67 protein-coding genes and 1 tRNA gene (1 of these 68 only partly in view) are annotated in these 52296 nt (G+C 61.0%); 25 read left to right on the top strand and 43 right to left on the bottom strand.

The window, feature by feature from the left end; translation table 11 throughout:
* On the bottom strand, positions 1-420 hold the 5' portion of the coding sequence (locus CO676_RS24840; protein ID WP_014764156.1) for an iron-sulfur cluster assembly scaffold protein. It extends 27 nt beyond the left edge of the window; only the first 420 of its 447 coding nucleotides appear in the window; it begins with the start codon at positions 418-420; its stop codon lies off the left edge, out of view.
* A gap of 339 nt (positions 421-759) precedes the next feature.
* Here CO676_RS24840 and folE point away from each other — a divergent pair, with 339 nt between their 5' ends.
* The 3 genes from folE (at position 760) to CO676_RS24825 (ending at position 3208) form a co-directional block, all read left to right on the top strand.
* Entirely contained in the window at positions 760-1377 is a 618-nt protein-coding gene (gene folE, locus CO676_RS24835; protein ID WP_014764155.1) for a GTP cyclohydrolase I FolE, read from the top strand.
* A gap of 106 nt (positions 1378-1483) precedes the next feature.
* Positions 1484-1936: a phosphoribosyl-AMP cyclohydrolase gene (hisI, locus tag CO676_RS24830; protein WP_014764154.1), complete on the top strand. Its 453-nt coding sequence runs from the start codon at positions 1484-1486 to the stop codon at positions 1934-1936.
* 309 nt (positions 1937-2245) lie between these two features.
* Positions 2246-3208, top strand: a complete 963-nt coding sequence (locus tag CO676_RS24825; protein WP_097523024.1) for a patatin-like phospholipase family protein — start codon at positions 2246-2248, stop codon at positions 3206-3208.
* A gap of 98 nt (positions 3209-3306) precedes the next feature.
* On the opposite strand, the gene CO676_RS24820 is transcribed toward CO676_RS24825, so the two are convergent.
* Positions 3307-3735 (bottom strand): CBS domain-containing protein, encoded by a 429-nt coding sequence (locus CO676_RS24820; RefSeq protein ID WP_014764151.1) that lies wholly within the window; start codon positions 3733-3735, stop codon positions 3307-3309.
* Between the two features lie 345 nt (positions 3736-4080).
* Positions 4081-4806: a rhomboid family intramembrane serine protease gene (locus tag CO676_RS24815; protein ID WP_097523023.1), complete on the bottom strand. Its 726-nt coding sequence runs from the start codon at positions 4804-4806 to the stop codon at positions 4081-4083.
* Between the two features lie 349 nt (positions 4807-5155).
* Between CO676_RS24815 and CO676_RS24805 the strand changes: the two genes are divergently transcribed.
* The 6 genes from CO676_RS24805 to CO676_RS24780 all read left to right on the top strand — a co-directional run bounded on the left by CO676_RS24805 (position 5156) and on the right by CO676_RS24780 (position 10624).
* Positions 5156-5770 carry a PAS domain-containing protein gene (locus CO676_RS24805; protein ID WP_097523022.1) on the top strand — a complete coding sequence of 205 codons (615 nt, stop codon included), beginning with the start codon at positions 5156-5158 and terminating at the stop codon, positions 5768-5770.
* A gap of 92 nt (positions 5771-5862) precedes the next feature.
* Complete coding sequence (locus tag CO676_RS24800; RefSeq protein ID WP_041414312.1) at positions 5863-6474, top strand: PilZ domain-containing protein; 612 nt, start codon at positions 5863-5865, stop codon at positions 6472-6474.
* A gap of 528 nt (positions 6475-7002) precedes the next feature.
* The gene (locus CO676_RS24795; RefSeq protein ID WP_097523021.1) at positions 7003-7608 is read left to right on the top strand and encodes a transglutaminase-like cysteine peptidase; all 606 of its coding nucleotides are present in this window, start codon (positions 7003-7005) and stop codon (positions 7606-7608) included.
* Between the two features lie 257 nt (positions 7609-7865).
* The gene (locus CO676_RS24790; RefSeq protein WP_014764147.1) at positions 7866-8594 is read left to right on the top strand and encodes a hypothetical protein; all 729 of its coding nucleotides are present in this window, start codon (positions 7866-7868) and stop codon (positions 8592-8594) included.
* 179 nt (positions 8595-8773) lie between these two features.
* Positions 8774-10282, top strand: coding sequence for a D-alanyl-D-alanine carboxypeptidase (locus CO676_RS24785; protein ID WP_179875636.1), 1509 nt, complete (start codon positions 8774-8776; stop codon positions 10280-10282).
* 72 nt (positions 10283-10354) lie between these two features.
* Complete coding sequence (locus CO676_RS24780) at positions 10355-10624, top strand: hypothetical protein (RefSeq protein WP_097523020.1); 270 nt, start codon at positions 10355-10357, stop codon at positions 10622-10624.
* A gap of 38 nt (positions 10625-10662) precedes the next feature.
* On the opposite strand, the gene CO676_RS24775 is transcribed toward CO676_RS24780, so the two are convergent.
* Both CO676_RS24775 and CO676_RS24770 read right to left on the bottom strand, forming a co-directional pair.
* Positions 10663-11100 (bottom strand): DUF1489 family protein, encoded by a 438-nt coding sequence (locus CO676_RS24775; protein ID WP_014764144.1) that lies wholly within the window; start codon positions 11098-11100, stop codon positions 10663-10665.
* A 76-nt stretch (positions 11101-11176) separates the two neighbouring features.
* Complete coding sequence (locus tag CO676_RS24770) at positions 11177-12577, bottom strand: L-serine ammonia-lyase (protein ID WP_097523019.1); 1401 nt, start codon at positions 12575-12577, stop codon at positions 11177-11179.
* 276 nt (positions 12578-12853) lie between these two features.
* On the opposite strand from CO676_RS24770, the gene CO676_RS24765 reads away from it, so the two are divergent.
* From CO676_RS24765 to CO676_RS24750, 3 genes are all read left to right on the top strand, one after another.
* Positions 12854-13540, top strand: a complete 687-nt coding sequence (locus tag CO676_RS24765; protein ID WP_097523018.1) for a DUF599 domain-containing protein — start codon at positions 12854-12856, stop codon at positions 13538-13540.
* 152 nt (positions 13541-13692) lie between these two features.
* Complete coding sequence (locus tag CO676_RS24760) at positions 13693-14709, top strand: DUF1624 domain-containing protein (RefSeq protein ID WP_097523060.1); 1017 nt, start codon at positions 13693-13695, stop codon at positions 14707-14709.
* A gap of 275 nt (positions 14710-14984) precedes the next feature.
* Positions 14985-15458 carry an isoprenylcysteine carboxylmethyltransferase family protein gene (locus CO676_RS24750; protein WP_097523017.1) on the top strand — a complete coding sequence of 158 codons (474 nt, stop codon included), beginning with the start codon at positions 14985-14987 and terminating at the stop codon, positions 15456-15458.
* Positions 15459-15520: 62 nt separating this feature from the next.
* Here CO676_RS24750 and CO676_RS24745 read toward each other — a convergent pair whose 3' ends face one another.
* Together CO676_RS24745 and mgtE are read right to left on the bottom strand one after the other, a co-directional pair.
* Positions 15521-15916 (bottom strand): MerR family DNA-binding transcriptional regulator, encoded by a 396-nt coding sequence (locus CO676_RS24745; RefSeq protein ID WP_014764138.1) that lies wholly within the window; start codon positions 15914-15916, stop codon positions 15521-15523.
* Between the two features lie 55 nt (positions 15917-15971).
* Positions 15972-17393: a magnesium transporter gene (gene mgtE / locus CO676_RS24740; RefSeq protein ID WP_097523016.1), complete on the bottom strand. Its 1422-nt coding sequence runs from the start codon at positions 17391-17393 to the stop codon at positions 15972-15974.
* A 218-nt stretch (positions 17394-17611) separates the two neighbouring features.
* Here mgtE and CO676_RS24735 point away from each other — a divergent pair, with 218 nt between their 5' ends.
* The 3 genes from CO676_RS24735 to CO676_RS24725 all read left to right on the top strand — a co-directional run bounded on the left by CO676_RS24735 (position 17612) and on the right by CO676_RS24725 (position 18932).
* Positions 17612-18103 (top strand): peptide deformylase, encoded by a 492-nt coding sequence (locus CO676_RS24735; RefSeq protein WP_097523015.1) that lies wholly within the window; start codon positions 17612-17614, stop codon positions 18101-18103.
* A gap of 141 nt (positions 18104-18244) precedes the next feature.
* Entirely contained in the window at positions 18245-18502 is a 258-nt protein-coding gene (locus CO676_RS24730) for a hypothetical protein (RefSeq protein ID WP_014764135.1), read from the top strand.
* A 61-nt stretch (positions 18503-18563) separates the two neighbouring features.
* The gene (locus CO676_RS24725) at positions 18564-18932 is read left to right on the top strand and encodes a hypothetical protein (RefSeq protein WP_041414309.1); all 369 of its coding nucleotides are present in this window, start codon (positions 18564-18566) and stop codon (positions 18930-18932) included.
* A gap of 110 nt (positions 18933-19042) precedes the next feature.
* Here the strand turns inward: CO676_RS24725 and CO676_RS24720 are convergent, their stop codons facing one another.
* The 4 genes from CO676_RS24720 to CO676_RS24705 all read right to left on the bottom strand — a co-directional run bounded on the left by CO676_RS24720 (position 19043) and on the right by CO676_RS24705 (position 24519).
* Positions 19043-20596 carry a SpoVR family protein gene (locus CO676_RS24720; protein ID WP_014764134.1) on the bottom strand — a complete coding sequence of 518 codons (1554 nt, stop codon included), beginning with the start codon at positions 20594-20596 and terminating at the stop codon, positions 19043-19045.
* A gap of 12 nt (positions 20597-20608) precedes the next feature.
* Positions 20609-21925, bottom strand: coding sequence for a YeaH/YhbH family protein (locus tag CO676_RS24715; RefSeq protein ID WP_097523014.1), 1317 nt, complete (start codon positions 21923-21925; stop codon positions 20609-20611).
* A 25-nt stretch (positions 21926-21950) separates the two neighbouring features.
* Positions 21951-23900: a PrkA family serine protein kinase gene (locus tag CO676_RS24710; RefSeq protein ID WP_014764132.1), complete on the bottom strand. Its 1950-nt coding sequence runs from the start codon at positions 23898-23900 to the stop codon at positions 21951-21953.
* 534 nt (positions 23901-24434) lie between these two features.
* Positions 24435-24519, bottom strand: a tRNA-Leu gene (locus CO676_RS24705).
* A gap of 195 nt (positions 24520-24714) precedes the next feature.
* Between CO676_RS24705 and lipB the strand changes: the two genes are divergently transcribed.
* Positions 24715-25440, top strand: coding sequence for a lipoyl(octanoyl) transferase LipB (lipB, locus tag CO676_RS24700; protein WP_097523013.1), 726 nt, complete (start codon positions 24715-24717; stop codon positions 25438-25440).
* Between the two features lie 11 nt (positions 25441-25451).
* Here lipB and CO676_RS24695 read toward each other — a convergent pair whose 3' ends face one another.
* Positions 25452-26339, bottom strand: a complete 888-nt coding sequence (locus CO676_RS24695; RefSeq protein ID WP_048657490.1) for a DMT family transporter — start codon at positions 26337-26339, stop codon at positions 25452-25454.
* Positions 26340-26624: 285 nt separating this feature from the next.
* Between CO676_RS24695 and CO676_RS24685 the strand changes: the two genes are divergently transcribed.
* From CO676_RS24685 to fghA, 4 genes are all read left to right on the top strand, one after another.
* A complete protein-coding gene (locus CO676_RS24685; protein WP_097523012.1) occupies positions 26625-27020 on the top strand; it encodes a helix-turn-helix domain-containing protein in 396 nt (131 codons plus the stop codon).
* 229 nt (positions 27021-27249) lie between these two features.
* Complete coding sequence (locus CO676_RS24680) at positions 27250-27690, top strand: YaiI/YqxD family protein (protein ID WP_014764128.1); 441 nt, start codon at positions 27250-27252, stop codon at positions 27688-27690.
* A gap of 35 nt (positions 27691-27725) precedes the next feature.
* A complete protein-coding gene (locus CO676_RS24675; RefSeq protein ID WP_097523011.1) occupies positions 27726-28385 on the top strand; it encodes a DUF1345 domain-containing protein in 660 nt (219 codons plus the stop codon).
* 17 nt (positions 28386-28402) lie between these two features.
* Positions 28403-29236 carry an S-formylglutathione hydrolase gene (fghA, locus tag CO676_RS24670; protein ID WP_097523010.1) on the top strand — a complete coding sequence of 278 codons (834 nt, stop codon included), beginning with the start codon at positions 28403-28405 and terminating at the stop codon, positions 29234-29236.
* A gap of 30 nt (positions 29237-29266) precedes the next feature.
* On the opposite strand, the gene CO676_RS24665 is transcribed toward fghA, so the two are convergent.
* Positions 29267-29578, bottom strand: coding sequence for a DUF1883 domain-containing protein (locus tag CO676_RS24665; protein WP_097523009.1), 312 nt, complete (start codon positions 29576-29578; stop codon positions 29267-29269).
* A 201-nt stretch (positions 29579-29779) separates the two neighbouring features.
* On the opposite strand from CO676_RS24665, the gene CO676_RS24660 reads away from it, so the two are divergent.
* Genes CO676_RS24660 through CO676_RS24650 form a run of 3 tightly spaced genes read left to right on the top strand, consistent with a single transcriptional unit; the run spans position 29780 to position 32215 of the window.
* The gene (locus tag CO676_RS24660; RefSeq protein ID WP_097523008.1) at positions 29780-30772 is read left to right on the top strand and encodes an RluA family pseudouridine synthase; all 993 of its coding nucleotides are present in this window, start codon (positions 29780-29782) and stop codon (positions 30770-30772) included.
* Positions 30772-31437, top strand: coding sequence for an HAD-IA family hydrolase (locus CO676_RS24655; protein ID WP_014764123.1), 666 nt, complete (start codon positions 30772-30774; stop codon positions 31435-31437). The genes CO676_RS24660 and CO676_RS24655 overlap by 1 nt, the downstream gene beginning before the upstream one ends.
* Positions 31430-32215: an ATP12 family chaperone protein gene (locus tag CO676_RS24650; RefSeq protein WP_097523007.1), complete on the top strand. Its 786-nt coding sequence runs from the start codon at positions 31430-31432 to the stop codon at positions 32213-32215. Before CO676_RS24655 ends, CO676_RS24650 begins: the two co-directional genes overlap by 8 nt.
* Positions 32216-32276: 61 nt before the next feature.
* Here the strand turns inward: CO676_RS24650 and sugE are convergent, their stop codons facing one another.
* The 3 genes from sugE to CO676_RS24635 all read right to left on the bottom strand — a co-directional run bounded on the left by sugE (position 32277) and on the right by CO676_RS24635 (position 35455).
* Complete coding sequence (gene sugE, locus CO676_RS24645) at positions 32277-32591, bottom strand: quaternary ammonium compound efflux SMR transporter SugE (protein WP_097523006.1); 315 nt, start codon at positions 32589-32591, stop codon at positions 32277-32279.
* A gap of 159 nt (positions 32592-32750) precedes the next feature.
* Positions 32751-34061: a replication-associated recombination protein A gene (locus CO676_RS24640; protein WP_097523005.1), complete on the bottom strand. Its 1311-nt coding sequence runs from the start codon at positions 34059-34061 to the stop codon at positions 32751-32753.
* Complete coding sequence (locus tag CO676_RS24635) at positions 34058-35455, bottom strand: DegQ family serine endoprotease (RefSeq protein ID WP_097523004.1); 1398 nt, start codon at positions 35453-35455, stop codon at positions 34058-34060. Before CO676_RS24635 ends, CO676_RS24640 begins: the two co-directional genes overlap by 4 nt.
* Before the next feature lie 275 nt (positions 35456-35730).
* On the opposite strand from CO676_RS24635, the gene msrP reads away from it, so the two are divergent.
* Positions 35731-36669 carry a protein-methionine-sulfoxide reductase catalytic subunit MsrP gene (msrP, locus tag CO676_RS24630; RefSeq protein WP_097523003.1) on the top strand — a complete coding sequence of 313 codons (939 nt, stop codon included), beginning with the start codon at positions 35731-35733 and terminating at the stop codon, positions 36667-36669.
* Between the two features lie 2 nt (positions 36670-36671).
* The gene (msrQ, locus tag CO676_RS24625) at positions 36672-37334 is read left to right on the top strand and encodes a protein-methionine-sulfoxide reductase heme-binding subunit MsrQ (protein WP_014764117.1); all 663 of its coding nucleotides are present in this window, start codon (positions 36672-36674) and stop codon (positions 37332-37334) included.
* A gap of 42 nt (positions 37335-37376) precedes the next feature.
* On the opposite strand, the gene rplQ is transcribed toward msrQ, so the two are convergent.
* The 27 genes from rplQ to rpsJ form a co-directional block, all read right to left on the bottom strand.
* Positions 37377-37802: a 50S ribosomal protein L17 gene (rplQ, locus tag CO676_RS24620; RefSeq protein WP_014764116.1), complete on the bottom strand. Its 426-nt coding sequence runs from the start codon at positions 37800-37802 to the stop codon at positions 37377-37379.
* 44 nt (positions 37803-37846) lie between these two features.
* On the bottom strand, positions 37847-38857 hold the full coding sequence (locus CO676_RS24615) for a DNA-directed RNA polymerase subunit alpha (RefSeq protein ID WP_041414305.1): 1011 nt from the start codon (positions 38855-38857) through the stop codon (positions 37847-37849).
* Positions 38858-38960: 103 nt separating this feature from the next.
* Entirely contained in the window at positions 38961-39350 is a 390-nt protein-coding gene (gene rpsK / locus CO676_RS24610; RefSeq protein ID WP_003536496.1) for a 30S ribosomal protein S11, read from the bottom strand.
* Positions 39351-39579: 229 nt separating this feature from the next.
* Entirely contained in the window at positions 39580-39948 is a 369-nt protein-coding gene (rpsM, locus tag CO676_RS24605; protein WP_014764114.1) for a 30S ribosomal protein S13, read from the bottom strand.
* 232 nt (positions 39949-40180) lie between these two features.
* Positions 40181-40759 (bottom strand): adenylate kinase, encoded by a 579-nt coding sequence (locus CO676_RS24600; protein WP_097523002.1) that lies wholly within the window; start codon positions 40757-40759, stop codon positions 40181-40183.
* Complete coding sequence (secY, locus tag CO676_RS24595) at positions 40756-42096, bottom strand: preprotein translocase subunit SecY (protein WP_014764112.1); 1341 nt, start codon at positions 42094-42096, stop codon at positions 40756-40758. Before secY ends, CO676_RS24600 begins: the two co-directional genes overlap by 4 nt.
* A 236-nt stretch (positions 42097-42332) precedes the next feature.
* Positions 42333-42806, bottom strand: a complete 474-nt coding sequence (gene rplO / locus CO676_RS24590) for a 50S ribosomal protein L15 (protein ID WP_097523001.1) — start codon at positions 42804-42806, stop codon at positions 42333-42335.
* 13 nt (positions 42807-42819) lie between these two features.
* Entirely contained in the window at positions 42820-43023 is a 204-nt protein-coding gene (gene rpmD, locus CO676_RS24585; RefSeq protein ID WP_003536508.1) for a 50S ribosomal protein L30, read from the bottom strand.
* 12 nt (positions 43024-43035) lie between these two features.
* Positions 43036-43605, bottom strand: a complete 570-nt coding sequence (gene rpsE / locus CO676_RS24580; protein ID WP_014328072.1) for a 30S ribosomal protein S5 — start codon at positions 43603-43605, stop codon at positions 43036-43038.
* Positions 43606-43731: 126 nt separating this feature from the next.
* Positions 43732-44094, bottom strand: coding sequence for a 50S ribosomal protein L18 (gene rplR, locus CO676_RS24575; protein WP_014764109.1), 363 nt, complete (start codon positions 44092-44094; stop codon positions 43732-43734).
* Positions 44095-44106: 12 nt separating this feature from the next.
* The gene (rplF, locus tag CO676_RS24570; protein ID WP_014764108.1) at positions 44107-44640 is read right to left on the bottom strand and encodes a 50S ribosomal protein L6; all 534 of its coding nucleotides are present in this window, start codon (positions 44638-44640) and stop codon (positions 44107-44109) included.
* Positions 44641-44680: 40 nt separating this feature from the next.
* Positions 44681-45079, bottom strand: coding sequence for a 30S ribosomal protein S8 (gene rpsH, locus CO676_RS24565; RefSeq protein WP_014764107.1), 399 nt, complete (start codon positions 45077-45079; stop codon positions 44681-44683).
* A 12-nt stretch (positions 45080-45091) separates the two neighbouring features.
* The gene (gene rpsN / locus CO676_RS24560) at positions 45092-45397 is read right to left on the bottom strand and encodes a 30S ribosomal protein S14 (RefSeq protein WP_014764106.1); all 306 of its coding nucleotides are present in this window, start codon (positions 45395-45397) and stop codon (positions 45092-45094) included.
* A 34-nt stretch (positions 45398-45431) separates the two neighbouring features.
* Positions 45432-45989, bottom strand: a complete 558-nt coding sequence (gene rplE, locus CO676_RS24555) for a 50S ribosomal protein L5 (RefSeq protein WP_014764105.1) — start codon at positions 45987-45989, stop codon at positions 45432-45434.
* Positions 45982-46293, bottom strand: coding sequence for a 50S ribosomal protein L24 (rplX, locus tag CO676_RS24550; RefSeq protein ID WP_012707762.1), 312 nt, complete (start codon positions 46291-46293; stop codon positions 45982-45984). Before rplX ends, rplE begins: the two co-directional genes overlap by 8 nt.
* Positions 46294-46307: 14 nt before the next feature.
* Complete coding sequence (rplN, locus tag CO676_RS24545) at positions 46308-46676, bottom strand: 50S ribosomal protein L14 (protein WP_012707761.1); 369 nt, start codon at positions 46674-46676, stop codon at positions 46308-46310.
* Between the two features lie 178 nt (positions 46677-46854).
* Positions 46855-47091, bottom strand: coding sequence for a 30S ribosomal protein S17 (gene rpsQ, locus CO676_RS24540; RefSeq protein WP_014764104.1), 237 nt, complete (start codon positions 47089-47091; stop codon positions 46855-46857).
* A gap of 12 nt (positions 47092-47103) precedes the next feature.
* On the bottom strand, positions 47104-47304 hold the full coding sequence (rpmC, locus tag CO676_RS24535) for a 50S ribosomal protein L29 (RefSeq protein WP_011975176.1): 201 nt from the start codon (positions 47302-47304) through the stop codon (positions 47104-47106).
* A 12-nt stretch (positions 47305-47316) separates the two neighbouring features.
* Entirely contained in the window at positions 47317-47730 is a 414-nt protein-coding gene (rplP, locus tag CO676_RS24530; protein WP_003536531.1) for a 50S ribosomal protein L16, read from the bottom strand.
* Positions 47731-47768: 38 nt separating this feature from the next.
* Complete coding sequence (gene rpsC, locus CO676_RS24525) at positions 47769-48482, bottom strand: 30S ribosomal protein S3 (protein ID WP_012707759.1); 714 nt, start codon at positions 48480-48482, stop codon at positions 47769-47771.
* Positions 48482-48871: a 50S ribosomal protein L22 gene (gene rplV, locus CO676_RS24520; RefSeq protein WP_012707758.1), complete on the bottom strand. Its 390-nt coding sequence runs from the start codon at positions 48869-48871 to the stop codon at positions 48482-48484. Before rplV ends, rpsC begins: the two co-directional genes overlap by 1 nt.
* A gap of 2 nt (positions 48872-48873) precedes the next feature.
* Positions 48874-49152 carry a 30S ribosomal protein S19 gene (gene rpsS / locus CO676_RS24515; protein WP_002964358.1) on the bottom strand — a complete coding sequence of 93 codons (279 nt, stop codon included), beginning with the start codon at positions 49150-49152 and terminating at the stop codon, positions 48874-48876.
* A gap of 15 nt (positions 49153-49167) precedes the next feature.
* Positions 49168-50004, bottom strand: coding sequence for a 50S ribosomal protein L2 (gene rplB, locus CO676_RS24510; protein ID WP_097523000.1), 837 nt, complete (start codon positions 50002-50004; stop codon positions 49168-49170).
* 43 nt (positions 50005-50047) lie between these two features.
* Positions 50048-50341, bottom strand: coding sequence for a 50S ribosomal protein L23 (locus tag CO676_RS24505; protein WP_012707756.1), 294 nt, complete (start codon positions 50339-50341; stop codon positions 50048-50050).
* Complete coding sequence (gene rplD / locus CO676_RS24500) at positions 50338-50958, bottom strand: 50S ribosomal protein L4 (protein WP_097522999.1); 621 nt, start codon at positions 50956-50958, stop codon at positions 50338-50340. The genes CO676_RS24505 and rplD overlap by 4 nt, the downstream gene beginning before the upstream one ends.
* A 12-nt stretch (positions 50959-50970) precedes the next feature.
* Positions 50971-51657, bottom strand: a complete 687-nt coding sequence (gene rplC, locus CO676_RS24495; protein ID WP_041415342.1) for a 50S ribosomal protein L3 — start codon at positions 51655-51657, stop codon at positions 50971-50973.
* Between the two features lie 123 nt (positions 51658-51780).
* On the bottom strand, positions 51781-52089 hold the full coding sequence (gene rpsJ / locus CO676_RS24490) for a 30S ribosomal protein S10 (protein WP_003507767.1): 309 nt from the start codon (positions 52087-52089) through the stop codon (positions 51781-51783).
* Between the last annotated feature and the right edge of the window lie 207 nt (positions 52090-52296).

Below are 52296 nucleotides of genomic sequence, written 5' to 3'. Positions count from 1 at the left end.
CTCGATCTGGCCGATCGCGTCGACAACCGCGTCGAAGGTAAGCATCGTCGAGGCATGGCGCGCCTTGTAGTCCCGAACGGGCATCAGAAAGCGCATGTCCTCGAAGCGGCCGGCAGGCCCCTCTCCGTCCGCCTTCAGCATCGCCAGCATGTCCTCGCGCGCCTTGCGGATTTCCGCCGCTTGCGCGCCGACGACATGGCGGGCCATGATCGAGGAGGATGCCTGACCAAGTGCGCAGGCCTTCACGTCGTGGGCAAAATCGGTGACGACGTCCCCGTCCATCTTCAGCCAGATCCGCACTTTCGACCCGCAGAGCTTCGAATGCGCGGCAGCTTCAGCATCCGCATCGGCGAGCATGCCGATGCGGGGAATGTTGCCGGCGAATTCGAGAATCCTGCTGTTATAAATGTCATCCATCATTTGACGCGATCCGGCTGGTTTTTCGCGGTTTTGGGTGATCGGCGCATGATTTTCTCCGGTAGAGGGGAAAAAAGCACGACGCGCTCCGTTGGGCCTCTTTCATCCATGTGGCACCATACTATATGCTATGTCGTGTTGGGGTGACAGTTCCGCAAGGGGATAAGTGTCGCCTGTTGTTTGGGAAACCGTGCCGGACGGTCCAGTGCACTGCTAAGCCAGGACCGGAAAGCCCCGGAGCCCGCCAACGGAACCCAAGCCTGCAGGGATAGGCGAATGGCCAATGGCGAGTTGTCCGAAAGATAAAACGTCAGCAATCCCGGATTGCTCAAAAGAGGCCATATGGACGCCATAGTAAAGAATTTCCCTGTGCTCGACGACACCAGTGGTCGGCCGACGCAGAAAGAAGCCGAGGAAGCTGTTCGCGTACTGCTGCGCTGGGCAGGCGAAGACCCAACCCGAGAAGGCCTGAAGGACACCCCGACGCGTGTCGTCAAATCCTATCGGGAAATTTTCGGCGGCTACGACCTCGTCGCCGAGGACGTGCTTGGCCGGACCTTCGAAGAAGTCTCCGGCTACGACGACATCGTCCTCGAGAAGGACATCCCGTTCTATTCGCATTGCGAACACCACATGGTGCCGATCATCGGCAAGGCGCATGTCGCCTATCTGCCGAACGGCCGCGTCCTGGGCCTCTCCAAGATCGCCCGTGTCGTCGATATCTATGCGCGGCGCCTGCAGACGCAGGAGTCGATGACGGCGCAAATCGCCAGGGCCATCGACGAGACGCTCGCTCCGCGCGGCGTCGCTGTGATGATCGAGGCCGAGCATCTGTGCATGGCGATGCGCGGCATCAAGAAGCAGGGCGCGACAACACTGACGACCACCTTTACCGGTGCCTTCAAGACAGAGCCGGCCGAGCAGGCCCGTTTCATGACCATGTTGAGGGGCTTCAAGTAAGCTCCGCCGCGGCATGCTTCCTCGAATGGAAAGCATGCCGCAGTTCAAGGTGCAGCGAGCACTGGGTGCCTGAAAAGGCGCACGGCGCTGTAGTGGAGCTTTCGCGATGACGCTTACTTTTGCTGCTCCCTCAAACGACAAGGCCGAACTGGAAACAGGCTCGGCCTTTACGCCCCGCTTCGACGAGAAAGGTTTGGTCACGGCCGTCGTGACGGACTCCCGCGACGGCGAATTGCTGATGGTCGCGCATATGAATGCCGAAGCATTGGCACTGACAATCGAAACCGGCATCGCCCACTACTACAGCCGCTCGCGCAACAGCCTGTGGAAGAAGGGCGAAAGCTCCGGCAACGTGCAGACGGTCCAGGAAATCAGGACCGATTGCGACCAGGACGCCATCTGGCTGAAGGTGACCGTGGCCGGCCACGACGCAACCTGTCATACGGGACGCCGTTCCTGCTTCTACCGCACGGTGGGGCTCGAGGACGGTCAGGCGAGAGTAACGCTTGCGGATGAGCGCAGACTTTTCGATCCGGCACAGATCTACGCCGAAAGATAGGTCCAGCCCGCAGCATCTGGATTTTCTTCGCACATCTCCGTGTTATATTCATTCTTTAGAAACTAAACGGGCGCCTAATCATTAAACGTAAAGTTGGTTCCTGCGGTAACTGCGGCGTGCCGAAATGTGTTGCAACTTGTATCCAATGTTTACTGGGCCGGCCGCATTGGCGACAGGTTCGGTGCTATATCTCAAATCCTGGTGCCAGTCTTTCAGCTATGAATGTGGACAAGGCCGGCACCATCGCCGGCTTGGCAGGGTCTCCTACAAGACGCGCGCATATTGGTTCGGCGGTGTTGGAGGTGCCGGATGTTGAACTGGACGTTTACGCGCAACAACCAGATAGCCGACCTGTCCGGCCCTAATGGCACATCGCTGACGACCACCCCCCCTGAACCAGTCCCACTTCCTGCGAAGCCGAAGATCGCGATAGCACTCGGCGGCGGCGCGGCACGCGGCTGGGCGCATATCGGGGTATTGAGAGCGCTCGATGAAGAGGGTATCGAGGTCGGCATGATCGCCGGCACGTCCATCGGTGCGCTCGTCGGCGGCTGCTATCTCGCCGGCAAGCTCGACGAGTTGGAGGCCTTCGCCCGGTCCCTGACCGTCCGCCGCATCGCCAGCCTGCTCGATTTCGCGATCGGCGGCGGCGGCCTGTTCGGCGGCCTGCGGCTCACCAAACGCATGCAGGAGCATCTCGAACATATCAGCATCGAGGAACTCGACCGCCCCTTCATCGCCGTCGCCACCGAAGTTCACAGCGGCCACGAGGTCTGGCTGGAGAAGGGGTCGCTGATCACCTCTATTCGCGCGTCCTACGCGCTGCCGGGGATTTTCGAGCCGATCCATGCGAATGGCCGCACCCTGATCGACGGCGCGCTCGTCAATCCCGTTCCCGTCTCGGTCTGCCGCGCTTACGAGCAGCAGCTCGTCGTCGCCGTCAACCTTAACTACGATCTTTATGGCCGTTCCGCCGTCGTCAAGCACAGCGCCGGTATGGAAGCCCTCGATGCCCCCGCCAGGACGGGCAGTGCCTATTCGGCGCGCCTCGGCATGACGAGCGTCATGGTGCAGGCCTTCAACATCATCCAGGACCGCATTTCGCGCGCTCGTCTGGCCGGCGATCCGCCGGATCTGGCGCTCCATCCGAAGCTGAACGACATCGGACTGTCGGAGTTTCACCGCGCCGGTGAAGCGATCGAACGCGGCTACCTGGAGGCGAAGGCCAAGCTCGCCGAGATCAAGCGAATGCAGGAAGCACTCATCCGATAGTCGCCGCGCGGCACAGCATTCTGGAAAGATTGGAGAGGTTGTCCATTGCGCGTGTCTACGACCCGCGATGGGGGGTGGGCGGCGCCACCCCCTCGACTCTATCCGGCAATATACGCCTTGATCTCTTCGGTCTCGCGCTCGATGGCGCGAATATGATACTTCACCACGTCGCCAATCGACACGATGCCGGCCAGGCGGCCCTCGCTTTCGACCGGGAGATGGCGCGCGCGGAATTTGCTCATCATCTCCATCAGGCTTTGCACGGTCATTTCCTCGCCGCAGCAATAGACGTTCTGCCACATAACCGAGGAAACCGGCTTGTCGAGACAGCTGGCGCCATATTTGGCGATGGAGGCGACGACGTCGCGTTCGGTGAGAATGCCGACAATACAATCATCCGCATCGACGACAACGACTGCGCCGATATGATTGTCGTGGAGAAATGTTACCGCCTGCTGCACCGTCACCTGAGGCGTCACGGTTACGACATTGCGGCCCTTTTCGTTGAGAATCGCTTTAACTGACATGCACACATCTCCCGTTGCGACAATTCCGGGCTCGCGGGACGTGGTTCTGGCCGTGTCAGTCGCTACGCTCGCATCCAGACGTTCGTGGCGATGCTTTGCGCACAGACGGCCGCAGGAACCTGACCCGATATAGCCTTCGTGCCTCCACACGAAACCGCCCGATACCCGGCCTTTCAGCGGCCGCTTCCCGATCGGATGATCGGCGACCGTGGTGAATGGTGCGTCAGTACTCCAATGAAATCAAGCCTTCGCCTAGCGTCCTTCGGTCTCTTCTGGGCAACAGGCCATCACGATGGTCCTGGTGCTGAAACAATCCATCACTCGCCAAACAGGCCGAATGCGGCCTTAGTCACGCGGATCGAACAGGCGGAACAGCAGGAAACCGAAGAGGAAACCGCCGATATGCGCCTCCCAGGCGACACTTCCCGCCCCTCCCATCGAAAACAGGCCGAGTCCGACGAGGAAGTTGGTCAGGAACCATATTCCGGTGAAGACCAACACGGAACGGTTTGCGAGCGTTTCCGTGAGGGAAAGGCGCCGATTGAGATGGGCGAATTGACGGCTGATGCGTCCGCTCGGCGAGAAGACGAAGCGCGCCGCCGCGCCCATGAAACCGGAGACGACACCGGAAGCGCCGATGACCACCGCCATCTCGCCCCAGTGGAAGACGAGGTGCAGGGCAACGGCCGCCGCTGCCGATAGGCACCAGAAGATGGCCAGCCGCGCAATGCCGATGCGCCGCACGACCGGCGCTCCAAACGCGACCATCCAGAAGATGTTGAAGATCAGGTGCTCCCAACTGCCGTGGAGAAAGGAATAGGTCACGGGTGTCCAGAGCCAGACGAGACCCTGCTCACCAAGCGGAATCGTGTAGCGCGCCGGCAGGAAAGCAAAGTTCAGGATGACTTCCTGATCCAGTGCTTCCGACAAAAGGTAGGTTCTGATCGCGTGGATTGCGATCAGGAACAGCAGAACGAAGCTCAGGCCGCGTGGAAGGTTGAAGGCGGGTTCCCGGCTGCGGGCGGCCGTGCTGTCGCCATCGACCGATGTCGCCGGCTGATCCTGTTCCATCGCTCTCTTCCTGCTCACACACCACCGGCGGTCGTGCCTCGGTCGACCGGACGGATGCCGGCGACGGCGCGCAAAGGGATAAGCAAACAAAAAAAGGCCGTCCAGCAAAAACTGAACGGCCGCCGAGCCCAATTCCAGTGCTCCAGTCGATGTGCCGAAGGCAACCCTTCGTGAAGTGATAGCGACGGAATGCCAGCCGGCAGCCTCGCGGGCAAGCGAAACCGATCATTAACCTTAATTCCGGCGTGGCACGGAAATCGCTCCGTCGTTTCCAGGGACCGAGCGAGAGCGCGCCGCCTGTATCACTCCGGTACAGCCGACCCGCTCAATAAGGAAGTGAACCGCCCATATGCACAGCAGAACAACAATGGAGCTGTTCCAATACTGGAATGCCGCCCGAGGAGATCGCGACCTTCCCCGCCGGGACGAAATCGATCCGTCGCATATCCGTTCGCTGCTGCCGGATCTGTTCATTCTTCAAAGACGGGCAAGCGGCGGCATCAACTTTCGTCTTGCAGGCACCCGGGTCTGCGCGCTGTTCGGTCGTGAGTTGCGCGACCGGCAAATCGCCGACCTCTGGTTGAACTCGGATGCGGACGGGGTCGCCCGTACCGCCGACCAGGTGATGACGCAATTGACGCCCCTGCTGTTATATGCGAGCGGCGCCACGGAAGCCGGTGAAGAGCTCGAGGTCGAACTGCTGCTTGCGCCGCTCGCGTCGTCCGACGGCACGAACGATCGGCTGCTCGGCGCGCTATCCCCCCTGTCCCGCCCGGGATGGCTGCACATGACACCGCTCACTCATCTTGTCGCAACCGGCCTCAGCCTTCCCGATACTTCACGGAATTTTCCGCTCGATCGGCCCCAATCCTCAGGAACAAAAGTCAGCGTTGCAGGATGGCGCGGAGGGGACAATCGGAAGCTGTTGCATCTGCGTATCCTCGAAGGCGGGAAAAGCGGCTGACTTGCGATTGGATCCGGACTTCTGACGAACCTTCTATTAACCGGCGAGACCTATACTTCCGCGTGCAAGCATACGTCGATCGCAGAGTGACCATGTTCTCGTTTCAGCACGCCCAAAACAGCGGCCCGAGGCCACACCAGGAGAACGCCTTTCAGCGCGTTTCCGTAAATCTCACAGGGCGGCTGATGCTTGCCAATCGCGACGAATATGAATGCACCGCGGTCGACATGTCGCCGGGCGACGTCCTTTTTGCGTCTGCCGCCCGCCCGCGCGCCGGTGAGCGCATCATTGCCTATATCGATCATGTCGGCCGACTCGAAGGCACCGTCTCAAGGCTCGCCGAGGATGCGTTCGTCATCCAGTTGAACGCCACCGAGCGCAAACGCGAGAAGCTCGCCGCGCAGCTCACCTGGATCGCCAACAAGCACGAACTCGGACTGCCCGAAGACCGGCGCCACGACCGGCTTGCGCCACGCAAGATCGTGACCGAGCTCACCGTCGACAGCGGCGAGAAGTATACTTGCCGCATCATCGACCTTTCGCTCTCGGGCGCAGCGGTCGATATCGACATTCGCCCCGCCATAGGAACGGCCGTCAGGCTCGGCAATGGCATGAAGGGCAGGATCGTGCGCCATTTCCAGGAGGGCGTCGCGATCGAGTTTTCCGGAATCCAGGCGCGTGAGTCGCTGACCGAGTTCCTCTAAGTCCGGAACGATACGACCCACGCCGACCGCTGAGGCGGCACTGAATTCTGGACGCTCCGTCCTTTTCCCCCTGAACCGTACACCTCGCCTGTCCGAGCGCGCCTCCATCGGCGCTACAGCTCACCCTACGAATTGCACGCCACCTTCCTGTATTGGCGTCAGCCGCGCCGAGCTGGATCGGAAATATTCTTTGGTTAATCGCCGGTTACGACAAGTGCGCCGCCGATTAACTTTATCGCTACCGTTTGGCTCGATTCCCGGTCGGACGACCGAGGCCGTGCGGTGTGATGCGCAGCGCGCGCTCGAACCCTCCCCGTAAAAATCGATATATTTCAAACGGATACGCGACGCCAATATCCATCCGTGACCTTGATTGCTAAATTTTGAATCAAATTTTATTCTTGTTCGACTTAAATTATATTCTAATTTTATTCTTAAGATGCTCTAATTTGTACTTGTTTTTACCTCGTATCTTCGCCGGCGATAAAAATCTCTGTGCCATTGTCGAACCACAACGGGGAGACAAACATGCACAAGACAATCGCCAAGACGATCGCCGCCGTGGCTCTGATAGCAGACTTGCTGGCCGGCCCGGCCCACGCCCTTCCGGCAAACATGACCGTGGGCGGCTCGACGAACCCGCCGGTTGGCCATTACGAGTTCTGCAAGGGCCATTCGTCCGAGTGCTTCGCAACAGCTGATCCTGGCCCGGCGGTACTGACGCGCGAAGGCTGGAAGACAATTCTCGCGGTCAACCACGCGATCAACCAGGCCATCACGCCGATGACCGACATGGAAATCCACGGCGTGGAAGAGAAGTGGTCCTATCCGGACGTCGTTGGCGATTGCGAGGACTATGTCCTCCTGAAGCGCCGCAAGCTGATCGAGAGCGGCTTCTCCCCAGCCGACCTCCTGATCACCGTCGTCCTGCAGCAGAACGGCGACGGCCACGCGGTCCTGACGGTGCGCACCGATCGCGGCGATTTCATCCTCGACAATATGCGCAGCAAGGTCCTGCTGTGGTCGGAGACCGAATACACCTTTCTGAAGCGCCAGTCCTCGGAGAATGCCGGACGCTGGGTGAAGCTGCAGGATGGCCGCGCCGTTGCCGTCGGTACGATCCGCACCGAGTAAGCAGAACCCCCGGCTATCACCATGCGACCCGGGCTTCGGTCAGTCCTTGTCCCCGTCCAGACCAAGCCCTCGGGCCGGTTCCGTTTGTCCCCGGAACCGGTCCTTATTTCTGGGTGCGAGACCCGGCGCCGCGCTTCACCGAAAATTAACCATGCTGAGCGAGCGTCAGGGGGCGCCCCCGCCCTCGACATCAGACTGCAGGGCGGACGAGCGTGCCATCTTAATTCGCCACGCCATCGCAACGGACGGCGCCTCTCGTGAACACGCCCCTGAGTCCCCAGCCGGAACTTGCCCCGCTTCTCTCGCCGCGCTTCGCCTACAAGATCACGGCGATCGTCGGCTTTCTGGCGACGCTCGTATTGGCCATTTCCCTGTCCAGTCAGTGGTTCGGCGAGAATCTGGCGCGCGGCGGACACACTTCCAGTCGCGGTAGCTTCGATATTTTCATCGGAGGGGACCACCTGCGCCTGCCGGCCAACGCCATACGCTTCGAGAGTCAGCGCGCCACTGGGGTCGCCGAGCGTGTCGACCTCTATCTCACCTGGCCGGCGCTTGAGGGCTACAGTGACGAGACCCGTCATGTATTTAACAATGTCGACCAACCGGAAAAGCTGATCTTCATACAGGCCGCCCAAAGCACGATGTCACGCGACATGTCCGGGAGGCTCGAGCCGATCTATCGCCACGTCCTGGAGAGCGACCCGCAACCCGGCCCGGCCGGGCTGACCAGATACGAAGCCAAGCCGAGTTCCAGCTATGGCGGCGAGGTCTTCTTCACTGCCCCTCGACCCGGGCGTCCGCCGTTCGTCCTGCGCTGCCTCCTGCCGGAGAGCCCAGCGGCTTCGACAAGCGCCGATTGCCAGCGAGACTTTCACACGGGCAAAGATCTCACCATTCTCTACCGTTTCTCGGCAAGGTTGCTGCCGGATTGGCAGGCAATCGACGCGTCGATGGAAAGATTCATTCGGGACCGACTCGTGCCGTGAATTTGTCACAGAGTCGTGGTCGACGCACCTGCTCGCCGATGCGGCTAGCGGATGCCATTCCCGAACAAACGACCAGCCCCGGAAACCAATCATTCATCATAAACCGATTGGTAACGCTATCCCGATACTGTCTCGGGAACGGTCGCATCCGGAAACGGTGTCCGGACGACACCCACGACATAAGAATGAAGAGCAGCGCAGTGTCTCGATCCGTTTTTTTTGATCTCGCGAAACGTCCGCTCGGCGGCCTTGCAAAGTGGGCTGGACGAATTGTCCTCGCTGGCGTTATCGCCAGTTTGGCCTTCTCGGCGCCGGCATTTGCCAATTCGAAATATGCCGGCATCGTCGTCGATGCGAAATCCGGCAAAGTGCTTTATGGCGAGGATGCGGACCAGCTGCGCTATCCGGCCTCGCTCACCAAGATGATGACGCTGTATCTCACCTTCGAGGCGCTCGAGGCCGGCCGGATCAGCAAATCCACATCCGTTCCCTTCTCCAAGAAGGCGGCGGCGGAGCCGCCGTCGAAGCTTGGCGTGCGTGCCGGCAAGTCGATCACCGTGGAACAGGCGATCCTTTCGCTCGTCACGCGGTCGGCAAACGACGCGGCGACGGCGCTTGGTGAGCTGCTCGGCGGGTCCGAACAGCGCTTCGCCCGCATGATGACGAACAAGGCGCGTGCCCTCGGCATGACGCGGACGACCTATCGCAATGCCAATGGTCTGCCGAATGGCGAGCAGAAGACGACCGCACGTGATCAGGCGCGGCTCGGTCTCGCCCTGCGGCAGCATTTCCCGCAATATTATGATTACTTCTCGACGCGCAGCTTCCGGTTCGGCAAGCAGACGATCGGCAATCACAACCGCCTTCTCGGCAATGTACGCGGCGTCGACGGCATCAAGACAGGTTATACGCGCGCTTCCGGATTCAACCTGGTGACCTCCGCTCAACTCGATGGCCGCAGCATCGTTGCCGTGGTGATGGGCGGGACGTCCGGCGGTTCCCGCGATGCGCAGATGCGCAAGCTGGTCGCCAAGTATATGCCGGCCGCCTCCCGTCGCGGCAACGGCAACCTGATCGCCGAAGCGCCGGCAACACCGGTCGAGACCGTCGCGGAAACGGCCGCCGCCGAGACCGAGGTCGCTGCAGCCGCACCCATTGCCGCGCCGGCTTCGAACCTGCCGAATACCGGTCCGGTGCCGGATTTCCGTTATAGCGGCGAAAGCGCCGGCAGCGTCGAGATGGCCTATGCAGCCGCCGAACCCGCCTCGGACAACCCGGTTCTCGCCGCCAAGGCAGCGCCGAACACGCTCGAAGCCCAAAGCGCCAAGCTTGCCCGACAGGCCGCCGTCTCCGCCGATGTCGACTCGCAAATCACCAATTCGGTCGCCAAGGCAGAAGCTTCGGCCGGCACGGAGGCCAAGCTGCAGGCGGACGTACAACCGCAGGGCTGGGTCATCCAGATTGGTGCCACGGCCGACAAGGCGCAGGCCATGACCCTCCTCGGCAATGCCAAGGAAAAAGGCGGCAAGGTGCTGCGCGATGCAAAGCCGTTCACGGTGGCTTTCGGCGACGGTTCGGCGCAGGTGTATCGTGCGCGCTTCGGCGGCTTCGACGATCAGAACAAGGCAGTCAACGCCTGCGAGGTCTTGAAGAAGAAGGGATTCGCCTGCTGGGCCAGCCAGCAGTGACAGACACGACTCGGCCGGACGCGTGTTTCCGGCCGTCCTCCTCGGAAATTGTATAGCGTAACGAGGTTTGTCATGGCAGTGAACGAGAATGTCCCCGGCATTGTTGCGATGCCGGGAAAAAAGGGAAAGCCCTCGCGGATCGGCCTGCATCCGCTCCATGAGGCGGCCATGCGCATAGCCGATGCCGGTCTCAACCGCTCCAAAGCCAAGACGCGAGATCTGGTGGCCATGCTGCTGACGCATGGCGCCCGCGCCTGGCGTTCGACCCAGCCGCGGGCGGGAATACATCTGCACGTGACGGCAGCCGGTCGCCGGCATCCCTTGAGAATCCGGATCGATTGAGACTCAGCGCGGCATTTTGATTGCGGGCGAATTCGCTTCTACAGAAGTCCGAGTTCTGCAAGTTCACGCCGCAGTTCGAGCGGCATCTCCCCGCCATCGGAGGAAAGCGAAGCGAGATCGCGCGGCGCCTCCTTTTCCTCCAGATACCGCCAGCCCTGGAAGGCGCGGCGCGGCTGGAGTTCGGTTTCCACCACCTGCGGCCCGAGGATGAGATTGCAGCGGCCGATGCCCTCGCCGTCGGTGAAGGTCTCGATGCCGATCAGCGGCTGGCGCGCCTGGACATAACCCTTGATCACCCAGTAGAGCGATCCGCCGCCCAGAAGGCCCTCGGTGCGTTTCGGAACCATGCGGGTCGTATGAAAGGAATGGGGCTCCTGCCCGGCAGCGACAGCCGCCAAGGCCTTGCGCGAAACCCACTCGCGCAAGTCTTCGACGGATTCTGCGCCGACGCACAGCTTTATGAGATGCAAGGCCATGGCAGTGCTTGAACACCCGTCCGCCGGTCACGGTCAAGCGCAATGAGCGGATTCGTCCACAAAAGGCGCTTCAGCGTCAGCACTCGACGACATTGACCGCAAGACCGCCGGTAGAGGTTTCCTTGTATTTTTCGCTCATGTCGACGCCGGTCTGCCGCATCGTCTCGATGCAGGCATCGAGCGGCACGAAGTGCTTGCCGTCGCCCTTCAGCGCAAGCGACGCGGCCGTAACCGCTTTCACTGCGCCGAGCGCGTTGCGCTCGATACAAGGCACCTGAACGAGGCCGGCGACGGGATCGCAGGTCATGCCGAGATGGTGCTCCAGCGCGATCTCGGCCGCATTCTCGACCTGCTCGGGCGTGCCGCCCATCACTGCTGCGAGACCAGCCGCCGCCATCGCGGAAGCCGAGCCGACCTCGCCTTGACAGCCGACCTCCGCACCGGAGATCGAGGCGTTGTGCTTGATGATGCCGCCGACCGCGGCGGCCGTCAGAAGGTAGTCGCGAATGCCGTCCTGATCGGCATCCTCATGAAAATGCAGATAGTAGCGGATCGTTGCCGGGACGACTCCGGCGGCACCATTGGTCGGCGAGGTAACCACCCGGCCGCCGGCAGCATTCTCTTCATTGACGGCCATGGCATAGACGCTCAGCCAATCGTTGGCGAGCAAGGGATTGGTCTTGTTGGAGCGCCACTCCTCCTGCAATTTGTCATGAATTGCACGGGCCCGGCGGCGAACCTTCAGCCCGCCCGGCATGATCCCGTCCTGGCTGAGGCCGCGATCGATGCAGGCGCTCATCGCCGACCAGATGCGATCGAGACCGGCGTCGAGTTCCTCCCTCGACATCGAACATTCCTCATTGGCCCGTTTCATCTGGGCAATCGTCAGTCCGGAGCGCGCCGCCATGTCGAGCATCTGCTGAGCGGTGGCGAAGGGATAAGGAATCTTGGCGCCGGCAGGCTTGTTCTTTGCCGCCCGCATTGCTTCGAGCTCCGTGTCGGTGACCACGAAACCGCCGCCGATCGAATAATAAATCCGCTTCAACAGCAGCCGGCCATCTCGGTCGAAGGCGGAAAAGGACATGCCGTTGGCGTGACCCGGCAGCGGCACCTTCTTGTCGAAGAGGAGATCTGTCCTCGGCTGGAACGCATAGGAGGGGTGACCGGGAGGCGTGATGCGGCCCGTTCGCTCAACCTCGTCGATGACCGCGTCCATCCGGTCCGGATCGACCAGATCGGGCCGCTCGCCCATCAGCCCCAGGATCACCGCCCTGCCCGTGCCGTGGCCGATGCCCGTATGGGCCAGCGATCCATGCAGGCTGACCTTGATGGCGCCTACTGCGGCGTGCGACGGACGTGGCCATTCGTCCGACAGGATAAGATCGAGAAACCGATTTGCCGCCGACATTGGCCCCATCGTGTGTGAGCTCGAAGGACCGATACCGATCTTGAAAACGTCGAAGACGGAAAGAAACATGAAGTGCCTGCCCAGCGCCTGACAGAGCTCCCGCCTGAGTGGGAACCAAAGCCCTGTCGATGATTAGATCGTAACCGGTCCCGAATCCTTCCGAAGGCGGTCCGATCTTCCTTATATAGGGTGAAAGCCTATGCGATCCTATGCCGATCGGTCAGGTGATCGACCGACATCGGATTCTGTCCGTGCGACATCGCGGGACCCGGCTGCCTCGTCGCAACGAGTCCGGGCAGGCTGCGGCGATCTTGCATTTTCAAACGGCCATGCCAAAAGACGTGCATGACAATCGAAGATTACATTGCACTCTGCATCTTCCTCCTGCTGTGGGGCTGCTTCAATTGGGCGACCGATGGCCGGCGCAATTTCAAGCGAGTCAGCTTGACCCGTTTGATGAACGAAAACAGAGCGCGGTGGATTCGCAACTCGCTCAACCGCGACCTGAAGATGATCGACACCCAGATCATCGCCGGCCTGCAGGCCGGCACCGCCTTCTTTGCCTCGACGACGATTTTCGCGCTCGGCGGTTGCTTTGCGCTGCTCGGCGCGACCGAACAGGTGCAAATGATCTTCAACGACCTGCCGCAGGTTTTTCGCGGTGGACGGGCAGGATTCGAACTAAAGGTCGGCGGACTGACCTGCCTGTTCGGTTATTCCTTCTTCAAGTTCGGCTGGTCCTATCGGCTGTTCAACTACTGCTCCATCCTCATGGGCGGCATTCCGATGACGGCCGACATGTCGCGCGATCGCCAATCCGGCGAACGGGCCGCCGAGCGCGCCATTCGGATGAACATCCTCGCCGCCAAGCATTTCAATGCCGGCCTGAGGGCGATCTTCCTGTCGATCGGCTATCTCGGTTGGTTCATCAGCCCCTATATCTTCATCGTGCTGACGGGCTTCGTGATTTTCGTGCTTACTCGCCGGCAATTCTTCTCCGAAGCACGCGAGGCGCTGATCGCAGAGGCCTGATGGATTGCCCCCTCCTCCGTTGGCTGTTGATCACCAGCATAGAGGCGTTTGCTGCTGGACAAAGCCGCGCATCGGCCTTCATTTCAACATAGTCGCGACGCGACTGCGAAATGCCGAACGCATTCCCCTTCTCCCAACAGGAAGGCGACTACATGCCTGATACGCCTGCGACGACGATCGACGAAACGCCGGCTCCGCAGCCGAGCGTGACGAGGTCCGGTCGAATTGATCTCCTCGACGCGCTGCGCGGCCTCGCGCTGGTCGCCATGGCAATCTATCACTTCACGTGGGATCTCGAGTTCTTCGGCTATGTGGCGGCGGGTACGGCTGGCACGGGCGGTTGGAGGCTGTTTGCGAGGCTGATCGCCAGCAGCTTTCTGTTTCTCGCCGGTTACAGCCTGGTGCTCGGCCACGGTCCGAAATTCCGCGTGCGTCCATTCCTGCGGCGCTTCGCGAAAATCGCCGGAGCGGCAGCGGTCATCAGCATCGCCACCTGGTTCGCCGTTCCCCAGTCTTTCATCTTTTTCGGCATTCTCCACGCGATCGCGGCGGCAAGCCTTGTCGGTCTCCTCTTCCTGCGGCTCCCGACGGCGGTCTCCTTCCTCGCCGCCGCCGCTGCCTTCGCCGCGCCGCTTTACCTGCGCTCGGCCGTCTTCGACACGCCGGCGCTCTGGTGGATCGGGCTCTCCGAGACGATCCCCCGCTCCAATGATTACGTGCCGCTGCTGCCGTGGCTGGCACCGTTTCTCCTCGGCCTCGGCACGGCGAAACTGCTCCACCCGATGCTCTCGACCCGGTGGCGGTCCGCGCAAGGCGACGCGGGGCATCGTAGGCTGTGGATCAAGCCCCTCGCTTTCGGCGGGCGCCACAGTCTGGCCATATACCTCATACACCAGCCGCTGCTTATAGGGATAGTCTATGCTTTCTCTCTCATCGTTCCCGCCCCCGTACCGGACCCGGCGCAGGCCTACCGCCTGAACTGCGAGCAGGCCTGCAACCGCCAAGAACCGAATATCTCGTGCAGCGCCTTTTGCGGCTGCACGCTCGACCGGCTGAAAGAGCAGAACCTGTTCGAGGATCTAAACCTGGGGAAGATCGACATGAGGACTGATGAACGCATTGCGCGCATCGCGACTCAGTGCACAATGGAAGCACAGTCGGGGGACTAGAGCCGTTCATGGCTAAATGGAAACAATTCTGTTGGCTCAAGCGGCACGGAATGTTTGCTCGGCTGGCGCGCGGCGTAGCCCGAGCATACGGCCAAGCCAGCCGAGCAAACAGGCCCCCCGCTTCAGCCAACCCGAAAGGGCCGGGCATCCTTCCGAAAGGATCAGAGGCGTTCGCCTCGGCCGTACATCCGGGTACGACTTTCGTCAATCGCCTCCGCCCTGACGAAACCTGCTCCGGCAGAATGTTTCCAGTTAGCCATGAAAGGCTCTAGGACATGAATGCCTATCGTGCCAAGCCGCTGAATTTCCCGTGGCCTCCGCTCATCTATGGTGCGGCGGCCCTGGCGGCTTTGGGGCTGGGCCGCGTTTTTCCCATCCCCGTCGCCCACGGGCACAGCTGGGTTCCATGGCTAGCGGGATGCGCCTTGATCCTTCTGGCGGTTTCACTTGATCTCTGGGCCGTCAAGACCCTCCTTGATCGCCACACGGCCGTGCTTCCCCACCGTTGCGCAACCTGCCTCGTCACCGGCGGGCCATTCCGCTTCACCCGAAATCCGATTTATCTCGGCTATACCTTCGTGATGGTCGGCCTTGGCCTCATCACCCTCAATCCCTGGTTCTTCGTCATGGGGATCGTTGCCGTCGCCCTGACGACGCTGATCGCCGTCCGCAACGAGGAGCGTCACCTGCTTTCGCGTTTCGGCTTCGAATTCGAACGCTATTGCCGCCACACGACACGGTGGATCTGAACGGCGGACGAAAAAAGGCGGCGCGCGGCCACCTTTCGACGGACAGCGGATTTTTTCGCGTGTTAGGTCCCGACGCCGATCTCGGCGAGGCGCGTCAGGCAGGCCTCCTCGACATTGTCGAGCTCGGCAAGCGTATCCTCGATATCCTTACGCTTCTGCCGCAGGTCCTCGCGCTTCTCCTCGACGCGCTTCATCAGGAGCTGCAATTGGCCCATTTCGCCCGGAGGGTCCTTATAGACCGAGATAATCTCGCGGATTTCCGCAATGGTGAAACCGATGCGCCGGCCGCGCAGGATTTCCTTGATCAGATGTCGATCGGCTGGCCGAAACAGGCGCGTGCGTCCGCGGCGCTCCGGATGGATGAGACCTTCATCCTCGTAGAAGCGAAGCGTTCGGGTGGAGATACCGAATTCCCGCGTCAATTCCGTAATGCTATAATATTTGTTCACGCCCGCCATTCCATCCAATCACAGGTTCACTATCATTGACTTTGACGTAAAAGTCAAACACGGCTCATGTGACGTGGAACCACCAGGTGGCGATGCCGAGAAAGCTGAAAAAGCCGGTGATATCCGTGACCGCCGTCACGAAGACCGCGGAGGAGACGGCCGGATCGGCGCCGGATTTGTCCAGGAGAAGCGGGATCAGGATGCCGGCTAGTGCCGCTGCCATCATGTTGATCAACATGGCCGTTGCGATGATGCCGCCGATATGGACGTTCTGAAACCAAAAGCCTGCCACAAGGCCGATGAAGCTGCCGAAGATCATGCCGTTCAAAAGGCCGACGCCCGCTTCGCGGCGGATGATCCGTGGCGCGTTGTGGATATCGAGACCGCGCGTCGCGAGCGCCCGCACAGTCACGGTCATCGTCTGCGAGCCGGCATTGCCGCCCATGCCGGCGACGATCGGCATGAGAATGGCGAGTGCGACGATCTGCTGGATCGTGGCATCGAAGAGGCCAATGACGGACGCTGAGATGCAGGCGGTCATCGAATTGACGAACAGCCAGGGGACGCGCGAGCGGGAAGCTTCGACGACCGAATCCGACAGTTCCTCGTCGCCGACGCCGCTGAGGCGCAGCAGGTCCTCCTCGGCCTCCTCCTGGATGACGTCGACGACGTCGTCGATCGTCAAAACCCCGACCAGCCGCCCATTGTCGTCCACGACGGCAGCCGACAGGAGGTCGTACTGCTCGAAAAGCTGAGCCGCTTCCTCCTGGTCCATTTCAGCCGGGACCGAGTGACTGGTGTCGCGCATGATCGCATCGATCTTCACCGATCGCTTGGTGCGCAGCACACGGTCCAAATCGACGGTGCCGAGCAGTTTGAAGGTAGGATCGATCACGAAGATCTGCGTGAAGCTGTCGGGGAGATCCTCGTCCTCGCGCATGTAATCGATCGTCTGACCAACCGTCCAAAAGGGCGGCACGGCCACGAACTCGGTCTGCATGCGTCGGCCGGCGGTGCTTTCCGGATAGTCGAGCGAACGGCGCAGGCGAACGCGCTCGGTGAAGGGCAGCTTGGCGAGGATCTCCTCCCGATCCTCCTGATCGAGGTCCTCGAGAATATAGACTGCATCGTCCGAATCCATCTCGCCGATCGCCTCGGCGATCTGCTCATTCGGGAGGTGCTCGACGATATCGAGGCGGATCGCCTCGTCGACCTCGGTCAGCGCCGCAAGGTCGAACTCTTTTCCAAGCAGCGAGACAAGCGCCAGGCGCTGTTCCGCTTGGATTGCCTCGAGCAGATCGCCCAATTCGGACGCGTGCAGCCCGGCGACGTGCTTGCGGAGATAGATCGTGTCGCGGTCGGCAATCGCGGCACCGACATGCATGAGGAAATCCGACCGCACCGAGCCGTCGTCGGCATAGATATCCGAACCTTCGAAGGCAGCGATTTCATCGGAACTGCGGTCGTCGTCGCCTGTATCGCTCATGGACCCGCCCTCCAAAAGAATACGCCGCCCGAACCTGCGCTATAGACAGCCCATTGCCCTGCTAGCGCAAAGCTCTGCCCAGGTCCACACATCCACGCCGGGCCGCGGACCTTTTCTCCAAGCTGTTGCAAATGCACATGAAAAAAGTGAAATGAGTAAGGCCTGCCGGCACCACCCGAGAGCGACAGGACGGTCATTCACACAAGAGAGCATCCTGCATGGCTATTCGACCCATCATCCGGTTTCCAAACGCGGCCCTCGGCAAGAGCGCCGAAACGGTCAGCCGCTTCGATATTGACCTTCGCAGCCTTGTCGACGATCTCACCGCGACGATGCGTGCGGCTCCCGGAATCGGCATCACCGGGCCGCATATCGGCGTCCTGCAACGGGTGACGGTGATCGAACTTGATCGCCAGGCAGGTCCCCGAATCTTCGTCAATCCGCAGATCGTCTGGCACTCTAAAGAGACGACGCGTCACAGCGAGGGCAGCGTCTCGATGCCCGGCGTTACCGAAGAGGTGGAGCGACCGGGCAGCGTTCGCGTCCGTTACCAGACGATTTCGGGCGAGACGGTCGAGGAAGAGGCAAGCGGACTGATGGCGGTCTGCCTTCAGCACGAGATCGACCAGCTCGACGGCATCTTCTGGATCCGTCGGCTGTCGAGGCTGAAGCGCGAACGGGCGGTGAAGCGGTTCGAAAAGCTGACCTGACATCCTGATCGGCGCGCCAAGGTTGCGCTGCGGCTTCCAGTTCAATAGGGTCGCGCCGCTCCGGAAGCCCGCCGCCCTCTGACGAATTGGGAAGATCAGAGCCGAACTCGGCAGTTCCGGAATGAAACCGAAGGACTTGCGATGAAACTTCTGCACCTCCCCCTCCTCTGCGCCATAGCGCTTACAGGATGCACCGCCACGCCCGACCTCGAGCCGCTTCCCGGAAGCCTCACCTATGGGGAAACGGCCTCGTCCCGAAAGACGCTGGCCGCGCCGGGCACGAAGATACAGAACCGGTTCCTTCATGAGGGCCGAACGGTCTACGAGACCTACGAGGTTCAGCCCGATCACACCTACAAGCTCATTCGCCGCAGCATGGTCGATTCCTTGGGCGACTAACCCTCGTCGGAACATTGCGATGCCGAGCCCGTTCTCCAAGGAAATCTAAGGAGACGATGCCATGGCCAAATATCTCGATGAACGCGGCGATCCGGCAACCGCGACGCATGACTCCGAGAGAGAGAGTTTTTCGGCTGCGGAGGCGAAGCAAGGCCGCAGCGGGACCGCGATTCTGGCGGTACTCCTCGGTGGGCTCATGCTAGCCTTCATCGTTTGGGGCGCGGTCGAAATTTGGGGCGAAAGCATAGACAGCGACCGAACGGCGGAAACGGAGCAGATGCAGCCGGGGCCGTCGCCTGAACAAACCGGCAGCGTCAATCAAGATCAGTCCACGCCAGCTATACCCGCGCCGACGGACCGCGACCCGACCGCGCAAACTGGAACCGGCGGAGAGATGCAGCAGGTTGCGCCCGACGGCACGGAGAAGTGACTCCCAACCGTTGACGTCGTAGCGACATGGCCCCTCGGTCGCGATGATTTCACCCCGAAATCGTCGCGATTTCCGAGCGGTGGCCTATGTCGGAAAGCGCAGATCGCCCTTCACTCTTCCTCGATATCCGCCGTCGAGCACTCGTAGAGTGTCTCGCCCGTTTCAGGCTCGACACCGGCAAGGCTGACCTCATAACCCCACAGATGGCGAACATGTCGGAGTGTGGCGTCGCGGCTCGCCTCCTCGAGAAGAATGCCATTCTTGACATTGTGCTGCAGCCGCAAGTGGCGATCACCCAAGAGGTCGACATCCATGACCTGAATGTCGGGCTGATTCGCGCCAATGTCATAGCTGCGTGCAAGGGCGGCGCGAATGGCCTCGTAACCGCGCTCGTTGTGGATCGAGGCGACCTCGCAATACTTTTCGTCCGCCTCATCCGACAACAGGAAAAGCCTGAATTTGCGTATCAGTGTCGGGCTCAAATACTGCAGGATGAAGGACTCGTCGCGGTGGTTCGCCCAGGCGTCCAGCAGCGTCTCGCGCCAGTTGCCGCTGCCGGCGATCTCGGGAAACCAGTCCCGGTCCTCGGCCGTGGGATCGACGCAGATTCGCTCGATGTCCTGCATCATGGCGAAACCGAGCGCATAAGGGTTGATTCCAGGAAAGCGCGGATCGTCGAAAGACGGTTGGAAGACGACATTGGTGTGGCTCTGGAGAATTTCCAGCATCGCGCCTTCGGTTATCCTCCCCTGTTCAAAGAAATTGTTCATGATCGTGTAGTGAACGAAGGTCGCGCATCCCTCGTTCATCACCTTGGTCTGCCGCTGTGGGTAGAAGTACTGGGCGATGACACGGACGATCCGCAGGATTTCCCGCTGCCAGGGCTCGAGGATGAGGCTGGTCTTCTCCAGGAAATAGAGAAGATTCTCGTCGGGCAGGTTGAGCGCCTTCTTGCGCTCCGACACGTCGCGTTCGAGGGCGTCCGGATCGCTGCTCTCGCTCGTCGTCGGAAGGGTCCGCCAAAGATCGCTATAGGTCTGCTCCTCGTATTCCAGTCTTTCCCGCATCCGCTCCCGCTCCTTTTCCGACGACAGCCTCGGAGGCCGCCGATAGCGGAAGACGCCTTGATCCATGAGGGCGTGGGCGGAATCGAGAATGGCCTCGACGGCCGTGGTCCCGTAGCGCTCTTCGCATTTGGTAATGTATTTCTTGGCGAACTCCATGTAGCTCAGAATAGCGCTGGCATCGGTCCATTGCCGGAACAGGTAATTGTTCTTGAAGAAATGATTGTGGCCAAAGGCCGCGTGCGCCGTCACCAGGGCCTGCATGGCCATGGTGTTTTCTTCCATCAGATAGGTGATGCAGGGATTGGAGTTGATGACCAACTCGTAGGCGAGCCCGCGTCTGCCTCTGCGATAAAGATTGTCCTCGAAAACGAAGCGCTTCCCGAAGGACCAGTGCTGGTACATCAGCGGCATGCCGACGGAGGAATAGGCGTCGAGCATCTGCTCGGAAGAGATGATCTCGAGCTGGTTGGGATAGACGTCGAGGCCAAGGTCCTCGAGCGCCACGGTCTCGATCGCATCATAGGTGCGCGCGAGCGTCTCGAAATTCCAGTCGGAACCCTGAAACAGGAGGTTTGAAGCCGCACCCTTTTTTGGCATCCCGGTCGCCTCTCACTTACGCACTTGCACTGCCGGCTGCTTGCCGAAGAGTTTCCGGAAGACGGGATAGATGTCGGCCGGCTTGGCGATGCGGGTCATCTGGAAATTCGGCCACTCGCCATCGACCGTTCGATAGGCACGCCAGAGCGAGGTTCCATTGTCGGTGGTGCCGAAAATTTCCGTCTCGCGCTCGTCGATGATCTCGACATAGGCGTAATACTGGCAGAGCCGCATCAATTCATCGTGCAGGAGCGACGCGCAACGTTCCGAGTCGCCGGAAATGTTCTCGCCATCCGAGGCTTGCGCCGCATAGATATTCCATTCGCGGGCCGGATAACGCTCCCGAATGACGCGGAGCATCTCCTCTAGCGCCGTCGAGACGATCGTGCCGCCGCTCTGCTTGCTGTAGAAGAAGGTGTTCTCGTCCACTTCGCCGGCCTCGTCCGTGTGGCGAATGAAGACGATGTCAATCCTATCGTAACGCCGCTTCAGAAAGAGGTGCAGCAGTACGAAGAAGCGCTTCGCGAGGTCCTTCTCGCGTTCGCCCATGGAAGCGGACACATCCATCAGGCAGAACATCACGGCGCTGGCATTCGGCAGCGGCTGCGGCTCGAACCGATTGAAGCGGATGTCGACCGGATCGACATAGGGAATGCGCCGGCGCCGCCGCTCCAGCTTTTCCAGCTTCTCACGCAGTTCCTCGAGGTGCTGCTGGTGCTTCGCGCCGGACTTCGGCTCTGCCTGCAGCTTGGCGATCTCCTCGGCGATCGCTTCCACTTCCCGTCGCCCCGGTCGGTGTAGGGCGATGCGGCGGCCAAAGCTGTTGCGCATCGTGCGGCCGACGTTGATATTTGTGGGCGAGCCCGTCGCGGCAAAGCCGGCGCGGCGCCGTTTGAAGGCGACGGACTCCTTCAGGTTGAGCTTGACCATATCGGGAAGTTCCAGGTCCTCGAAGAAGAGATCGAGGACCTCCTCGCGCGAAAGGACGAATTGAAATTCGTCCTCGCTCCGTCCGGTGCCGGCACCCGCGCCCGTGGCACCCCCGCCGGAAGCCCGCTTCGGAAGACGATCCCCCGCCGCGAACTCGCGATTGCCGGGCAGGACATATTGCCGTTCGCCGGAGTCACTGGCCGGCTGGAACGTCGGCTCGCCGACGCCGCGGGCGGGCATCGTCACATTGTGTTCAGCGTCGACGTCGGCGATCTTTCCCGACTTGACCTGTTCCTTGATGGCCCGCTTCAGTTCCTCGCGCGCGCGCTTCAGGAAGCGCTGCCTGTTACCGAGACTCTTGTCCTTCGGGTTAAGGCGGCGGTCGATAAAGTTCGGCATGTGCTGCCCCCTGTTAACCGCACGCTTACCCTGCCTTGTTCACGCGCATGTACCAGTCGACCAGTCGACGTACCTGGCGCTCGGTGTAGCCGCGCTCCTTCATGCGCTGGACGAATTCCGCATGTTGCTTCTCGGTCGCGCTGTCCTTCTTGGAACCGAAGCTGATAACCGGCAACAGGTCCTCGACCTGACCGAACATGCGTTTCTCGATGACTTCCCGCAGCTTCTCGTAGCTCGTCCAGGACGGGTTACGGCCGTGGTTCTTGGCACGGGCCCGTAAGGTGAACTTGACGACCTCGTTGCGGAAGTCCTTCGGGTTGGCAATGCCCGCCGGCTTCTCTATCTGCGACAGCTCGCTGTCGAGGATCTTGCGGTTGAGGATCTGCCCCGTGTCGGGGTCCTTGAAGTCCTGGTCCTCAAGCCATGCATCGGCATAGGCGATGTAGCGGTCGAAGAGGTTCTGGCCGTATTCGCTGTAGGATTCCAGATAGGCCTTCTGGATCTCATGGCCGATGAATTCGGCATAGCGGCTGGCGAGTTCCGACTTGATGAAGTCGAGATAGGCCGCTTCCGTTTCTTTCGCGAACTGCTCCCGTTTGATGGCCTGTTCCATGATGTACATCAGGTGAACGGGGTCGGCGGCGACCTCCTTCGTATCGTAGTTGAAGGTTTCCGACAGAACCTTGAAGGCGAAACGCGTGCTGACGCCCGTCATGGCTTCGTCAACGCCGGCGGCATCACGATATTCCTGAACCGAGCGGGCCTTGGGATCTACGTCCTTGAGGTTCTCGCCGTCATAGACGCGCATCTTCGTGTAAAGCGACGAGTTCTCGTGCGGAACGAGGCGGGTGGAGACCGTAAAGCGGCTCAGGATCTCCAGCACCTCCGGTGCGCAGGGATTGCTGAAAAGTTCGCTCTCGCGGAGAAGCTTCTCGTAGATCATCTTCTCCTCGGTGACGCGCAGGCAATAGGGAACCTTGACCACGAGGATGCGGTCGAGGAACGCCTCGTTGTTGCGGTTGTTCTTGAACTGCAGCCATTCGGATTCGTTCGAGTGCGCCAGGATCGTGCCCTGATACGGGAAGGCACCGAAGTTTTCCGTACCGTTGTAGCTGCCCTCCTGGGTCGCCGTCAGAAGCGGGTGCAGGACCTTGATCGGAGCCTTGAACATCTCCACGAATTCGAGCAGCCCCTGCGTGGTGCGGTTCAGGCCGCCGCTATAGGAATAGGCATCCGGGTCCGCCTGGCTGTAATTCTCCAGTTGGCGGATGTCGACCTTGCCGACCAGCGAGGACACGTCCTGATTGTTTTCGTCTCCGGGTTCCGTCTTGGCAATGGCGATCTGACGCAGGCGCGACGGCGTCAGCTTGACGACGCTGAATTTCGATATGTCGCCGCCGACCTCGTCGAGCCGCTTTGCGGCCCAGGGCGAAATCAGGCCGGTAAGCCTTCGCCTTGCAATACCGTACTTGTCCTCCAGGAGGTCGGCCATGCGCTCGGGATGAAATAGGCCCAGCGGAGACTCGAAGACCGGGCTGATCTTGCCGTCGACCATCAGCGTATAGATCGGCCGCTGCTCCATGAGCTTCTTCAGCCGCTCCGCAAGCGACGACTTACCGCCGCCGACCGGACCCAGGAGGTAGAGAATCTGCTTGCGCTCTTCGAGGCCCTGGGCGGCGTAGCGGAAGTAGCCCACGATTCGCTCGATCGTGTCTTCCATGCCGAAGAAATCGGAGAAGGCCGGATAGATCTTGATGGTTCGGTTTGAGAATATTCGGCCGAGGCGCTCGTCAGCGCTGGTATCGATGAGGATCGGTTCCCCGATGGCATCCACCATCCGCTCCTGCGCGGTGGCGTACATAGTCTTGTCGTCGCGACATGCGAGGAGATATTCCTGTAGACTTATCTCTTCTTGCGCTGCACTCGAATAAATCTCCGAAAAGAGGTCGAAGACGTCAGATTCACTCCTTTGCATCGTGCTCTCCCGCGGCAAGCCGCTTGGTTGAACCGGGATCGCTGCCATTCGGCTATTGCTTCAAGTGAACGGTTTCCTGACTTCAAAGTTCCTTTTTAACCGGCACTGAAAACGGATGCCGAAGCAGCAGCTCACGACGACTATCCGCATATCAGTTCGGGACCGATCGATCGGCGCCTCATCAGATGCTTGAGAACGCCATTGCGCAAGACTCGTCGCTCTGTCACCCCATCATGCCGGCGCTTCTCGCGAATCCGTCATGACAATAAGAGCATAACCAAAACCCGGCCATTCGCCGACTTTTTTTTTAGGATTTCACGAATTTAGCGGTAAACAATGTTGTGTAGAGACGGTGACATCGTGAGTAGCCTAGTCGGGCACTCTCTAACAATTCCGGGAAAGAAACGACGCCCGTATGTAGGAGAGCGAGCTGCGGCAACCTGGCGGCCGAGCTCATCAGATGTCCACGCGTCGACGTCTGGCAAATAAAAACCCCGTCCAACCAGAAGGTTACGGGGCCTTTTTAATCTTTGATGGTGCGGTCGAGAAGACTCGAACTTCCACGGGTTGCCCCACAGCGACCTCAACGCTGCGCGTCTACCAATTCCGCCACGACCGCATCGTGGTAGGTGCCGATTGCGTCGGCGGGGCTGCATGTAGCAAAAGGATTCGGGGTGCACAAGGGTATGACGACAGAAATTTGACGCGAAATGGAACTATTTCCACGGCCTCTCCGCGAAGCTCTGGAAACGCTGGACTCTTGCTGCGCGCGGCCCCATGTACAGGCCGGAAAAATCGTCAATGCAGGCTTCCTATGCAGCGTGAGACTCTCAGCCAAACCATGTTTGCGCCGCCGGAATCGCCGCCGGTGCGCTGGCGCATCGCCCCTGCCCCCGTCGATTATCCAGAGGCGGTCGAGACGATGGAGCGGGAGGCGGCCTCCATTGCGGACGGCACCGCCGACGAATTGGTCTGGCTGGTCGAGCATCCACCCCTCTACACGGCCGGGACGAGTGCGAATGAAACCGACCTGGTGATGCCCGGACGCTTTCCCGTGTTTGCGACTGGTCGCGGCGGCGAGTACACCTATCACGGCCCGGGACAGCGAGTCGTTTATGTGATGCTCGACCTGAAGCGCCGCCGCCAGGACGTTCGCGGTTTCGTCGCGACGCTTGAAAGCGTCGTCATTGCAACACTCGGTTCGATGAACATCAAGGGCGAGCGCCGGGAGGACCGCGTTGGCGTCTGGGTGCGCCGTCCGGAAAAGCCGCCGCTCATCGACGGATCAATGGCCGAAGACAAGATCGCCGCTATCGGCATCCGGCTGCGCAGATGGGTCAGCTTCCATGGTTTCTCGCTGAACGTCGATCCGGATCTCGATCATTTCGGCGGCATCGTGCCCTGCGGCATTCGGGACTATGGCGTGACCAGCCTTGTCGACCTGGGCCTGCCGGTGATGATGTCCGACGTGGATATCCGGATCAGGGAAGCGTTCGAGACGGTTTTCGGTCCGACACGCACCGACAACGGGTGGGAATAAGCGGAACCGGCTTAGTCGGCATCTCGCTTTTCTCTCTCGCGCCAGATGATGAACAGCCCGGAGCCGACAATGACCGCGATGCCGAGCCATCTGGAGGGCGTCGGAAAATCGCCGAACACAAGATAGCCGAGGGCCGTGGCGGAAACGATCTCGAAATAGTGGAAGGGCGCCAGTAGCGACAGCGGCGCAAGGCGGAAGGCCTTCACGACGAGGAGATGGCCGTAGCCCGAAATCGCGCCCAGGGCGATCACGAGTATCCAGCCCAGAATCGATTGCGGCAGCGAAGGCTCGAAATCGACCGCGCCGAATCCGTTGCCGATTGCGATGACGACCACCATGAAGAGCGTGCCGCCAATTCCGGCAACAGTCTGCATGGCGAGCGGCGAATCGGCGCTGCCGACGGCGCGATTGAGGAAAAGATAGCAGGCGAACAGGAAGGCGCAGGCCATCGGCAGCAGTGCCGTCAAACCGAAGACCGCGAAGCTCGGCTGGATGACGATCATCGCGCCGCCGAATCCAACGGCAATAGCAGTCCACCGGCGCCAGCCGACTTTCTCTCGCAAGATCAATGCCGACAGGCAGGTCAGGATGAAGGGCTCGACGAAATAGATCGCGAATGCGTCGGCAAGCGGCATGTATTTCACGGAAACGAAGAACAACAGGGCGGCCCCAGCAAGCAGCACGCCCCGCAGCAGGTTCGGCCATAGCCGCTTCGGATAGATCGCCTGCAATCCGCCGGCCGTCAGCAGCAGCGGAACGATCGAGACGAGCTGAAAGAAGAAGCGGTAGAAGGTCACCTGCCCAGGCGACATGCCCTCGTGGACCGCCATGTATTTCGCAATGGCATCCATGCAGGGCAGGATGATCATGGCAAACAGCATGATCGTCACACCCTGCATCACTGCGCTGCGCGGGGCAGTGGCCGCTCGTGCGTATCCGTTCACGGGCAATTCCATTTCCAATGCTGAACTTCGACCCTGAACCTAGCCCGTTTCACCGCGGTTTCAACGCCGAGCTGAGCACAATGGCGAACGAAGGGAGCGAGCCGCATTTGGCTGTGTTTATGACGCTTCGGAGTGCTCCGCCTGAGAAGAAATGCCTATAAGCTCGGTTCACCTTTGCTCCGCAAGGCACTCCGACACCGTGCGGGCCGTCGAAAATGTAGGTGAAGAGGAGAGCGAGCCATGCGCTTATCCACCGAAACCGTGATCGCGCGCCTGCGCCAAACAGGAGATGGCGACACGCTGGGCGGCCGTATCTGGAGAGCGCGCGACGCGGCAAAGCTTTCGATCAAGGAACTGGCAAGCAGTGTCGGCGTGCGCAGCGAGACCATATCCGCCTGGGAACGCGACCGCGCCGAGCCTCGCACAAACCGCCTCTTCATGCTCGCCAGCGTGCTTGGTGTCACGCCAGCCTGGCTGCTTGCCGGAATCGGCCGCGCCCCCGACGACAGGCCGTTCCATTCGCATGCCTCACTTCGCGAGCAACTCGAGCTCGTCAAAAGGCTCCACGAACAAACCGGGGAAGCGATCGCTGCACTTGAGAGCGAGATGGAGCGGATCGAGGAAAATATCCGATAAGTCATGCATTTTCAGCTTACGCGCGTCGCCTGTCGTTGTATTGACGATTGCAGTGCGATTGCCGAACAGTTGCGATTTTCGAGGGAGAAGAAAAATGGACGTACGTGCCGCCTGATGCATTCCGGCGAAAGCATCCGCTCGGTCGTTGTCTACTGAGGTCGCAACGAAAGTATCGAGGCGTCGGAGCGGTTTCCGGCGCTTTTCCGTTTTGTTCAGAAGTTGATTGCCGATGATCTATGTCGATGCCGATGCCTGCCCGGTGAAGGCGGAAATCCTCAAGGTGGCCGAGCGCCGCGGCTTCGAAGTCACCTTCGTTGCCAATTCGGGCCTACGGCCCTCGCGTGACCCGATGGTGCACAATGTCATCGTATCGGCGGGCTTCGACGCTGCGGACAATTGGATCGCCGAGCACGCGGGTGAAGGCGATATCGTCGTCACCGCCGACGTGCCGCTTGCCGGGCGCTGCGTCGCCGCGGGCGCGCTCGTCACCGGCCCCACCGGCCGCGTCTTCGACAAGGCGAATATCGGGCTGGCTTCTGCGATGCGCGACCTCGGGGCGCATTTGCGGGAGACGGGCGAAAGCAAGGGCTACAACGCCTCCTTTACGGCGCGGGACCGCTCCGCTTTTCTCGAAACGCTTGACCGGCTCTGCCGTCAGGTCAAAAGGTAACGCGCGGAACGGCGGCCGATAAGCGTGAGCGGCGAATGAAATCAAAGACGCGCCTGAGACATTGGCCATTCTACCTGGCGCTTGCCGGTGCCCTTCTCAGTGCGCCGGTGGGGCATGCATTGTTTCGCGATCAGGCGATCGAGGTCGCCGCCATCGTCTTCTTCTGCATTTATCTGACGATAACGGCCTTCCGGCTGCCCAAGCTCACCGGAGGATATCTCGAGGCAAATGCGCGCGACACCGGCGAGCCGGAACCGATCATCTTTCTTGTGACGCTTTCGGCTGCAGCAATCTCGCTGGCAGCGCTGTTCGTCGCGCTCAATCGCACCGGCGACGGCGGCGCGGTTGAACTGATCCTTGCCTTCGCCTCGGTCACACTTGGATGGGCAACCGTTCATACTATGGCGGCGCTCCACTATGCGCATCTTTACTGGCTCGCAAACCGTCGCGCCGACGGCAGCGATCCCGCTTCGCGGGGACTTGCCTTTCCGCAGACGGACGCGCCCGGCGGCTACGACTTCCTCTATTTCGCCTTCGTGATCGGCATGACCGCGCAGACCTCCGACGTCGCCATCACCACGACGGCGATGCGACGCATCAACCTGATGCATGCGGTCGTTTCGTTCTTCTTCAACACGGTGCTTGTTGCAGCTGCGGTCAACGCCGCGGTCCAGCTTGCCGGCGGCACTCCGTAATTTCCAGGGAGCATTCGATGAAAATCATCTCGCAGAACACCGCCTTCGGCGGCATGCAGGGCGTCTTCGCCCACGACTCAATTGCCTGCAAGGGCGAAATGACCTTCGCCGTCTATGTGCCGCCGCAGGCGACCCACGAACCGCGCCCGGTGCTCTGGTATCTCTCCGGCCTCACCTGCACCCACGCCAATGTCATGGAAAAGGGCGAGTATCGCCGCATGGCTTCGGAGCTCGGGCTGATCGTCGTCTGCCCGGACACGAGCCCGCGCGGGCCGGACGTGGCGGACGAGCTCACCAACTGGCAAATGGGCAAGGGCGCCGGCTTCTACCTCGATGCCACGGAAGAGCCCTGGGCCGAGCACTATCGGATGTACAGCTACATCACCGAAGAACTGCCGGCCCTTATCCGCGAGCATTTCCGCGTCGACATGGACCGGCAGGGTATCTTCGGCCATTCGATGGGCGGCCATGGCGCGATGACCATCGCGCTCAAGAACCCCGAGCGCTTCAAGAGCTGCTCGGCCTTTGCCCCGATCGTCGCGCCGTCGAGTGCCGACTGGTCCGTCGGCGCCTTCGAGAAATATCTCGGCGCTGATAAAGCCGCCTGGCGGCAGTACGACGCCTGCGCGCTCGTCGAGGACGAGGCGCGCTTCCCGGAATTCCTGATCGATCAGGGCAAGGCGGATGGCTTCCTCGACAACGGTCTCAGACCGTGGCTCTTCGAAGAGGCGGTAAAGGGCACCGGGATCGGCCTCACGCTTCGCATGCACGAGCGCTACGACCATTCCTATTATTTCATCTCGACCTTCATGGATGATCACCTGAGATGGCACGCCGAGAGGCTCGGCTGAGGCGCACGTCGCTGGCCGAAGGTCGGCCCGTCAGGATGCCGGCTGGAATCGCGGTTGGCCGCCAGACTCGATCACGCGGACGCTCGAATCCGCCCGGCCGTGATGGCCTTCGGTGTCGATCACGAGATGCCAGTGCGCGGTCTCCGGGATCGTCATGCGTAGCGGCGACTTCCGCGCCACACCGCCAAGGAATTGATGCTTCAGGGTTTCCCTGTAGCGCGCGAAATTGACATCGGTCATCAGGCGAACATTGGCGACGGCCGACAGGGTGATCTCGATCCGCGTGCCGGCCCTCTGGGCGTTCAGATCGTAATGCGTGTAGTTCAATGCTTGCTTCGCCATCGCCGTCGACCGGACCTTATAAGACACCGCTCACGACAGTAGCGGCGGGCCCTTAACGAATGGTGTTGTGGTTCATACAGGCGGTGCTACGGCCTCCTCTGCGCCGTCGTTCTTTTGATCCCACGGCCTTCGCCGGACTGGCCCTGATGGCCGCAATGGTCTAAAGCCACCTCTTGAAAAACTGGAAGCGGGTCGCGGCAGATGGCAGGCATAGAACACAGGCAGGTGGACGGTGACGAAGCGGGCATGCGCCTCGACCGCTGGTTCAAGGTGCATTATCCCGGCTTGGGCTTCGGCCCGCTGCAGAAGCTGTTGCGCTCCGGCCAGATCCGCGTCGATGGCGCACGGGTGAAATCCGATACGCGTATCCAACCCGGTCAGACGATCCGCGTGCCGCCGCTTGGCGTCGACGCTAAGGAGACCAAGTCGGGCCCGATCGGCGGACGGGACTTGCGCCATTCCTCCGATGGAGACCTTCTGTCGCGCATGGTGCTGCACGAGGATGCCAAGGTCATCGTCCTCAACAAGCCGGCGGGCCTCGCCGTGCAGGGTGGCTCGGGCGTCAACCGGCACATCGACAAGATGCTCGAAGCATGGACGAGCCAGAAGGGCGAAAAGCCACGCCTCGTCCATCGGCTGGACCGTGATACGTCCGGCGTACTCGTTATCGCCCGGACGCGCGGCGCGGCACAGCAATTGACCGCCGCCTTTCGAGAACGCGACACGAGGAAAATCTATTGGTCGCTGGTCAAGGGCGTCCCGCGCAAGCGCGAGGACCGTGTCTCCACCTGGCTCGTCAAGGAGCAGACGCCGGACGGCGACCGGATGCGGATCGCCAAGCACGGCGACGACGGGGCCGACCACGCGATTTCCTATTATCGGATCATCGAGCAGGCAGGCCAGAACCTCGCCTGGCTGGAAATGGAACCTTATACCGGCCGCACCCACCAGCTCCGCGTCCACGCCGCCCATATCGGCCATCCGATTATCGGCGACCCGAAATATTTCGATGCGGATGTCAACTGGACCTTTCCCGGCGGCATGCAGAACCGGCTGCACCTGCACGCCCGCTCCATCGATATTCCGCATCCGAATGGCGGCCGCCTCAAGATTACCGCACCCCTGCCGCCGCATATGGTGCAGAGCTGGAATCTGCTCGGCCTCGACGAGAACGCCGCCGGCGAGGACGATTGATGAAACTGGTGCTCTTCGATTGTGACGGAACGCTGGTCGACAGTGCCGGTCTCATCCATGAGGTGATGAGCCGCACCTTCGAGGCTTTCGATCTCCCCCGGCCGGAGGCGCTGGCGACGAGGGCGATCATCGGGCTGACGCTCGACATCGCCATCGCCCGGTTGCTCGGCCAGCTTCACGTCGACCCGCGCGCCACCGCGATGACGACACATTACAAGGCCATCTTTGGCTCGGTGCGCAGCGAACAGGTCTTTCAGGAGGCGCTGTTTCCGGGCATTGCCGAGATGGTGCAGGCCCTGGCCGCCCGGGACGAACTGTTGATCGGGGCGGTAACCGGGAAGTCGAGGCAGGGCCTCCGCCACATCGCCGCGACGCACGGCTTCGACAAGCTGTTCTTCGTGTCGCGGACCGCAGACGATTGCCCCTCGAAGCCGAATCCGGCGATGGTGATGGAGTGCTGCATCGAGGCGGGCGTCGATCCGAAAGACACGATTGTCATCGGCGACGCGATCTACGATATGCAGATGGCGAAGGCAGCCGGGGCCGGCGCCCTCGGCGTTTCCTGGGGTTATGCCAGCGTTCCGGAACTGATCGAGGCCGGCGCCGACCACATCGCCCGAGTGCCGGCAGACATCATCGAATGGATGGGATTGAACCATGCCTGATATTCGCGACGACTTGAGCGGTGCACTTAGCCACGAAGATCCGGTGCGCCGCGCCCAGATCCAGATGCAGAAGCCGCTGGCAAAGCGCTTCTACAAGGGTGTCGGCGTTGCCCAGGCCGAGGGCGACGGGTACGCGGTGCTACTCGACGGACGGTCGGTTCGCACGCCCGCAAGGCGGCCGTTCACCGTGCCGACGCTCAAGCTCGCCGAGCTGTTGGCCGCCGAGTGGGACGTACAGGCCGATATCATCGACCCTTCGGCCATGCCGCTGACCCGCATCGTCAACACGGCCATCGACGGTGTCGCTCTCGACCAGCGCGCGGTTTTTGACGACATCTTAAAGTTCGCCGGCACCGACCTTCTCTGCTATCGCGCCGACAGCCCGGCCGGGCTGGTGGAACGGCAGAACGCCATCTGGAATCCCATCCTCGATTGGGCCGCCCAATCGCTTGGCGCCCGCTTCATCCTTGCCGAGGGGGTCATTCACCAGGAACAGCCGCGCGAGGCGATTTCCGCCTATGCGGAGGGCTTGCGCGCCTTTGCAACACCGCTCGGCCTCGCCTGCCTGCACACGATCACCACCTTGACCGGATCGGCACTGCTTGCGCTCGCCTTTGCCATGGGCCGACTCTCGACGGAAGAAGCCTGGGCGGCCGCCCATGTCGACGAGGACTGGCAAATCGAACATTGGGGCACCGATGAGGAGGCCTTCCGACGGCGCGAGAACCGCTGGCAGGAAATGCGTGCGGCCAGCGCGGTACTCGACTCGCTGCGGTAGCGTCGAAAAAGGCGCCTGCCGTTGCGGCAGGCGCCTTACTATCGGTTAGGCAGAGCTTGGGTCAGGCCGCAAGCTTGAGGCCGGCGATACCGGCGATGATCAGGCCGATGCAGCCGAGGCGCACAGCCGTCAGCGGCTCGGCGAAGAGGATGATGCCAAGCACGACGGTGCCGATCGTGCCGATGCCGGTCCAGATGGCATAGGCCGTGCCGAGAGGCAGTGAACGAACGGCAATTCCAAGCAAGCCAATGCTCAGGATCATCGAGCCGACCGTGAGCACGGTCGGCGTCAGCCGCGTAAATCCGTCGGTGTATTTGAGGCCGATTGCCCAGCCAATTTCGAGAATTCCGGCCAGAAGCAGAATGAACCAGGCCATTTCAGGCTCCTTCATCTGGAGCGAGGCCGTCCCCGCGGATGTTCGGGTCGATCAGGATCGAGCCCGTGCAGCCATCTGCATTACGGTCTGTGCCATAAGGCGGCGTGGGCAGCAAGTGGCTGGTCGGCAAAGCTGCCCTGCGCCCCCCGGCACGGCTCGTCACGAATTCCGCTCGCGCCGGAGTTTGGCCCACCACTCGAGCCGCTTGCGGATGTCCCGCTCGAAGCCGCGCTCCGGAGGGTCGTAGAAGGTTTTCCGGCCCATCTTCTCCGGAAAGTAGTCCTGGCCGGAAAAGGCATCCGGTTCGTCGTGGTCGTAGCGATATCCCTCACTGTAGCCCTCGCCCTTCATGAGCTTGGTCGGGGCGTTGAGAATATGCTTCGGCGGCAGCAGCGAGCCGTTTTCCTTGGCAGCGCGCATTGCCCCTTTATAGGCGGTATAGAGGGCGTTCGATTTTGGCGCTGTGGCGAGATAGACGCAGGCTTGCGCCAACGCCAGTTCCCCTTCCGGCGAACCGAGATAGTCATAGGCGTCCTTGGCGGCGTTGCAGATCACCAGCGCCTGCGGATCGGCAAGGCCGATATCCTCGACGGCCATGCGCACCAGCCGCCTGCCGAGATACAAGGGATCCTCGCCGGCATCGAGCATGCGGCAAAGATAGTAGAGCGCCGCATCCGGATCGGATCCGCGAACCGACTTGTGAAGCGCCGAAATCAGATTGTAGTGGCCGTCCTGGCTCTTGTCGTAGACCGGCGCACGGCGCTGGACGATTTCGCGCAGCGCTTCAGTGTCGAAAATCTCGTCCTTGCGCGCCGCCCGCCAGACCTCTTCGGCGAGCGTCAGCACCGCCCGGCCGTCGCCATCCGCCATGCGGATCAGGCTGGCACGGGCGTCCACGTCGAGCGGCAACGGCTTGCCCTCGGTCTGTTCGGCGCGCTTCAGGAGCTCTTCAAGGCTCTCCTCGTCATGCGGCTTGAATGTCAACACTCGCGCCCGCGAAAGGAGCGCCGCATTGAGCTCGAAAGACGGATTCTCGGTGGTGGCGCCGACCAGGATGACCGTCCCGTCTTCCATGACCGGCAGGAAACTGTCCTGCTGGGCGCGGTTGAAACGGTGAATCTCGTCGACGAAGAGCAATGTCTGCCGACCCGACATGCGCCGGGCACGGGCGGATTCGAAAACCTTCTTGAGGTCGGCGACGCCGGAAAAGATCGCCGAGATCTGTTCGAAGGCGAGACCGGCCTCCCCGGAAAGCAGCCGGGCGACGGTCGTCTTGCCGGTGCCCGGCGGCCCCCAGAAGATCATCGAGCCGAGCGAGCCCGCGGCGATCATCCGCGTCAGGGCGCCATCCGCACCGGTCAGGTGTTCCTGCCCAGTCACTTCGGCGAGCGTCCGCGGCCGCAGCCGATCGGCAAGCGGCCTGGCCGAGGCCATTTCCGGTGGTTCACTGGTGGAAAACAGGTCGCTCATCGAAAGAACTGTCGGATAAGCTGGCCGTCGCGCTCGATCTCGACGCGCCAGAACGAGGCATCTTCAGCGACTGCGCTTTCCAGCGTTTTCGAGTTGTCGATCGGCGTTCCATTGACAGAGCGTACGATATCTTTCGGTTCAAGGCCAATGCGCGCCGCCGGCGAGCCGCGATTGACCTCGGTGACGACGACGCCCTGCAGCGATGTCGGCATACGCAGCTCATCTGCGAGGCGCGGCGAAAGATTGGCGACGACAGCGCCGGCAAAGGGATTCCTTCCTTCGATCAGTCGCTCGTCACGCGGTGCGGTTTCCGGCGCCTGCTCAAGCTTCAGGATGATGTCGCGTGCCTCACCGTGTTCGGTAACGGTCACTCGCGCTTCATGACCGATGCCAACGGTCGTCAAACGGTAGCCGAGGGCATCCGGGTGCTCCACAGATATCCCGTTGACGGCCGTGACCACCTGCCCGGGCTTGATGCCGGCATTTGCCGCCGGTCCGCCTGGCTGGACGGCCGCCACCAGAGCGCCGCGGGCACGATCGAGGCCGAGGGCTTCCGCTACGTCGGAGGTGACCGGCTCGAAGGTTGCGCCGACGAAGGGCCGGATGAAGGAGCCACCACCGCCCTCCGCCGATCCCACGAACACCTTGACCAGATTTGCCGGAATCGCGAAGCCGACGCCGTTCGAGCCACCGCCGCGCGAGAAGATCGCGGTGTTGATGCCGATCAGTTCACCCTTCATGTTGATCAGGCCGCCGCCGGAATTGCCCGGATTGATCGCCGCATCGGTCTGGATGAAGAAGCCAAAATCGCCGTTTGAGATCTGATTGCGGGCAAGTGCAGATACGATGCCGCTCGTTACAGTCTGGCCGACGCCGAAGGGGTTGCCCATCGCCAGTACCAGATCGCCGACTTCCACCGCGTCGGAATCACCGATCGGGATGATATCGAACGGACCGTCTGCTTCGATCTTGAGCACCGCGAGATCGAGCCGATCGTCCTTGAGGACGATCTTGCACGGGTACTCACGCCCGTCGGCGAGCGCCACCTTGATGTCGTCTGCGCCCTCGATGACGTGATTGTTGGTAACGACGATGCCGTCCCGGCGCACGATCACGCCCGAACCGAGTGACGACTGCTTTTCCGTGCGGTTCGGCATGCGCTGGCCGAAGAATTCCTCGAAGAAAGGATCGCCGGCAAAGACCGAACGCCGCTCGACGGCCCGCTCGGCATAGACATTCACCACGGCATTCGCCGTCTGTTTGACCAGCGGCGCGAAGGAGAGCTGCATTTCCGTGTGGGATTGGGGGACGGTCTTGACGTCCTGCGCTACGGCCGGTGCCGACAGGACAATTGCAAGAACAAGAGCCGGCAGGGCTCGACAGCCAAACATCATGAAGCATTCTCCCTTTCGTTACCGCTAGTTCAGATAGGATTTCCCAAGAAAAAAGGCAAACGCGAGGCCGCCGCTACGCAATGAAAGGCGCTGGGGTTTCTTACGCATTTTCAGGCTTTTGCGTCTATTCGTGAAGGCGCGGTGGCTGCTGCATTGGGAATCTGGCTCCGCTCACGCGCCGCACACGAAAACGTGGTCCCTTCCATCTTTCCCAGTGATCGAATCTCTGTTCATCTTGGCTGAAATCAGCTTTCAATCCCTGTCGAGGAAGCGCTATGCCCGCCTACCGCCCACCACAGATTTCCGCATCCGAAATCACGCCGGAGCGTCTCTTTCTCGATCGACGCAGCTTTCTCGCCGCCGCAGGTGGCCTCGTTCTCGGCGGGGCAAGCGCGGCTCACGCGGCCACGCTCAAGCCCTCCGCTAGCCCCTACAAGGTCGACGAGACCCCGACGCCAGAGAAGGACGTCACGACCTACAATAATTTCTACGAGTTTGGCACGGGAAAGGGCGACCCGGCCGCCAATTCGGAAGGCTTCAAGCCGACGCCTTGGGCAGTGAAGGTCGACGGCCTCGTCGGCAAGCCGCGGGAATTCGGCCTCGAGGAGCTCCTCGCCTTCCCGCTCGAAGAGCGAACCTACCGGATGCGCTGCGTCGAGGCCTGGTCGATGGTGATCCCCTGGATCGGTTTTCCGCTGGCCAGCCTCCTCGACAAGGTCGAACCGCTCGGCAGCGCCAAGTATGTCGCGTTCGAAACCGTGGTGCGGCCCGAGGAAATGCCCGGCCAATCCGGCTATTTCCAGCCGCTGCCCTGGCCCTATCGCGAGGGCTTGCGGCTCGACGAAGCACGCCATCCCCTGACGATCCTTTCCGTCGGCCTCTACGGCAAGACGTTGCCCAACCAGAACGGCGCCCCTATCCGGCTGGTCGTCCCGTGGAAATACGGTTTCAAGGGGATCAAGTCGATCGTGCGCATCTCGCTGACCGAAACCGCGCCGCCCTGCACCTGGAACCTCGCCGCCCCGGATGAATACGGCTTCTATGCCAATGTGAACCCGGCGGTCGATCACCCGCGCTGGAGCCAGGCAACGGAAAACCGCATCGGCGGAGACGGGTTCTTTGGCTCCAACCGTCGCGACACACTTCCCTTCAACGGCTACGCCGATGACGTTGCTGGACTCTATGCCGGCATGGACCTCAGGGCAAACTTCTGATCATGGCCCTCGTTCCCGCCTTACCGAAACGTTTTCACGGTGCCTCGGTCTGGGCGCTCTACGCGCTCGGCTTCATACCCGCAGTGTGGGCGTTCTATCTCGGCGCAACCGGCCAATTGCCGGGCAATGCAGTCAAGGAATTCGAACATCTGCTAGGCCTATGGGCGTTGCGCTTTCTTGTGGCGACGCTGACGATAACGCCGCTTCGCGACCTCTTCGGCCTGAATTGGCTGAGGTACCGTCGCGCCCTGGGCCTGCTCGCCTTCTATTATGTGCTGATGCACTTCCTTTCTTACATGCTCTTGGACCAGATGCTGCGCGTCCCGGCGATCCTCGCCGACATAGCCCGCCGGCCCTTCATAACCATCGGCATGGCGGCACTCGTCATGTTGATCCCGTTGGCGCTTACCTCGAACAATTGGTCGATCCGCAAGCTTGGTCAGCGGTGGAATAAGCTGCACCGGCTCGCCTATGTGATCGCGGCAGCCGGTGCGTTGCATTTCACCATGGCCGTCAAGGTCGTCGGACCGGAGCAGATGCTCTACATCGTCCTTGTCGCGCTGCTGCTTGCCTGGCGCGCAGTCCGGACGCCCTTCCTGCGCTGGAAGCGGCAGCGGACCGCCGTGGTGCGATCCCGTCCCGCAACGCAAAAAGCGGCCGGGTGAAACTCACCCGACCGCTTCAAATCGATTGGAAGCTGCCTCTGATCAGGCTGCTTCGACGGCTTCCGCTTCCGCAGCGGCGCGAGCGCGATCCTTCGCGCCCTTGGCATCGACATCGCGATCAACGAATTCGATGACGGCGAGCGGCGCATTGTCGCCCTGGCGGAAGCCCGCCTTCATGATGCGCAGGTAGCCGCCGTTGCGGGTGGCGTAGCGCGATGCGATTGCGTCGAACAGCTTCGAGACGACAGCAACGTCGCGGATCTGCGAAATCGCCTGGCGGCGAGCGTGCAGGTCGCCGCGCTTGCCGAGCGTGACGAGCTTCTCGACGATCGGACGGATTTCCTTGGCCTTCGGCAGGGTCGTGACGATCTGCTCGTGTTCGATCAGCGAAGCTGCCATGTTGGCAAACATCGCCTTGCGATGGCTTGCGGTTCTATTCAGCTTGCGGCCGGCTTTACCGTGGCGCATGGCTATTCTCCTTTACTTGCAGGCATCCGCCCGCAGTCTAATGGTTAGTATTGGTCTTCGTATCGCTTGGCGAGATCTTCGATGTTCTCCGGCGGCCAGGACGGCACTTCCATGCCGAGGTGCAGGCCCATGGAAGCGAGAACTTCCTTGATCTCGTTGAGCGACTTGCGACCAAAGTTCGGCGTCCGGAGCATTTCCGCTTCGGTCTTCTGAATAAGGTCGCCGATATAGACGATGTTGTCGTTCTTCAGGCAGTTGGCCGAACGGACCGAGAGTTCCAGTTCGTCGACCTTCTTGAGAAGCGCCGGGTTGAAGGCGAGCTCGGTGACTGCCTCTTCCTCTGTTTCCTTCTGCGGCTCGTCGAAATTGACGAAGACCGACAGCTGGTCCTGAAGAATGCGGGCGGCAAACGCGATCGCGTCTTCGCCGGTGACGGAGCCATCGGTCTCGATGGACATCGTCAGCTTGTCATAGTCGAGAACCTGGCCTTCGCGCGTGTTCTCAACCTTGTAGGACACCTTCTTGACCGGCGAATAAAGGCTATCGACCGGAATGAGACCGATCGGCGCATCTTCCGAGCGGTTACGCTCGGCCGGCACGTAGCCCTTGCCGTTGTTGACGGTGAACTCCATGCGAATTTCCGCGCCCTCGTCGAGGGTGCAGATCACATGGTTCGGGTTGAGGATCTCGATATCGCCAACCGTCTGGATATCGCCGGCCGTAACGACGCCCGGACCCTGCTTGCGCACGACCATGCGCTTGGAATCGTCGCCATCCATCTTGATGGCGATTTCCTTGATGTTGAGCACGATGTCCGTCACGTCTTCCCGGACGCCCGGGATCGAGGAGAACTCGTGCAGCACGCCGTCGATCTGCACTGCGGTGACGGCAGCACCGCGCAGCGACGACAGAAGCACGCGACGAAGCGCGTTGCCGAGGGTCAGACCGAAGCCGCGCTCAAGCGGTTCCGCCACCAGCGTTGCCCTGGTGCGGCCGGAGGAGGTGAAATCCACCTTGTTCGGCTTGATCAATTCCTGCCAATTTTTCTGGATCATGTTTTCTGCCTTCCGTTCGTTGCCACCATCCAATCGTGGCAACCGAGCCCCGAAGTCCGGGAGAACGCGCCCGCGCCCTCACCGGAATCTTGAATACCAATGATCAGACGCGGCGCTTCTTGCGCGGGCGGCAGCCGTTGTGCGGGATCGGCGTCACGTCGCGGATCGACGTGATCATGAAGCCCGCGGCCTGCAGCGCGCGAAGGGCAGATTCGCGGCCGGAGCCCGGTCCGCAAACTTCCACTTCCAGCGACTTCATGCCGTGTTCCTGAGCCTTCTTGGCGCAGTCTTCGGCGGCGATCTGAGCGGCGAACGGGGTCGACTTGCGCGAACCCTTGAAGCCCTTCGCACCGGCGGACGACCAGGCAATTGCATTGCCCTGCGCGTCGGTGATGGTGATCATCGTGTTGTTGAACGACGAATTGACGTGCGCGACGCCAGACGTGATGTTCTTGCGCTCGCGACGGCGAACGCGGGTGGCTTCCTTGGCCATAGGATCCCTTTCTTAGATCTCTGCACCGCCGTAATTCCAGCGGCTCCACCGGGAAAAGGATTGGTCGTCCCCTGCCCTGCATCTTAGATTTTCACGAAGCCGTTACGCCGGCCCCGCTATTATTTGCTGAACCGCGAGCGGTCCTGCACAGGTCGGGCACTCGCCCTTCCCGAACTGCAAAAAGGAGGCCGGCGCGGACGCCAGCCTCCCGCTTTCCCTATTCGGGAAATTACTTCTTCTTGCCGGCAATCGCCTTTGCCGGACCCTTGCGGGTGCGGGCATTGGTGTGCGTACGCTGGCCGCGCACCGGCAGACCGCGACGATGACGCAGACCACGGTAGCAACCGAGGTCCATCAGGCGCTTGATGTTCATCGACGTTTCGCGACGCAGGTCACCCTCGACCTGATAGTCGCGGTCGATCGTCTCACGGATCTGAAGGACTTCGGCGTCCGTCAGCTGGTGCACGCGACGGTCAGTCGGAATACCGACCTTCGCGACGATTTCCTGAGCAAATTTCGTGCCGATCCCGTGAATGTAGGTCAGCGCGATGACGACGCGCTTTGCCGTCGGGATGTTGACGCCAGCGATACGTGCCACGTCTATTCTCCTTGCGTTCCAGTTGCCATCCGGCAATAGGTGCTTCGTTACGCGACTTTGAAGAGCCGCACGTTGATTGAGGTTCGAGACATGTCAAAAACGACCGCACCCGGACTTCTTTCTTTTGAAGACCGCGCCGATCGCTTCTCATGTCGCGAGTTGACGCTGTCTTTGGAGGAATCACCCGGAAAAGTCAACTCCCCGGCGCTTCCATTTTGGCAAAGACGAAAGCCTATGCCAGAATCTTGTCGATCTCGGCGGTGACCGCTTCCACATCCGCCATCCCGTCGACGGTCTTCAACTGACCGGTGCGGGCATAGTGCTCCGAAAGCGGCGCAGTCTTTTCCCTGTACTCCGTCAAGCGTCGCTTGAAGGCCTCGGGATTGTCGTCGGAGCGAACCGTGCCGCCGGAGGCGACGGTCTCCGCTACGCGATTCTCCATGCGCCGGACAAGGGCCACCTCGTCGACCTTCAACTCGATGACCGCATCCAGCTTCAAACCCTTGGCCTGGAGCATGCGATCGAGCGCGATCGCCTGCGGCACCGTGCGCGGATAGCCGTCGAGAATGAAGCCTTTCGCGCAATCCGGCGCGTCGATGCGGTCGGAGACGATTTCATTGACGATCTCATCGGAAACCAGCTGGCCGGCATCCATCACCGCTTTGGCGCGCTTGCCGACCTCGGTCGCCTGGGCAACGGCGGCCCGGAGCATGTCCCCTGTGGAAAGCTGCGGGATGCCGTATTTCTCCGTCAGAAGCTTGGCCTGCGTACCCTTGCCAGCGCCCGGCGGCCCCAAAAAAATAAGTCTCATCGTCCCCTCTTTCCTCCGCGCAGCTTCGACTTCTTGATCAGCCCCTCATACTGCTGGGCAATGAGGTGACCCTGGATCTGTGCTACCGTATCAAGGGTGACGCTGACAACAATCAAAAGCGACGTACCACCAAGGTAGAACGGCACGCCGGTCTGCGAAATGAGGATTTCAGGCAAGATGCAGACGAAGATTAGGTAAATCGCACCGATAACAGTGATGCGTGTCAGCACGTAGTCGATATACTCGGCCGTGCGCTCGCCCGGGCGAATCCCCGGAATGAAGCCGCCATGCTTCTTCAGATTGTCGGCCGTATCCTTCGGATTGAAGACAATCGCCGTGTAGAAGAAGGCGAAGAAGGCGATCATCCCGCCATAAAACAGCATATACAGCGGCTGGCCATGGGCGAGAGCCCCGACGATGGTGGTCGCCCAGCCCGGCAGCGTTGCAGCATTGGCGAAACCGGCAAGCGTCGCGGGCAGCAAGAGCAGCGACGAAGCGAAGATCGCCGGGATCACACCGGACGTGTTGAGCTTCAGCGGCAGGTGCGACGTATCGCCCTGGAACATGCGGTTGCCGACCTGGCGCTTCGGATACTGGATCAGCAGGCGGCGCTGGGCGCGCTCGACGAAGACGATCAGGGCGATGACCGCAACCACCATCACGATGATGGCAAGGATGAGCGGCGTCGACAGAGCGCCGGTGCGGCCGAGTTCCAACGTACCTGCCAGCGCACCCGGCAGAGCCGCGACGATGCCGGCGAAAATGATCAGCGAGATACCGTTGCCGATGCCGCGCGAGGTGATCTGCTCGCCAAGCCACATCAGGAACATCGTACCGCCGAGCAGCGAAATGACGGTGGAAATACGGAAGAACCAACCCGGATCGTTGACGAGACCGCTGCCGCTTTCAAGGCCGACCGCGATGCCGTAGGCCTGCAGTGCCCCCAGAAGAACCGTGCCGTAGCGGGTATACTGGTTGATCACCTTGCGGCCCTGCTCGCCTTCCTTCTTCAGCTGCTCGAGCGCCGGGACGACCGAGGTCATCAGCTGCACGATGATAGAGGCAGAGATATAGGGCATGATGCCGAGCGCGAAGATCGCCATGCGCTCAACCGCACCGCCCGAAAACATGTTGAAGAGGCCGAGAATGCCGCCGCTCTGCCCCTGGAAGGCTTGCGCAAACGCTTCCGGATTGAGGCCGGGCAGCGGGATATATGTGCCAAGACGGTAAACCAGAAGCGCACCGAGGGTGAACCAGAGCCTTTTCTTCAGATCTTCCGCTTTGGCGAAAGTCGAGAAATTCAGGTTCGAGGCGAGCTGTTCCGCTGCAGAAGCCATGCAATTCTCCGCGTACCAAGTCTCGGAATCAGCGGGAAAACCCGGTCAGTTCCGGAATGAGAAAGTCTTCATCGTTGAAAACCGGGCGCGAGGCGATTGTCGCTGCAATCGGATGCCTCACCGTGGTTTCCGTTGTGTCCCGTCGCGGCAAGTGATTCGCCGCCCTCGGACGTGAGGCTCACATATGGGAGCAAAACCGCCCGGCGTGAAGCACCCCGGGCGGTTCATCAGTCATATTATTCGGCAGCGGCGGCTGCGAGCAGCTTTATCGAGCCGCCGGCCTTTTCGATCTTCTCGACGGCCGGCTTGGAAGCACCCGCCACTTCGAGCGAAACCTTCGCCTTCAGCTCGCCGTCGGCGAGGATGCGGACGCCGTCCTTCTCGCGACGGATGACGCCGGCAGCCTTGAGGGCGGCCGCATCAATGGTCTTCGAAGCATCGAGCTTCTTGGCGTCGACGGCAGTCTGGATGCGGCCGAGGGAGACGACAACGAACTCCGAAGCGAAGATGTTGTTGAAGCCACGCTTCGGCAGACGGCGGTAGATGGGCATCTGGCCGCCTTCGAAGCCGTTGATCGCGACGCCCGAACGAGCCTTCTGGCCCTTCACGCCGCGACCGCCGGTCTTGCCGGAGCCGGAGCCGATACCACGGCCGAGACGCTTGCGGTTCTTCGTCGCGCCGTCGTTGTCCTTGATTTCATTCAGTTTCATATCTCGATCCCCCTCACTTCTCGTCGACGACGCGAACGAGGTGCTGGACGGCCCGGATCATGCCGCGGACGGCCGGAGTGTCTTCCAGCGTGCGAACCCGGTGCATCTTGTTAAGGCCCAGACCGACAAGCGTCTGACGCTGCACGGCCGGACGGCGGATGGGGCTACCAATCTGCTCGACGGTAACCGTCTTCTTGGCAACTTCTTTCTTAGCCATCTGTCAGCTCCCTTATTCTTCGGAAGCAGCGCCGGCGGCAACGCGACGGGACTGGAGCGTGGCGTACTTCATGCCGCGCTGTGCCGCGATGTCCTTCGGGTGCATCTGGTTCTTGAGCGCGTCGAAGGTTGCGCGAACCATGTTGTAGGGGTTCGACGAACCGGTCGACTTGGCGACGACGTCGTGCACACCGAGCGTTTCAAAGACGGCGCGCATCGGACCGCCGGCGATGATACCGGTACCGGCCTTGGCCGAGCGCAGCAGCACCTTGCCGGCGCCGTGACGGCCATTGACGTCGTGATGCAGCGTGCGACCGCCGCGCAGCGGCACGAAGATCAGGTCGCGCTTGGCGGCTTCCGTTGCCTTTCGGATGGCTTCAGGCACTTCGCGAGCCTTGCCATGGCCGAAGCCAACGCGGCCCTTCTGGTCGCCGACGACGACGAGAGCGGCGAAACCGAAACGACGACCGCCCTTCACCACCTTGGCGACGCGGTTGATTGCGACGAGCTTATCGACAAATTCGCTGTCGCGCTCTTCGCGGTTCTGGCGATCTTCGCGAGAACCTCTTCTTTCTTGTGCCATTGTCCTCTTCCTTTTTCTTTTCCGGGTGCAATCGGCAGATTGACGAAAGTCGCCTCGTGCAAGCCGAAGCGACCGGGGGAATGCGAGGCGGTATTCGCCCGGACATCTCTGCCCGGGCGGTGAACCTTAGAAGTTCAGGCCGCCTTCGCGGGCCGCCTCGGCCAGCGCCTTGACGCGGCCGTGGTAGATGAAGGCGCCGCGATCGAAGACGACGTCCTTGACGCCTGCCTTGGAAGCGCGCTCGGCGAGGAGCTTGCCGACGGCAGCGGCTGCTGCCGTGTCGGCGCCGGTCTTCAGCGCAGTCTTGAGATCCGCCTCGAGGGTCGAGGCAGCGGCGATCGTCTTGCCGGCAACGTCATCGATGATCTGCGCATAGATGTTCTTCGACGAGCGATGAACCGACAGGCGCGGGCGGCCATTGGCGACCGCCTTGATTTGACGGCGCACGCGGCTGGCGCGACGCACAAGAGTATCTTTCCTGCTAGCCATTTCGCGTGATCCTTACTTCTTCTTGCCTTCTTTGCGGACAATCCGCTCTCCGGCATACTTGACGCCCTTGCCCTTGTAGGGCTCGGGGCCGCGGTATTCGCGGATTTCCGCGGCAACCTGGCCGACCTGCTGTTTGTTGATGCCCGAAACGACGATTTCCGTCGGCTTCGGCACAGCGATCGTGATGCCTTCTGGCGTCTGGTAGACGACGTCATGGCTGAAACCGAGCGCCAGCTGCAGGTTCTTGCCCTGCATGGAAGCGCGGTAGCCGACGCCGTTGATCTCGAGCTTGCGCTCGTAGCCGTCCTTGACGCCCTTGAAGATGTTCTCGACCATGGTGCGGGACATGCCCCACTTGGCGCGAGCATCCTTGGTTTCATTGAGCGGCTGAACGACAACCGCATTGTTTTCGAGCTTCACCGAAACTTCGTCATTTGCGACGAAGAACAGTTCGCCCTTCGGACCCTTCGCCGTTACCTTCTGGCCATCAACGCTTGCCGTGACGCCTGCCGGAACCTGAACGGGTTTCTTACCGATACGAGACATTTTTATACCTGTCTGTTCGCCATGGAGATCCTGCCCGGTCTTAGAAGACCGAGCAAAGAAGCTCGCCACCAACATTCTGTTCGCGTGCCTGGTGATCGGCCATCACGCCCTTCGGGGTCGAAAGGATGGTGATGCCGAGGCCGTTCGCGACCTGCGGAATGGACTTGACCGAGACATAGACCCGGCGGCCCGGCTTGGAGACGCGCGAGATCTCACGGATCACGGAAGCGCCTTCGTAGTATTTCAGTTCGATGTTCAACTCGGCCTTGCCGTTGCCGAATTCGACTTCAGAATATCCGCGGATATAGCCTTCGGCCTGAAGGACATCCAGAACGCGTGCGCGCAGCTTGGAAGCCGGCGTCGAAACGCTAGACTTGCGGCGAGCAGCACCGTTGCGGATACGGGTGAGCATATCGCCCAAAGGATCAGTCATTGCCATGTACCCGTCTCCTTACCAGCTCGACTTGACGATGCCCGGCACCTTGCCGAGATTGCCCAGTTCGCGAAGCGCGATACGCGACATGCGAAGCTTGCGATAGTAGGCGCGCGGACGGCCGGTGACTTCGCAACGGTTGCGGATACGAGTCTTGGACCCATCCCGCGGCAGTTCTGCCAGCTTGAGAGTGGCCTTGAACCGCTCTTCGATCGCCAGAGACTGGTTCATGATGATTGCCTTGAGGGCCGCACGCTTAGCGGCTTGTCCGGCAACCAGTTTGCGGCGGCGCTTGTTCTTTTCAACTGCGCTCGTTTTCGCCATAACAGTTATCCTTCTTTACGCTTGTCGTTACGGATTACTGACGGAACGGGAAGTTGAACTCTGCAAGCAGAGCGCGCGCTTCGTCGTCGTTAGATGCCGTCGTGCAAACGATGATGTCCATGCCCCACATCTGATCAACCTTGTCGTAGTTGATCTCAGGGAACACAATGTGCTCCTTGACGCCCATGGCAAAATTGCCACGACCATCGAAGGACTTCGGATTGAGGCCACGGAAGTCGCGGACCCGCGGAAGAGCGATGTTCACGAGACGATCCAGGAACTCATACATCCGAACGCCGCGCAGGGTAACCTTGGCACCAATCGGCATGCCTTCGCGCAGCTTGAAGCCGGCGATAGAGTTGCGAGCGCGGGTGATCACCGGCTTCTGGCCGGCAATCGCTGCGAGGTCGGCAGCGGCTACGGAAGGCTTCTTCGAGTCGCCCGTTGCTTCGCCAACACCCATGTTGATGACGATCTTGTCGAGACGCGGGATCTGCATTTCGTTGGCGTAGGAGAACTTCTCCTGCATCGCCTTGCGGATGCGCTCTACATATTCCTTCTTGAGCCGCGGCTCATAAGCGGTCTTAGCCATCGATCACTTCTCCCGAACGCTTGGCCACGCGGACCTTCTTTTCACCGTCGATCTTAAAGCCAACGCGGGTCGGCTTGCCGTCCTTCGGATCGGCGATCGCGATGTTCGAAAGGTGAATCGGGGCTTCCTTGCTGATAATGCCGGCTTCCTGGTTCTGGGTCTGGCGCTGGTGACGCTTCACCACGTTGACGCCACGCACCACAGCCCGGTCTTCCTTCGGCATGACCTGGATGACTTCGCCGGTGCGGCCCTTGTCCTTACCGGTGAGTACGACGACCTTGTCGCCCTTGCGAATCTTCTGCATCTCTCAACGCCCCCTTAGAGTACTTCCGGAGCCAGCGAGATGATCTTCATGTGGTTCTTGGCGCGGAGTTCGCGCGGAACCGGTCCGAAGATACGGGTGCCGATGGGCTCTTTCTTGTTGTCGATAAGAACGGCTGCGTTGGTGTCGAAACGGATGACGCTGCCATCCGGACGGCGGATGTCCTTCGCGGTGCGAACGACAACGGCCTTCATGACATCACCCTTCTTCACGCGGCCGCGCGGAATGGCTTCCTTGATCGAAACGACAATGATGTCGCCGATCGACGCATACTTGCGCTTGGAGCCGCCCAGCACCTTGATGCACATGACACGACGTGCGCCGGAATTATCCGCCACGTCGAGGTTTGTTTGCATCTGAATCATGTCAGGTCGCCTTCTTGTTGTTACCAGGCCGGTTGGGTCGAAACCCCCTCGCCCAGCTTATTGTGCTCATCTCAAAGCAAAAGAACGCCCGGACTCGAGCGTTCCCCAGCTTTAATTGCGTGCTTCATACAGATATTTGCCCAAGACGCAAGGGTCCGGCGGACAAAACCTGCAGAAATCAAGCCTGGGCGGAGACGACCGTCCAGCGCTTATCCTTGGAAATCGGCGCGCATTCCTCGATGGAAACGACGTCACCGACCTTGAACTGGTTGTTCTCGTCGTGAGCCTTGTACTTCTTGGAACGACGGACGGTCTTCTGGAGGATCGGATGCGCAAAGCGGCGCTCGACCTTGACGACGATGGTCTTGTCGTTCTTGTCGCTGACGACGGTGCCCTGCAGAATGCGTTTCGGCATTTTTTGTGGTCCTTAGGCCTTGGCTTCTGCCGCCTTCTGGCGGGCAATGGTTTTGATGCGTGCGATGTCCTTGCGGACTTCGTCAATACGCGAAGACTTCTCGAGCTGGCCGGTAGCCTTCTGGAAGCGCAGGTTGAACTGCTCCTTCTTCAGCTTGGCGAGCTCTTCTTTGAGTTGATCGGCGCTCAGAGCGCGAACATCTGCGGCTTTCATGAGCTTCACTCCTTACTCTGCGATACGCTGCACGAAGCGCGTCTTGACAGAGAGCTTGGCAGCGCCAAGACGAAGTGCCTCACGGGCGAGTTCTTCGTTGACACCATCGATCTCGAACATCATACGGCCGGGCTTGACCTTGCATGCCCAGTATTCCACCGAACCCTTACCCTTACCCATGCGGACTTCGGTCGGCTTGGCGGTAACCGGGACGTCCGGGAACACGCGGATCCAGACGCGGCCGGCGCGCTTCATGTGGCGGGTGATCGCGCGGCGGGCCGCTTCGATCTCGCGCGCATTGACGCGGTTCGGTTCCTGAGCCTTCAGGCCGAATTCGCCGAAGGCGAGATCAGAACCGCCCTTGGCTACGCCCTTGATGCGGCCCTTGAATTGCTTGCGATACTTCGTACGCTTTGGCTGCAACATTTTTTTACTTCTCCGATATTGGCTGCCACGCGCGTATGTTACGCGTTCTCACGACGACGGTCCCTGCCGCCACCGCCCTGGTTGTCACTCTCGGTCGCGCGGCGCTCGGAAGCCATCGGATCGTGCTCGAGGATTTCACCCTTGAAGATCCAGACCTTGACGCCGCAGATGCCGAAGGCGGTTTCAGCTTCGGCCGTGCCGTAGTCGATGTCCGCACGCAGCGTGTGCAGCGGAACGCGGCCTTCGCGATACCATTCGGTACGGGCGATTTCCGCGCCACCGAGGCGGCCGGCGCAGGTGATCTTGATGCCTTCGGCGCCAAGACGCATCGCCGACTGAACAGCGCGCTTCATCGCACGGCGGAAAGCCACGCGGCGCTCGAGCTGCTGGGCGATCGACTGGGCAACGAGCGTTGCGTCGACTTCGGGCTTGCGCACTTCAACGATGTTGAGGTGCGTTTCCGAGTTGGTCATTTCGGAAAGCTTCTTGCGCAGCTTTTCGATGTCGGCGCCCTTCTTGCCGATGATCAGACCTGGACGAGCCGAGTGGATCGTCACGCGGCACTTCTTGTGCGGACGCTCGATCACGACCTTGGCGATGCCGGCGGCCTTCAGCTCTTCCATCAGGTAGGCGCGGATCTTCAGGTCTTCGTGCAGCAGCTGGCCGTATTCGGCGTTGTCCGCGAACCAACGGCTATCCCAGGTCCGGTTGATGCCGAGACGGAAACCGATCGGATTAATCTTCTGGCCCATTATGCGGCCTCCCCTTTGGCTTCCACTTCACGAACAACGATCGTCAAGTGCGAGAACGGCTTTTCGACGCGCGATGCACGGCCGCGACCACGGGCGTGGAAGCGCTTCATCACGATCGACTTGCCAACGTAAGCTTCCGCGACGATGAGCGAATCAACGTCGAGATCGTGGTTGTTCTCGGCATTTGCGATTGCAGATTCAAGCGTCTTCTTGACGGTGCCTGCAATGCGCTTGCGGGAGAACTCGAGTTCGGCCAGCGCGCGATCGACCTTCTTGCCGCGGATCAGCGCAGCAACGAGGTTGAGCTTCTGGGGGCTGACGCGGATCGTGCGCGCAATTGCCTGCGCCTCATTATCCTTCAGCCGGCGTTCGGCTTTTGCCTTGCCCATCGTTATTTCCTCTTCGCCTTCTTGTCCGCGCCATGACCGTAATAGGTCCGGGTCGGAGCGAATTCACCGAACTTGTGCCCGACCATTTCCTCGGACACGGAGACGGGAACATGCTTGTTGCCGTTGTAGACGCCAAAGGTCAGACCAACGAATTGCGGAAGGATCGTGGAGCGACGGCTCCACATCTTGATCACTTCGTTGCGACCGCCTTCGCGGACCTTCTCAGCCTTCTTGAGAAGATAGCCGTCAACAAACGGACCTTTCCAAACTGAACGAGCCACTTGAGACTTCCTCTCTTACTTCTTGCGCTGATGACGCGAGCGCATGATGAACTTGTCGGTCGACTTGTTGGAGCGCGTGCGCTTGCCCTTCGTCGGCTTGCCCCACGGGGTTACCGGGTGGCGGCCACCGGACGTGCGGCCTTCACCACCGCCGTGCGGATGGTCAACCGGGTTCATGACGACGCCGCGTACGTGCGGACGCTTGCCGCGCCAACGCGAACGGCCAGCCTTACCGTCATTGATATTGCCGTGATCGGGGTTCGATACAGCACCGATCGATGCAAGGCAAGAGCCGTGCACGAGACGCTGCTCGCCCGAGTTCAGGCGAAGGATTGCCATGCCCTGGTCGCGGCCGACGAGCTGCGCGTAGGTTCCGGCGGAGCGGGCAATCTGGCCGCCCTTGCCCGGCTTCATTTCCACGTTGTGGATGATGGAGCCGACCGGAATGAACTGCAGAGGCATGGTGTTGCCGGGCTTCACGTCGACAGCCTTGTCCGAAGCGATGACCTTGTCGCCGGCAGCAAGACGCTGCGGCGCCAGGATATAGGCCTGTTCGCCATCGGCGTAGCTGACCAGCGCGATGAAGGCCGTACGGTTCGGGTCATATTCCAGACGCTCGACCGTGCCCTCGACGTCGAACTTGCGACGCTTGAAGTCGACCAGACGGTAGGACCGCTTGTGACCGCCGCCCTGGAAGCGGACGGTGATGCGGCCCAGGTTGTTGCGGCCGCCCTTGGAGGACAGGCCCTCGGTCAGCGCCTTGACCGGCTTGCCCTTGTAGAGGCCGGCCCGGTTGACGATGACCAGCTGACGCTGGCTCGGTGTCGTCGGATTGAAACTTTTCAATGCCATTTTCTTGTTCCCTTTTGGGTTTTTACCCTAATGGGCCTATCCGTTAGAGACCGGTCGAAACGTCGATGGACTGACCTTCGGCGAGCGTGATGATCGCCTTCTTGACGTCCTTCTGCTTTCCGGCAAAACCGCGGAAGCGCTTCAGCTTACCCTTGCGGACGAGCGTGTTCACGGCCGTGACCTTGACGCCGAACAGAGCTTCGACTGCAGCCTTGATCTCAGGCTTCGAAGCGCCCTTGGCGACGTTGAAGACGACCTGGTTCTGTTCGGAAACCAGCGTCGACTTTTCGGTGATCGAGGGAGACACGATCACGTCGTAGTGGCGAAGATCCGTCATTTGAACCGCTCCTCCAGAGCTTCCACGGCAGCCTTGGAAAGCACGAGCTTGCCACGGCGCAGAATGTCGTAAACGTTGATGCCCTGGACCGGCAGAACGTCCACATTCGGGATGTTCTGGGCTGCGAGCTTGAAGTTGTTCTCGATCTCGGCGCCGCCGATGATCAGAGCGTTGGTGAGGCCGAGCGAGGCGAATGCGCCGGCGAGCGCCTTCGTCTTTGCCTCGTTGGCGACGAGATCGTCGAGGACGATGATCTCTTCTGCCTTCAGCTTGGCCGACAGCGCATGGCGCAGGCCGAGCGCGCGGACCTTCTTAGGCAGGTCATGCTCATGGCTGCGGACGACCGGGCCATGAGCCTTGCCACCGCCGCGGAACTGCGGAGCACGAGCGGAGTGGTGGCGGGCGCGGCCCGTACCCTTCTGCTTGTACATCTTGGCGCCGGTGCGCGAGACTTCGGCGCGGCCCTTGGCCTTGTGCGTGCCCTGCTGGCGCTTGGCGAGTTGCCAGCGGATGACGCGGGCGATGATGTCTTCACGGGGTTCGAGGCCGAAAATGGCGTCAGAAAGGGAAACCTTTCCCGCGTCCTTGCCCTCGAGGGTTTTGACGGTGAGATCCATTATTCGGCTCCCTTACTTCGATGCTGCGGCGCGCACGGCGGCCGGGCGCGGTGCGCCTTCCGGAGTGCCCGACTTGATTGCGTCGCGAACCACGATCCATGCTCCTTTGGAGCCAGGAACAGCGCCCTTGACCAGGATCAGACCGCGATCCTCGTCGGTCGACACGACTTCCAGGTTCTGCGTGGTGACGCGGGTCTGGCCCATGTGACCAGCCATGCGCTTGCCCTTCCAGACGCGGCCCGGATCCTGGTTGGAACCGGTCGAACCATGCGAACGGTGCGATACCGATACACCGTGCGTGGCACGCAGACCGCCAAAGTTATGACGCTTGATGGCGCCGGCAAAACCCTTACCGATGGTGGTACCGGTGACGTCCACCAGTTGACCGGCGACAAAATGGCCGGCCGTCAATTCGGCGCCGATGTCGATCAGGTTGTCAGCGCTAACGCGGAACTCGACGAGCTTCGCCTTCGGCTCGACGCTCGCAGCGGCGAAATGGCCGCGCAGTGCCTTCGTCGTGTTCTTCACTTTGGAACGGCCAGCACCCAGCTGAACTGCGGTATAGCCGTTCTTTTCTTCCGTGCGGTGGGCCACTACCTGGCAGTTCTCCAGCCGCAAAACTGTTACCGGGATATGCTCACCGGCGTCGTTGTAGACGCGGGTCATTCCCACCTTCTGTGCAATCACACCTGAACGCATCGGTTCACGCCTCTTGTTAAGGGTTCCCGTCCGGTGCATTCGCACCTTCCGGTTTCCTGTTCCTGGAAGCCGTTGGAGAAACTCCACGTACCTTCCTTGTTATTTCGGCTTGCGCCGGGATTCTTAGAGCTTGATCTCAACGTCGACGCCGGCGGCCAGATCGAGCTTCATCAGCGCATCAACCGTCTGCGGGGTCGGATCAACGATATCGAGAAGACGCTTGTGCGTGCGCATCTCGAACTGTTCGCGGCTCTTCTTGTCGACGTGCGGCGACCGGTTGACCGTGAACTTTTCAATCCGGGTCGGAAGCGGCACGGGCCCGCGCACGCTCGCACCGGTGCGCTTGGCCGTCGACACGATTTCGCGCGTGGAGGCATCGAGGATCCGGTGATCAAACGCCTTGAGGCGGATGCGGATATTCTGGCCGTTCATTCGACTTGTCCTTGCTCGTGTTTCCCGTGTGCCTTTCGACGGCACACACTCAAACTTCTGTATTCGTTTCGCCTAGCCGCTTCTTTCAAAAATCGCAGGGACATGGGCGACCATGTCCCTGCCGAAACAGCTCAAGACGTTTTCTTGTTACTCGACGATGGAGGCGACGATGCCGGCGCCGACGGTGCGGCCGCCTTCACGGATAGC

The sequence above is a fragment of the Sinorhizobium sp. BJ1 genome, from assembly GCF_002531555.1.
In the GTDB taxonomy this organism is placed as follows: domain Bacteria; phylum Pseudomonadota; class Alphaproteobacteria; order Rhizobiales; family Rhizobiaceae; genus Sinorhizobium; species Sinorhizobium fredii_B.
This window is presented reverse-complemented; position numbering and strand designations above follow the sequence as displayed.

What these genes read in the sequence shown, in the direction of transcription:
- rplP (WP_003536531.1), bottom strand. Translation starts at nt 47,730, where the DNA reads ATGTTGCAGCCAAAGCGTACGAAGTATCGCAAGCAATTCAAGGGCCGC.
- rpsE (WP_014328072.1), bottom strand. Translation starts at nt 43,605, where the DNA reads ATGGCACAAGAAAGAAGAGGTTCTCGCGAAGATCGCCAGAACCGCGAA.
- rpsH (WP_014764107.1), bottom strand. Translation starts at nt 45,079, where the DNA reads ATGGCAATGACTGATCCTTTGGGCGATATGCTCACCCGTATCCGCAAC.
- lipB (WP_097523013.1), top strand. Translation starts at nt 24,715, where the DNA reads ATGCAGCGTGAGACTCTCAGCCAAACCATGTTTGCGCCGCCGGAATCG.
- CO676_RS24825 (WP_097523024.1), top strand. Translation starts at nt 2,246, where the DNA reads ATGTTGAACTGGACGTTTACGCGCAACAACCAGATAGCCGACCTGTCC.
- rplE (WP_014764105.1), bottom strand. Translation starts at nt 45,989, where the DNA reads ATGGCTAAGACCGCTTATGAGCCGCGGCTCAAGAAGGAATATGTAGAG.
- rpsJ (WP_003507767.1), bottom strand. Translation starts at nt 52,089, where the DNA reads ATGAACGGCCAGAATATCCGCATCCGCCTCAAGGCGTTTGATCACCGG.
- CO676_RS24745 (WP_014764138.1), bottom strand. Translation starts at nt 15,916, where the DNA reads ATGGCGGGCGTGAACAAATATTATAGCATTACGGAATTGACGCGGGAA.
- hisI (WP_014764154.1), top strand. Translation starts at nt 1,484, where the DNA reads ATGACGCTTACTTTTGCTGCTCCCTCAAACGACAAGGCCGAACTGGAA.
- rpmD (WP_003536508.1), bottom strand. Translation starts at nt 43,023, where the DNA reads ATGGCTAAGAAAGAAGTTGCCAAGAAGACGGTTACCGTCGAGCAGATT.
- msrQ (WP_014764117.1), top strand. Translation starts at nt 36,672, where the DNA reads ATGGCCCTCGTTCCCGCCTTACCGAAACGTTTTCACGGTGCCTCGGTC.
- rplB (WP_097523000.1), bottom strand. Translation starts at nt 50,004, where the DNA reads ATGGCATTGAAAAGTTTCAATCCGACGACACCGAGCCAGCGTCAGCTG.
- CO676_RS24615 (WP_041414305.1), bottom strand. Translation starts at nt 38,857, where the DNA reads ATGATCCAGAAAAATTGGCAGGAATTGATCAAGCCGAACAAGGTGGAT.
- CO676_RS24750 (WP_097523017.1), top strand. Translation starts at nt 14,985, where the DNA reads ATGAATGCCTATCGTGCCAAGCCGCTGAATTTCCCGTGGCCTCCGCTC.
- CO676_RS24775 (WP_014764144.1), bottom strand. Translation starts at nt 11,100, where the DNA reads ATGGCCTTGCATCTCATAAAGCTGTGCGTCGGCGCAGAATCCGTCGAA.
- CO676_RS24765 (WP_097523018.1), top strand. Translation starts at nt 12,854, where the DNA reads ATGACAATCGAAGATTACATTGCACTCTGCATCTTCCTCCTGCTGTGG.
- CO676_RS24760 (WP_097523060.1), top strand. Translation starts at nt 13,693, where the DNA reads ATGCCTGATACGCCTGCGACGACGATCGACGAAACGCCGGCTCCGCAG.
- CO676_RS24675 (WP_097523011.1), top strand. Translation starts at nt 27,726, where the DNA reads ATGAAATCAAAGACGCGCCTGAGACATTGGCCATTCTACCTGGCGCTT.
- CO676_RS24770 (WP_097523019.1), bottom strand. Translation starts at nt 12,577, where the DNA reads ATGTTTCTTTCCGTCTTCGACGTTTTCAAGATCGGTATCGGTCCTTCG.
- rplD (WP_097522999.1), bottom strand. Translation starts at nt 50,958, where the DNA reads ATGGATCTCACCGTCAAAACCCTCGAGGGCAAGGACGCGGGAAAGGTT.
- rplC (WP_041415342.1), bottom strand. Translation starts at nt 51,657, where the DNA reads ATGCGTTCAGGTGTGATTGCACAGAAGGTGGGAATGACCCGCGTCTAC.
- rplQ (WP_014764116.1), bottom strand. Translation starts at nt 37,802, where the DNA reads ATGCGCCACGGTAAAGCCGGCCGCAAGCTGAATAGAACCGCAAGCCAT.
- rplR (WP_014764109.1), bottom strand. Translation starts at nt 44,094, where the DNA reads ATGGCTAGCAGGAAAGATACTCTTGTGCGTCGCGCCAGCCGCGTGCGC.
- CO676_RS24665 (WP_097523009.1), bottom strand. Translation starts at nt 29,578, where the DNA reads ATGGCGAAGCAAGCATTGAACTACACGCATTACGATCTGAACGCCCAG.
- folE (WP_014764155.1), top strand. Translation starts at nt 760, where the DNA reads ATGGACGCCATAGTAAAGAATTTCCCTGTGCTCGACGACACCAGTGGT.
- CO676_RS24695 (WP_048657490.1), bottom strand. Translation starts at nt 26,339, where the DNA reads ATGCAGGGTGTGACGATCATGCTGTTTGCCATGATCATCCTGCCCTGC.
- rplO (WP_097523001.1), bottom strand. Translation starts at nt 42,806, where the DNA reads ATGAAACTGAATGAAATCAAGGACAACGACGGCGCGACGAAGAACCGC.
- rpsK (WP_003536496.1), bottom strand. Translation starts at nt 39,350, where the DNA reads ATGGCCAAGGAAGCCACCCGCGTTCGCCGTCGCGAGCGCAAGAACATC.
- rplV (WP_012707758.1), bottom strand. Translation starts at nt 48,871, where the DNA reads ATGGGCAAGGCAAAAGCCGAACGCCGGCTGAAGGATAATGAGGCGCAG.
- rpmC (WP_011975176.1), bottom strand. Translation starts at nt 47,304, where the DNA reads ATGAAAGCCGCAGATGTTCGCGCTCTGAGCGCCGATCAACTCAAAGAA.
- CO676_RS24680 (WP_014764128.1), top strand. Translation starts at nt 27,250, where the DNA reads ATGATCTATGTCGATGCCGATGCCTGCCCGGTGAAGGCGGAAATCCTC.
- CO676_RS24600 (WP_097523002.1), bottom strand. Translation starts at nt 40,759, where the DNA reads ATGAGACTTATTTTTTTGGGGCCGCCGGGCGCTGGCAAGGGTACGCAG.
- CO676_RS24795 (WP_097523021.1), top strand. Translation starts at nt 7,003, where the DNA reads ATGCACAAGACAATCGCCAAGACGATCGCCGCCGTGGCTCTGATAGCA.
- mgtE (WP_097523016.1), bottom strand. Translation starts at nt 17,393, where the DNA reads ATGAGCGATACAGGCGACGACGACCGCAGTTCCGATGAAATCGCTGCC.
- CO676_RS24710 (WP_014764132.1), bottom strand. Translation starts at nt 23,900, where the DNA reads ATGCAAAGGAGTGAATCTGACGTCTTCGACCTCTTTTCGGAGATTTAT.
- sugE (WP_097523006.1), bottom strand. Translation starts at nt 32,591, where the DNA reads ATGGCCTGGTTCATTCTGCTTCTGGCCGGAATTCTCGAAATTGGCTGG.
- secY (WP_014764112.1), bottom strand. Translation starts at nt 42,096, where the DNA reads ATGGCTTCTGCAGCGGAACAGCTCGCCTCGAACCTGAATTTCTCGACT.
- rpsC (WP_012707759.1), bottom strand. Translation starts at nt 48,482, where the DNA reads ATGGGCCAGAAGATTAATCCGATCGGTTTCCGTCTCGGCATCAACCGG.
- CO676_RS24780 (WP_097523020.1), top strand. Translation starts at nt 10,355, where the DNA reads ATGGCAGTGAACGAGAATGTCCCCGGCATTGTTGCGATGCCGGGAAAA.
- CO676_RS24505 (WP_012707756.1), bottom strand. Translation starts at nt 50,341, where the DNA reads ATGACGGATCTTCGCCACTACGACGTGATCGTGTCTCCCTCGATCACC.
- CO676_RS24820 (WP_014764151.1), bottom strand. Translation starts at nt 3,735, where the DNA reads ATGTCAGTTAAAGCGATTCTCAACGAAAAGGGCCGCAATGTCGTAACC.
- rplN (WP_012707761.1), bottom strand. Translation starts at nt 46,676, where the DNA reads ATGATTCAGATGCAAACAAACCTCGACGTGGCGGATAATTCCGGCGCA.
- CO676_RS24635 (WP_097523004.1), bottom strand. Translation starts at nt 35,455, where the DNA reads ATGATGTTTGGCTGTCGAGCCCTGCCGGCTCTTGTTCTTGCAATTGTC.
- CO676_RS24660 (WP_097523008.1), top strand. Translation starts at nt 29,780, where the DNA reads ATGGCAGGCATAGAACACAGGCAGGTGGACGGTGACGAAGCGGGCATG.
- CO676_RS24730 (WP_014764135.1), top strand. Translation starts at nt 18,245, where the DNA reads ATGAAACTTCTGCACCTCCCCCTCCTCTGCGCCATAGCGCTTACAGGA.
- rplF (WP_014764108.1), bottom strand. Translation starts at nt 44,640, where the DNA reads ATGTCTCGTATCGGTAAGAAACCCGTTCAGGTTCCGGCAGGCGTCACG.
- fghA (WP_097523010.1), top strand. Translation starts at nt 28,403, where the DNA reads ATGAAAATCATCTCGCAGAACACCGCCTTCGGCGGCATGCAGGGCGTC.
- CO676_RS24735 (WP_097523015.1), top strand. Translation starts at nt 17,612, where the DNA reads ATGGCTATTCGACCCATCATCCGGTTTCCAAACGCGGCCCTCGGCAAG.
- CO676_RS24715 (WP_097523014.1), bottom strand. Translation starts at nt 21,925, where the DNA reads ATGCCGAACTTTATCGACCGCCGCCTTAACCCGAAGGACAAGAGTCTC.
- rplX (WP_012707762.1), bottom strand. Translation starts at nt 46,293, where the DNA reads ATGCAGAAGATTCGCAAGGGCGACAAGGTCGTCGTACTCACCGGTAAG.
- CO676_RS24685 (WP_097523012.1), top strand. Translation starts at nt 26,625, where the DNA reads ATGCGCTTATCCACCGAAACCGTGATCGCGCGCCTGCGCCAAACAGGA.
- CO676_RS24720 (WP_014764134.1), bottom strand. Translation starts at nt 20,596, where the DNA reads ATGCCAAAAAAGGGTGCGGCTTCAAACCTCCTGTTTCAGGGTTCCGAC.
- CO676_RS24655 (WP_014764123.1), top strand. Translation starts at nt 30,772, where the DNA reads ATGAAACTGGTGCTCTTCGATTGTGACGGAACGCTGGTCGACAGTGCC.
- CO676_RS24650 (WP_097523007.1), top strand. Translation starts at nt 31,430, where the DNA reads ATGCCTGATATTCGCGACGACTTGAGCGGTGCACTTAGCCACGAAGAT.
- CO676_RS24640 (WP_097523005.1), bottom strand. Translation starts at nt 34,061, where the DNA reads ATGAGCGACCTGTTTTCCACCAGTGAACCACCGGAAATGGCCTCGGCC.
- CO676_RS24815 (WP_097523023.1), bottom strand. Translation starts at nt 4,806, where the DNA reads ATGGAACAGGATCAGCCGGCGACATCGGTCGATGGCGACAGCACGGCC.
- CO676_RS24725 (WP_041414309.1), top strand. Translation starts at nt 18,564, where the DNA reads ATGGCCAAATATCTCGATGAACGCGGCGATCCGGCAACCGCGACGCAT.
- rpsN (WP_014764106.1), bottom strand. Translation starts at nt 45,397, where the DNA reads ATGGCGAAAACGAGCGCAGTTGAAAAGAACAAGCGCCGCCGCAAACTG.
- msrP (WP_097523003.1), top strand. Translation starts at nt 35,731, where the DNA reads ATGCCCGCCTACCGCCCACCACAGATTTCCGCATCCGAAATCACGCCG.
- CO676_RS24800 (WP_041414312.1), top strand. Translation starts at nt 5,863, where the DNA reads ATGTTCTCGTTTCAGCACGCCCAAAACAGCGGCCCGAGGCCACACCAG.
- CO676_RS24805 (WP_097523022.1), top strand. Translation starts at nt 5,156, where the DNA reads ATGCACAGCAGAACAACAATGGAGCTGTTCCAATACTGGAATGCCGCC.
- rpsQ (WP_014764104.1), bottom strand. Translation starts at nt 47,091, where the DNA reads ATGCCGAAACGCATTCTGCAGGGCACCGTCGTCAGCGACAAGAACGAC.